The sequence below is a fragment of the Priestia sp. YIM B13552 genome, from assembly GCF_042787775.1.
Lineage (GTDB): Bacteria > Bacillota > Bacilli > Bacillales > Bacillaceae_H > Priestia > Priestia megaterium_E.
In genome coordinates this window covers 914,154-971,824 of sequence record NZ_JBHZOU010000002.1, presented here as the reverse complement: position 1 = coordinate 971,824, position 57,671 = coordinate 914,154, and the positions used below count along the sequence as shown (strand labels likewise).

The following is a 57,671-nucleotide window of genomic DNA, read 5'->3' as shown; positions in this document are numbered from 1 at the left end:
AGCGCATGACCATTTGTAATATGTCTATTGAAGCCGGTGCAAAAGCTGGTCTAATCAGTCCAGACGATGTCACGTTCTCTTATATTAAAGGACGTCAGTATGCTCCTAAAGGAGAACAGTTTGAAAAAGCAGTGGAAGCTTGGGCAGCTTTAGCAACAGATGAAGGTGCAACGTACGATGAAACGCTGGAAATTGATGCAGATACAATTGAACCTGTTGTAACATGGGGAACAAACCCGGCGATGAGTTCTTATGTTAGCAAGCAAGTTCCTACATTAGAAGAGTGTAAAACAGAAGCTGAGAGAAAGTCTTTGTCACGAGCACTTGAGTATATGGGCTTACAGCCTGGCATGGCAATAGAAGAGATTCCAGTTCAGCATGTATTTATCGGTTCATGTACAAATGCTCGTTTGTCTGATCTTCGTGACGTGGCAGCCTTTATTAAAGGAAAGAAAGTGTCACCAGATGTGCGAGCGATCATTGTACCAGGTTCTCAAAAAGTAAAGCGAGTGGCTGAAGAAGAAGGTTTATCTGCTATTTTCATTGAAGCAGGTTTTGATTGGAGAGACTCAGGCTGCAGCATGTGTCTAGGCATGAACTCTGACTTAGTTCCACAAGGCGAACACTGTGCGTCCACTTCTAACCGCAATTTTGAAGGACGTCAAGGAAAAGGCGCCAGAACGCATTTAGTAAGCCCGGTAATGGCAGCAGCGGCAGCGGTATATGGACATTTTGTTGATGTACGCAAACTACAAGAACAAGCGGTGCGATAAGGAGGAGAACATAGATGAATGCTTTTACAATCCACACAGGGAAAGTAGCAGGTCTCGACCGAGCAAACGTAGATACTGATCAAATTATCCCAAAGCAATTTTTGAAAAGAATTGAGCGTACTGGGTTTGGAAAATTTCTATTTTTTGATTGGCGATATAATGAAGATGAAACGTTAAATGAAACGTTTGAATTAAATCAGCCTCAAAATCAAGGAGCAACAATTCTTGTAGCTGACGAGAACTTCGGATGTGGTTCGTCACGTGAACACGCGCCATGGGCGCTTTTAGACTATGGGTTTCGTGCCATTATCGCACCTTCATTTGCGGATATTTTCAAACAAAACTGTCTAAAAAATGGTATTTTACCTATTGTTTTATCAAAAGAAGATGTTTCCTATTTAATGAAAGAGTCTCAAAGTGCTTCTTACGCCTGTACAATCGATCTTCATCAGCAAAAAATTACCGATGAAGCAGGCTTTGAACGTACGTTTGATATCAATGGCCATTGGAAATATATGCTTGTTAACGGATATGATGAAATTGGCTATACGCTTTCTTTTGAAGACGACATTTCTGCTTATGAAGCAAAAACGGTAAGATACTAACCAAAAATCGAGCAAAATGATGATTTTGCTCGATTTTTTTGCGTTCCGTTAATCGAATTGCTAAACTGTAAAGCAAATGGACCGCGAAGTGGGGAGAAAACATGTCGAATGAACAACAAAACAAAATTGTAGCTTTTCCTCTATTAAAAGAACGGTTGGTTGAAAAAGCTACAGATCATATGCAGCACAAGCAGTTTCAAGAAGCACTTCCTTTATTTGAGCAGGCCTATGAACTTGATAATAAGCATCATGAAATTTTACTTGGTCTTGTTATTTGTCACGTGGAGCTCGGTGATGCAGGCATAGCTAAGGAATTGTGTGAGCAAATGCTGAAAGAAGATATTGGCGATTATTATCATAATTTGCAAATGTACCTCATGGTGTTAATTCAGCTTGGTCACTATCATGAAGGATATGTTACTCTACAAGCAGTTATTCAAGAACACAAACTCCCTTCTGAACATGCTGAACAGCTTTATCAGCTATTGGAGTTCTGCAAGAATAGAATGAATCAAGAACAAGTCATAGAAGAACAAACAGAAGAAGAACAGCTAGAGCAGTTTAAATCATTCACAGCTCTAGACAATATTCAAGATCAGCTTGAATGGGTTCATTCATTAAAAACAAAGAGAATTGAAAAGCAGCGCTTCTTTCTGGAACAGCTATTTTCATCTGAAGCTGTTCACCCTATCGTAAAAACAGTCGCTTTAAAAACAGTTATGGAAGAAGAAGTAGACATTGATTTTATGATTACTAAGTTTGGAGAGACGAAAAAAGTAAATGCGCTTCAGCTTCAACGAACAACACCGTATTTGTTTGCCGAGCAAGTAGAAGCGCAGTTGACGGAAAAGCTGGAGCATGAAAATCCTACATTGCTGCAGGTTGCCGTTGAAATATGGCAGCGTCATTTATTTATTACATTTCCGTTTTTACCGGGTGATAATGTAAAACTTTGGACAGCAGCGGTGTATGCTGTTAGTCTGATGATGCAAGGAGAAGAGTCAGATGCAGCTGTAGCAGAGGAAGACGGAAGTTTCTCCGCAGCTGAATTAAGAAAGGCAATTAAAGAGCTAAAAGAAATTGAAGAAATTTCTTTTATATAAAATGTGGTGTTTAGTTGAAACGTCATTGTTGTATGTTATAATATAATGGTTGTAAAATGCACTTAAATACGTATAGTAGAATTTCATCTTTACATTACATTCCTACTTACTTTAAAGTAATAGGGAGTTAAATAGATAATGATTGAGGGTTGAACTGATAGGCTATCTGCATTATCTAGTTTAGAAATCACTACTTAAAATGATTTTGGAGGGAAACATTCATGTCTGCAAAATGGGAAAAACAAGAAGGAAATCAAGGCGTTTTAACAGTAGAAGTTGAAGCTGCTGAGTTTGATAAAGCCTTAGATAAAGCATTCACAAAAGTTGTAAAACAAGTAAACGTACCAGGGTTCCGTAAAGGTAAAATGCCTCGTCCACTTTTCGAAAAACGTTTTGGCGTAGAATCTTTATACCAAGATGCACTAGACATCTTATTACCTGAAGCTTACAGCAATGCAATTGTTGAAGCTGGTATCGAACCGGTTGAGCGTCCAGAAATCGATGTTGAAACAATCGAAAAAGGACAACCTCTAGTTTTCACTGCTAAAGTAACTGTTAAGCCTGAAGTTAAATTAGGCGAATACAAAAACTTAGAAGTAGAAAAAGTAGATACAACTGTAACAGATGAAGACGTTGAAGCTGAATTAAAAACACTTCAAGAGCGTCACGCTGAACTAGTTGTTAAAGAAGAAGGAACTGTAGCTGAAGGTGATACAGCTGTAATCGACTTTGAAGGTTTCGTTGATGGCGAAGCATTCGAAGGCGGAAAAGGCGAAAACTATTCTTTAGAAATCGGTTCTAACACATTCATCCCTGGCTTTGAAGAGCAACTAGTTGGTCTTGAAGTAGGCGCTGAAAAAGAAGTGGAAGTAACATTCCCTGAAGAGTATCACGCTGAAGAGCTAGCTGGTAAAGCTGCTAAATTCAAAGTGAAATTACACGAAATCAAATCTAAAGAACTTCCAGCTTTAGACGATGAGTTTGCAAAAGACGTAGATGAAGAAGTAGAAACTTTAGAAGCGTTAAAAGCAAAAACAAAAGAAAAATTACAAAGCGATAAAGAGAATCAAGCGGAATCAGCTCTTCGCGACACTTTAGTAGAAAAAGCTGCTGAAAACGCTGAAGTAGAAATTCCAGAAGCAATGTTCAATACTGAAATGGATCGTATGATGCAAGAATTTGAACAACGTTTACAAATGCAAGGTCTTAACCTTGAACTTTACTTCCAATTCTCAGGTCAAGATGAAAAAGCTCTTCGCGACCAAATGCGTCCGGATGCTGAAAAGCGTGTGAAAATCAACTTAACGCTAGAAGCTATTTCAAAAGCTGAAAATCTTGAAGTAAGCGAAGAAGAAGTAGAAAAAGAATTAGAAAACATGGCAGGAATGTACAACATGCCTGTCGAAGAAATTAAGAAAGTGCTTGGCAGTCTTGATAGCATTAAAGAAGACATGAAAGTACGTAAAGCAGTTGAATTTCTTGTAGAAAACAGCAAAGCTGTTGCATAATAGTAAGTAAGAAACAAGGCGCGACTTGATCGTGCCTTGTTTTATAAACTTCAATAGTTTTTTTATATCATAACCAACACCGTAGAAGCAGCTTTAACCCATTGTTTGAAATCCGTGGTTATGAAATAGGCCCAATAAGAGGACACTATATAATAGCAGATCTCCATTCTGTTATGCTCATCAACAACATATACATAAAACGTTTTAGTATCTATTCAAGAAAATGTATGGTAAAATGCAATACAAATCTTTTCATAGCGCTTTTACTATGTGATAAAGAGGGGCATTTACCTACAAATAGATGAGTTGTTCATGTTGTTGGGCTATAGCGCGGATAGAAATCAGCTTCGAGCACTTTAGTAAATACTACAAGGGGTGAAAATTATGTTTAAATTTAACGATGAAAAAGGGCAGTTAAAATGCTCATTTTGTGGTAAAACACAAGAACAAGTACGCAAGTTAGTTGCGGGTCCAGGTGTTTACATATGCGATGAATGTATTGAACTTTGCACGGAAATCGTAGAAGAAGAGTTAGGTACAGAAGAAGAAGTAGAATTTAAAGATGTACCAAAACCAAAAGAAATTCGTGACATTTTAGATGAGTATGTAATTGGTCAAGAGGATGCGAAAAAATCGTTATCCGTTGCGGTATACAACCATTACAAACGAATCAATTCAAACAGTAAAATTGATGACGTTGAGTTATCAAAAAGTAATATTGCATTAATTGGACCTACAGGAAGCGGTAAAACTTTACTAGCTCAAACATTGGCTCGTATTTTAAACGTACCGTTTGCGATTGCAGATGCAACATCTCTAACAGAAGCGGGTTATGTAGGAGAAGATGTTGAAAACATCTTATTAAAATTAATTCAATCAGCTGATTACGATGTGGAGAAAGCTGAAAAAGGTATCATCTACATCGATGAAATTGATAAAGTAGCGCGTAAGTCTGAAAACCCATCTATTACACGTGATGTATCAGGTGAAGGTGTGCAGCAGGCTCTTCTTAAAATCTTAGAAGGTACTGTAGCAAGCGTTCCTCCTCAAGGTGGACGTAAACACCCTCATCAAGAATTTATTCAAATTGATACAACAAATATCTTATTTATTTGCGGTGGTGCATTTGACGGAATCGAACCTATTATTAAGCGTCGTCTAGGTAAAAAAGTAATTGGTTTCGGTTCAGAAACAAAACAACAAGACTTTACAGAAAAAGAGTTACTAGCAAAAGTATTACCGGAAGATTTATTGAAATTTGGTTTAATTCCAGAGTTTATTGGTCGTTTACCGGTTACTGCTAGCTTAGTGCCTCTTGATGAAGAAGCGCTAGTTGAGATTTTAACAAAACCGAAAAATGCACTAGTGAAACAATATCAAAAAATGCTTGAACTTGATGACGTTGAACTTGAGTTCGAAGACGAGGCTTTAGTAGAAATTTCTAAAAAAGCTATCGAGCGTAAAACAGGTGCTCGTGGTCTACGTTCAATCATTGAAGGTATTATGTTAGATGTAATGTTTGATCTTCCTTCACGTGATGATATTACAAAATGTATTATCACAGGTGAAACTGTTCGTGATCAAGCGGCTCCTAAGTTCGTATTAGAAGACGGATCTACTATTCAAGAAGGCAGCAAAACATCAGCATAAAAAAAGCCGGGTACTCAATTTGAGTACCCGGCTTTTTTCTGGTGATGAAGCACAACTAAATTTTACTTTTTACTAGAATCTTGTTTATTCCTACTGCTGCAGGGAGATAATAACTGATAATTATCTTACTAAACTGCGCAGGAGGTTTATCTATGAACTGGACGAATATTGCCTTAATGGTCCAACTCTTTTTTGGTATCATCATTGGCTTATATTTTTGGAATTTATTACGCAATCAGCGTACGCAAAAAGTCTCAATTGACCGGGATTCAAAGAAAGAAATGGAGCAATTGCAGAAAATGAGAGCCATCTCTTTAACTGAGCCGCTTGCCGAACGTGTAAGGCCGTCTAGCTTCTCCGATATTGTCGGACAAGAGGATGGAATTCGGTCACTAAAGGCTGCCCTTTGCGGTCCTAATCCACAGCACGTGATTGTATACGGTCCGCCTGGAGTAGGAAAAACGGCAGCAGCACGTTTAGTGTTAGAAGAAGCAAAAAAAAATAAAAAATCACCTTTCAAACAATCGGCTGTATTTGTAGAGTTAGATGCAACTACGGCGCGTTTTGATGAGCGAGGCATTGCTGATCCTTTAATTGGGTCTGTTCATGATCCTATTTACCAAGGAGCAGGTGCCATGGGCCAAGCTGGAATTCCGCAGCCAAAACAAGGAGCGGTTACAGATGCACACGGGGGAATTTTATTTATTGATGAAATTGGAGAGCTCCATCCTATTCAGATGAATAAGCTGTTAAAGGTTCTAGAAGATCGAAAAGTATTTATGGAAAGCGCCTATTACAGCGAAGAAAACACACAAATCCCGACACATATTCACGATATTTTTCAAAATGGTTTGCCAGCAGACTTTCGTTTGATTGGTGCGACGACTAGAACACCTAATGAAATTCCGCCTGCCATTCGTTCTAGATGCGTAGAGGTATTTTTCCGTGAGCTTGATCGTGACGAAATTATTACAGTTGCAAAAAAAGCAGCAAATAAAGTAAGAATGGATATATCAGAAGAAGGTTTATCTCTGTTTTCTACATATGCACGCAATGGACGTGAAACGGTTAATATGATGCAAATTGCGGCTGGATTAGCGATATCAGAGGAACGAACGGATATTAAAAATGAAGATATTGAATGGATTGTTCATTCTAGTCAACTATCTCCAAGACACGATCCGAAAATTGCAGATGAGGAAAAAGTGGGACTTATTAATGGATTAGCTGTGTACGGGCCCAACTCTGGAGCACTTTTAGAAATTGAAGTCAAAGCGATTCCTGCAAAAGAGAAAGGGAACATTATTATTACGGGTATCGTTGAAGAGGAAAGTATAGGGACTCAAGGGAAGTCTATTCGCCGTAAAAGTATGGCTAAAAGCTCAATTGAAAATGTCATAACGGTTCTTCGCTCAATGGATGTTCCTGCCGATGAGTATGATATTCATGTAAACTTTCCGGGAGGCGTTCCGATTGATGGACCTTCTGCGGGTATTGCTATGGCAACAGGTATCTACTCAGCGATTTATGAAGTGCCAATTAAACATACGGTAGCAATGACAGGAGAAATTGGTCTGCACGGCAACGTAAAGCCAATTGGCGGCGTGATTCCAAAAATCAAGGCAGCAAAACAAGCAGGCGTTCAGACGGTGATTGTGCCAAAAGAAAATATGAATGCAATGGTAGAAAAGGTAAAAGGTATCGACATTATTCCTGTCCATCATTTAACAGAGGTGTTTGAACAAGCGCTATTGTCTGTACATGAGCATGTTGCACATTTGTCGGTAGATCCAGCTATTTCAACTAGAGAATCTAGCTAATTCTATCATGATAATTAAAAATTAATGGTCAGATGAATATTCATCGCCTTTTTCGCGTATAAAACCTTTATACACAGCCAACGAAAAAGGCGTTTTTTTATGAAAAGAGCTTAAAAAGATATATTTTGCCTTTTAATTCTTTCTCATGGTACAATTAGTAATTACTATTGTTAGACATGTGTATACAAATGAGATAAAATTGTTAAAAGAATTCACACTTTACATACTTTAATTGACGAGCATTGGAGGTGTTCATTGCATGGCAGAAAAAGAAAAATTGACAATGCCGCTATTGCCTTTACGAGGTTTGATCGTCTATCCGACAATGGTGCTTCATTTAGATGTTGGGCGAGATAAATCTGTGCAAGCATTAGAAAAAGCAATGATGGATGATCACTTAGTTTGTTTAGTATCACAAAAAGATATGGGTATTGATGAACCAACAAAAGAGGATTTATATAGAACTGGGACGTTAGCAAAAATTAAACAAATGCTAAAGCTGCCGAATGGAACGATGCGTGTCTTAGTAGAAGGACTAAATCGCGTAAACGTTACAGAATTTGAAGACAGCGAAGAATATTTTGTTGTGCACGTGGAAAAGCAAAACGAAGAACATCAGGTTGATGTAGAAGATAAAGCGCTGATGCGCACGCTTTTAGACTATTTCGAACAATACATAAAACTTTCCAAAAAGGTGTCCGTTGAAACTCTTTCAACGGTAAGCGACATTGAAGAACCAGGAAGACTAGCGGATATTGTAGCCTCTCATCTACCAATAAAAATTCAGCTCAAACAAGAAATTTTAGAAATAACTGATGTGAAGGAAAGATTAAATACGATCATTTCTCATATTCAAGACGAGCAAGAAGTTCTGCAGCTGGAGAAAAAAATTGGACAGCGTGTAAAGAAATCAATGGAACGCACTCAGAAAGAGTATTATCTTCGTGAGCAAATGAAGGCGATTCAAAAAGAGCTTGGAGACAAAGAAGGAAAGACAGGAGAAGTAGCAACACTTCGCGAAAAAATTGAAGCAAGTGGGATGACGGACCATGTCAAACAAGTGGCGTTTAAAGAATTGGATCGCTATGAAAAAATTCCTGCTACCTCCGCTGAAAGCTCAGTCATTCGAAATTATATCGAGTGGTTGATTGCGCTACCTTGGACAAATGAAACGGAAGATACGCTCAATATTCATAATGCTGAACAAGTGCTGAAGGATGAGCACTATGGCCTTGAAAAAGTGAAGGAACGCGTATTAGAATATCTAGCTGTGCAGCAGTTGACAAAATCTCTTAAAGGCCCTATTTTATGTTTAGCAGGACCTCCTGGCGTAGGGAAAACCTCCCTAGCCCGTTCAATTGCCACGTCTCTAGATCGTCATTTTGTACGAGTGTCTCTAGGCGGCGTGAGAGATGAGTCAGAAATCCGCGGTCATCGTCGCACGTACGTGGGAGCTATGCCTGGACGCATTATTCAAGGAATGAAAAAAGCAGGAACGATTAATCCGGTATTTCTGCTTGATGAAATCGATAAAATGTCAAATGATTTCCGTGGAGACCCGTCTTCTGCTTTGTTAGAAGTATTGGATCCTGAACAAAACCATAATTTCAGCGATCACTATATAGAAGAAACGTATGATTTATCAAAAGTGATGTTCGTGGCTACAGCCAATAACTTAGCTACGATTCCGGGGCCGCTGCGCGATCGAATGGAAATTATTCAAATTGCTGGTTACACGGAGCTGGAAAAGCTTGAAATCGCGAAGCGTCACCTATTGCTGCGCCAGCTAGAAAATCACGGATTGCAAAAGGGCAATTTGCAGATTCGTGATGACGCGTTAACAGCAATCATCCGTTTATATACGAGAGAAGCTGGTGTTCGTAACCTTGAACGCGAAATTGCTTCCATTTGTCGAAAAGCAGCTCGCATCGTAGTCTCTGGCGAGAAAAAACGCGTGGTGGTGACGGCCAAAACGCTTGAAGAATTCCTTGGTAAGCCTAGGTTCCGTTACGGACAGGCTGAGACGGAAGATCAAGTCGGCGTTGCTACAGGTCTTGCTTACACAACTGTAGGAGGAGACACGCTAGCCATTGAAGTAAGCTTGTCCCCTGGTAAAGGAAGACTAGTGCTAACCGGAAAGCTTGGAGACGTGATGAAAGAATCAGCTCAGGCAGCATTTAGCTACGTGCGTTCAAATGCAGAGAAACTAGGAATTGATGAAAAGTTTTATGAAAAACATGATATTCATATCCATGTTCCAGAAGGAGCTGTACCAAAGGATGGACCTTCTGCAGGAATTACCATTGCCACTGCTCTAGTATCAGCACTAACGGGTAAACCAGTGCGTAGAGAAGTAGGAATGACAGGAGAAATTACACTAAGAGGTCGCGTATTACCAATCGGCGGTTTAAAAGAAAAGTCACTTAGTGCACATCGTGCCGGATTAACTAAAATATTAATCCCTCATGATAATGAACGTGATATTGAAGATATCCCTGACAGTGTACAAGAGGAATTAGACATCGTTCTTGTGTCACATGTGGACCAAGTATTGGAACATGCGCTAGTAGGAGAGGTAAAATGAAAGTAACTCAAGCCGATATTGTTATCAGTGCCGTACGCCCTGAACAATATCCTAAAGAAAACCTGCCAGAGTTTGCGTTAGCAGGCCGTTCAAATGTAGGAAAATCATCTTTTATTAATAAGATGCTCAATCGCAAAAGCTTAGCGCGTACGTCGTCTAAGCCCGGAAAAACTCAAACGCTTAACTTCTTTTTAATTAATGAAATCCTTCACTTTGTAGACGTACCTGGCTACGGATTTGCAAAAGTGTCTAAAAAAGAGCGTGAAGCATGGGGGAAAATGATTGAAACGTATTTAACAAATCGTGAGCAGCTTAAAGCTGTGTTAATGATTGTTGATCTACGCCATGCCCCTTCAAAGGATGACGTTATGATGTATGAGTTTTTGAAGCACCATGACCTTCCCGTTATGGTTATTGCAACGAAAGCTGATAAAATTCCTAAAGGAAAATGGCAAAAGCACTTAAAAGTAGTGAGAGAAACGCTGGACTTAGATCCAAATGATGAATTAATTCATTTCTCATCTGAAACAGGTGAAGGAAAAGATAAAGCGTGGAAATCTTTGCAGTATCGCATGACTCACTGAACAAAGGAATAGAATCTAAAAAAATGGAACGTTTATCATCACTCTAACAGGAAGTGAGTCAAACGTTCCATTTTTTTAACTTGTTTACATAGATTACTTTCGTTTGAAAAATAATAAATATAGCCCAACTAGTAACAATAAAATAGGCCAGAAGGTTGTTAAATAATTTACGCCGTCTTCAACTTTTGGCAAAAATAGTTTAAGACGGTCTGAAAACATCATTAAAATGGCAATAATTAAAAGGGTGCCGCCTTGGAAAAAGCCTGATTTGGCTTTTCTAGCACTAAGTAAAAAGCTAATGGCCACCATAAAAACGACCATGCTAATATTCGTAGGCCAAAAGGGAATTTGTTCACTTACATAGAAATGAATACCTAAAGTGATTAATATGTAGCTTGCAAGCAAGTTTGAATGATCTTGAGATAAAGCAGACTCAGTTAACAGGGCTGCTCCTATTAAAATTAACAGTACAGGCCACGTGTATACCTTTGCTGCAATGCTCATATGTAGTTCATTCAGTAAGAAAAAGATTCCAAATCCAACTAGTAAGACACCAAAAAACATTGATTGCTTTTTCATAGTAACCTCCAGGTGTTTCAAAACAGAAAACGTGATAAAACGCTGCTTTTTTGATACAATTTATTACGGAATAACAGTTAATATCTTAACACATGTTTTCAAAGACTGTTCACATTTTTTTTTCGAATGACTTATAGAACATGTTATAATAGTTAGAGATAAGGCGAAGCTTACACCTGTGTAATGTCCGCCGCTTTTTACGAATAGTAGAATGAAGAACGCCGGATTTTACGGGCAGTTATCTCACTGTAGCTCTTTGGAAATTTAGGGGTTACTGCCCGTCAAATTCGGACAAATAAGCACATTTCAATTATAGGGGGTATGTACAAATGCATATTATAGCAGTCGGCTTAAACTTTCGAACAGCCCCTGTTGAAATAAGAGAAAAGCTTAGTTTTAATGAGCAAGAACTAGCATCTGCCATGAAAACGTTAAGCGGCCAAAAAAGTATTTTGGAAAACATCATTGTTTCAACATGCAATCGTACGGAAATTTATGCTGTTGTTGATCAATTACACACGGGCCGTTATTATGTAAAAGCATTTTTAGCTGAATGGTTCGGAATAGATAAAGAAGAGTTTTCACCTTATTTAACCATCTATGAAAATGATGGAGCCATCGAACATTTATACCGAGTAGCATGTGGATTAGATTCAATGGTGATTGGTGAAACACAAATTCTTGGACAAGTGCGTTCAAGCTTTTTGCTTGCTCAAGAAGAAGAGACAATTGGAACGGTTTTTAATCAGCTGTTTAAACAAGCTGTGACATTAGCCAAAAAAGCTCATCATGAAACAGAAATTGGTGCGAATGCAGTTTCTGTCAGCTATGCAGCTGTAGAGCTTGCTAAAAAGATTTTTGGAGACTTATCATCCAAACATGTGTTGATTCTTGGTGCGGGAAAAATGGGTCAGCTTGCCGTACAGAATTTATATGGCAGCGGAGCTAAAAAAGTAACGGTAGTGAATCGAACATTTGAAAAGGCACAAGAGCTAGCAAACCGTTTTTCTGGAGAAGCGAAACCATTTGCTGATCTTCAACATGCTTTAAGCGAAGCAGATATCTTAATTAGTTCAACAGGAGCTAATGATTATGTAGTAACGAAACAAATGATGAGTGAAGCCGAGCGTACGCGTAAAGGTCGTCCATTGTTTATGGTAGACATCGCCGTTCCGCGTGACTTAGATCCAGAACTAGATGAGCTAGAGACGGTCTTTTTATATGATATCGACGATTTAAACGGGATTGTAGAATCCAATTTGCAAGAGCGTCAAAAAGCTGCGGATGAAATTGAAATTATGCTTGAAGCTGAAATTGTTGCTTTCAAGTCTTGGCTTGGTACATTAGGCGTTGTGCCTGTTATTTCTGCACTTCGTCAAAAAGCACTTGCCATTCAAGCTGAAACGATGAAAAGCATTGATCGTAAGCTCCCAGATTTATCTGAGCGTGAGCGCAAAGTTTTAAATAAACATACAAAAAGTATAATTAATCAACTTCTTCGCGATCCAATTTTACACGCGAAAGAATTGGCTGGAGAGAAACATGCTGAAGAGTCTTTAGAGCTGTTCATGAAGATTTTTAATATTGAACAGGAAGTTGCTTTGCAAAAAGAAAAAGAAGAGCAGCTTCGTACATCGATTACGTCTCATTCAGTAGCTTATCAGTCTTAAGTGAGGATTGAATAATGGTTGATATGGAATTAACCAGAATCTATGAATTGATTGTGATTTTATACGCCGCGAGCGTTTTATTATATTTTATTGATTTTGTACAAAATAACCGGAAGGCAAACTCGATAGCCTTCTGGTTACTTTCTATTGTGTGGGTTTTGCAAACAGCCTTTTTAATTTTACGAATGTTTGAGACGGGAAGGTTTCCTATTCTTACCGTTTCTGAAGGGCTGTATTTTTACGCGTGGGTGTTAATTACTCTTTCACTTGTGATTAATCGCCTGTTCCGCGTTGATTTTATGGTGTTTTTTACAAATGTGATTGGTTTCTTAATTATGGCTATTCATACGTTTGCTCCACTTGAAACATACACTGCTGTCCAGTCGGAGCGCCTTGTGTCAGAATTATTAATCATTCATATTACCATGGCTATTTTATCTTACGGCGCTTTTTCAGTCTCTTTTGTTTTCTCCGCTTTGTATCTTGTTCAGTATAATTTATTGAAAAAGAAGAAATGGGGCAAGCGCTTGCTAAGAATTGAAGATTTAACAAAGCTAGATTACATGTCCTATGTATTAATTTTAATTGGTGTACCGCTGTTATTGCTTTCGTTAATCTTAGGAATCATATGGGCTTATATTAAATACGTAGATTTTCATTGGTACGATACAAAAGTGTTAGGTTCATTTTTAATGTTTGTTGCATACAGCGCTTACTTGTATGCTAGACTGCGTAGAGGTATTCAAGGAAAGGCAATCGCAATGTGGAATATTGGATTGTTCTTAGTCTTACTTATTAATTTCTTTTTATTTGGCAGTTTATCGAATTTTCACTTTTGGGGTTCGTAATTAGGAGGACAACATGCGAAAAATTATTGTCGGCTCTCGTCGAAGCAAACTTGCGTTAACACAGACCAAGTGGGTCATTGAACAGTTAAAAAAACAAGGTCTTCCTTTTGAGTTTGAAATTAAAGAAATGGTTACAAAAGGGGACCAAATTTTAAATGTAACGCTGTCCAAAGTAGGCGGTAAAGGTCTTTTTGTAAAAGAAATTGAACAAGCCATGTTAGATGAAGAAATTGATATGGCCGTTCATAGTATGAAAGATATGCCAGCTGTTTTGCCAGAAGGATTAACGATTGGATGTATTCCTTTACGAGAAGATCATCGTGATGCGCTTATTTCAAAAAATGGTGAACGATTTGAGGAGCTACCAAGCGGTGCTGTGATTGGGACAAGCAGCTTGCGTCGAGGGGCACAGCTTCTATCTATGCGTTCAGATATCGAAATTAAATGGATTCGAGGAAATATCGACACACGCCTAGAAAAATTAAAAAATGAAGATTACGATGCAATTATCTTGGCAGCTGCAGGGTTATCTCGTATGGGCTGGTCGAGAGATACGGTCACTCAGTACCTAGAGCCGGAAATAAGCGTTCCCGCTGTAGGACAAGGAGCTTTAGCTATCGAATGCCGAGAAAATGACCATGAATTATTATCGCTTCTTCAAGCTCTAAATCATGATGAAACCGCTCGTGCTGTTAGAGCTGAACGCGTATTTTTAAAAGAGATGGAAGGCGGATGCCAAGTGCCGATTGCGGGTTATGGGCGTATATTGGACGGCGGAAACATTGAGCTAACGTCGCTAGTCGCGTCTCCTGATGGCAAAACAATTTACAAAGAGCAAATTACGGGAAAAGACCCCGTTGCTATCGGTTCAGAAGCTGCTGAGCGCTTAACATCTCAAGGAGCTAAGCTTTTAATTGACCGTGTAAAAGAGGAGCTGGACAAATAATGAGTCATGAGGCTCCTCTTTTTTTAAAAAAAGTTTTGATTACAAGAGAAGCGAAGCAGGCTCATTCATTTGCAGCACAGATTAAAAAGCTTGGAGGCATACCTTTGAGCTTACCAGTCCTCACGTTCGCACGTTCTAACAATGAAAAAGAAGTGGAAGATGTCCTGCTGTCGATTGACTGTTTTGATTGGATTGTTTTTACAAGTCAAAACGGCATTTCTTTTTTCTTTGAATGGCTAAAAGAGTTAAATATCAGTTGGAGTGCTTTAAAAAGATTAAAAGTGGCTGCGGTTGGAGAAAAAACCGCAAAATTGCTAGAAAAACACGATGTTAACGTGCAACTTGTTCCAAAAGAATACGTTGCGGAATCACTTCTTGAGTCGTTAAAAGCAAATGTGTCACATCACGAGCGAGTTCTCCTTGTACGAGGACAATTAGCCCGCTCTGTTTTAAAAGATGGGTTAAAAGAGTGTGAGGTAACGGATTTAGTTGTATATCAGACCATTCGAAATCAAGGCTCTGAACGCTTGGTTAAGCAACATGTAGAAACAGGAATTGATGCCATTACTTTTACAAGTTCTTCTACAGTTAGATTTTTTGTCGAGTCAGTTAAAGATATTCCGAATTGGCTTGAGCTTATAAATAGAACCAAAGTTGTTTGCATCGGCCCTATTACGAGTCAGACAGCGAGCGAATATGGAATTAAGCATCTTGTTCCTAACACATACACAATAAATGGTATGATAGATATGTTGGTTAGTTGTTTTGAATAATAAAGGAGGATTTTAACATGAAAGATTTACAATTTACACGTCATCGTCGTCTTCGTAATTCTGTAAATATGCGTGCGCTTGTACGTGAAACACATTTACATCCTGAAGACTTTATATATCCTATTTTTATTGTAGAAGGTGAACAAAAAAGAAATGCTGTAAAATCAATGCCAGGTGTGGATCAAATTTCTTTAGACTACTTGAATGATGAAATCCAAGAGCTAGTTGATTTAGGAATCAAGTCAGCTATGGTGTTTGGTGTTCCCGCTGAAAAAGATGCGGTCGGCTCACAGGCATACCATGACCACGGAATTGTTCAAAAAGGTATTCGTCAAATTAAAGAAAATTTTCCAGACTTTGTTGTTATCGCAGATACATGCTTATGTCAATACACAGATCATGGCCACTGTGGTGTAATTGAAGATGGAAAAATCTTAAACGATCCTAGCCTTGACTTATTAGCGCGTACAGCGGTTAGTCAAGCTAAAGCAGGAGCGGATATTATTGCGCCTTCAAACATGATGGACGGTTTCGTGGCAGCTATTCGCCACGGTCTAGACGAAGCTGGATTTGAAGATGTTCCTGTGATGTCTTATGCTGTTAAATATGCATCTGCTTTTTACGGACCATTCCGCGATGCAGCGCATTCTTCTCCTCAATTTGGAGACCGTAAAACATATCAAATGGACCCAGCTAATCGCTTAGAAGCACTTCGAGAAGCAGAATCTGATGTAGAAGAAGGAGCAGATTTCTTAATTGTAAAACCAGCTCTATCTTATTTAGATATTATGCGCGATGTGAAAAATACGTTTAATTTACCGGTAGTGGCTTATAATGTGAGCGGTGAATATTCGATGATTAAAGCGGCAGCTCAAAACGGCTGGGTAAATGAAAAAGAGATTGTTCTTGAAAAATTAATTAGCATGAAGCGTGCAGGAGCGGATTTAATTGTAACGTATCATGCTAAAGACGCAGCACGCTGGTTATCTGACAAGTAATTAAGGAGGCTTACACATGAGAAGTTATGAAAAGTCAAAAGCAGCTTTTTTAGAAGCGCAGCAATTAATGCCGGGTGGAGTAAACAGTCCTGTTCGTGCATTTAAATCAGTAGATATGGATCCTATTTTTATGGAACGAGGAAAAGGCGCTACGATTTACGATATTGACGGCAACAAATATATTGACTACGTCTTATCATGGGGACCTTTAATTCACGGACATTCCAACGATCAAGTAGTTGAAGCAGTAAAAAAAGTAACGGAATCTGGTACAAGCTTTGGTGCACCAACATTAATTGAAAATGAGCTTGCTAAGGTTGTTATTGAGCGCGTTCCTTCAATTGAAATCGTCCGTATGGTGAGTTCAGGTACGGAAGCAACGATGAGCGCACTGCGTTTAGCACGTGGCTATACGGGCCGCAACAAAATTTTAAAATTTGAAGGCTGTTACCATGGACACGGTGACTCTCTTCTAATTAAAGCTGGCTCAGGCGTTGCAACGTTAGGTCTACCAGATAGCCCGGGAGTGCCTGAAGGAATCGCTAAAAACACGATTACAGTGCCGTACAATGATCTAGAAAGCTTACAATATGCTTTTAAAGAATTCGGAGATGACATTGCCGGAGTAATCGTTGAACCGGTAGCAGGAAATATGGGTGTGGTACCGCCTCAGCCAGGTTTCTTACAAGGGCTTCGTGATATCACATCAGAATATGGCTCACTGCTCATCTTTGATGAAGTAATGACAGGGTTCCGCGTAGCGTACAACTGTGCACAGGGATACTACAACATTACGCCTGACTTAACTTGCTTAGGAAAAGTAATCGGTGGCGGTTTACCAGTAGGTGCTTACGGCGGTAAAGCTGAAATTATGGAGCGAGTTGCACCAAGCGGCCCGATTTATCAAGCAGGTACATTATCAGGTAATCCGCTTGCGATGACAGCTGGATACGAGACGTTAACGCAGCTGACACCTCAATCCTACGATGAGTTCATTCGTAAAGCAGATCGCTTAGAAGAAGGATTGATGGCAGCAGCTGAAAAATATGATGTGCCGTTTACCGTAAATCGAGCTGGTTCAATGATCGGTTTCTTCTTTACAAACGAACAGGTAATAAATTACGAAACAGCGAAAACATCGAATTTAGATTATTTTGCAGCTTACTATCGTGAAATGGCTAATGAAGGCGTGTTTTTACCTCCTTCTCAATTCGAAGGAATGTTTTTATCAACTTCTCATACAGATGCAGACATTGAACATACAATTGCAGCAGCTGAAAAAGCTTTTTCAAAGTTGCGTGGATAAACAGCTAAATAAGATTGTCTTTTATATCAAAGCTTACGGAGGATTCCGTAAGCTTTTTTAGTTTTAAAGACATATTTTAATTTATTTGTTCATACATCTTTAATGACCGCGCTATTACCTGGCGGGTGTTGGAAGGGGGAGAACAATTTGTCGCAGGATAATTTATCATGTCTGCGTTTTTCCGTAGAAGAATCAGTATGGTTTCAAAAAGGACAGGAAGTCTCACAACTTTTGTCTATCTCCTTAGAGCCTCAAGTATCTATTCAAGAATATGACCAATACGTGTCTATTCGAGGAGCATTACAATTAACAGGTGAATACGAAACGTACGAGGGAGAGCACTCGTTACGAGAATATACAAATGAGAATCAAGTGCAATCTATCTCTGTCCGTGAAGACGGAACGGCTGAATTATCACATCAATTTCCTGTTGATATTACCATTCCTAAAAATCGTATTCAAAGTATTGAAGACGTATATGTATCTATTGATTTATTTGATTATGAATTGCCAGGCACAAATCAGCTGCAGCTAATGGCAGACTTGTCCATCACAGGATTGTACGGAGAACAGCATGAAGAACGAGAAGAAGAGGAAGAGTTTTCGGAGGAACAGCATATCGTCTCCTATGAAGAAGTGGACGATGCTGAAGAGGTATATACTGAAAACGTTGCTCAAGAAGAAGAACAAGAGGAACAAGAGTTTGACGTAAGCTATCGTGAAGCTTCCGCACTTTTAGAAGCAGAGGCTATTGAAGAAGAGCATTCAGAAGAGGCCCCTAGTTATTTTTCATCTGTATTTAAAAAAGAGTCTCGTGCTGAGCCGGTCGTGGAATATGAAGAGGAAGCATATGAACCATTTGAAGTCGAAGTGAAAAAAGAGGCCCCAATCGAGGAAGAAAGAGAAGACAATGTGATTGAACTGTTTCAGCTTCGTCAAGAGCAAGAAAGCTTCGAAGAATCGCAAGCTAGTGAATTGAATACGTATGCTGACGTTCAACGAGAGGCTGAGCAAGAAGAAGCTGAGCAAGAAGAGGAAAAGATTATTGTTGAATTTCGGAAAGAAGAAAATGAAAGCGGCCGAAATGAAAACGCCCTTTATTTAACAAAGCTCTTTTCGCGGGAAGAAGAAGCTTTTTCAACGTGGAAGCTTTGTATTGTTCAAGACGGAGATTCGCTTGATACGATAGCAAACCGCTATAATACGAATGTACAAAACATTTTACGAGTAAATAATTTAGAAGATGAATATGAGCTGGAAGAAGGAAGCATCTTAAATATTCCCGTTCGTTAAAGTGGGAAAGAAAACAGTTTTGACGCATATAATGTCTTAACTGTTTTCTTTATTTTTTACGAGGAAGGAGAATATAGATGCAGCGGACAGTAGCAGACTACAAAGTATTGTTAAAAGAATATGACTTAGATGTTGACTTTATCGAAGACTATGGAAAAGTAAAAAAAGTCTATACGAAAACCGGCGTGTTTGCGCTTAAAGAAATAGCGAATCATCAAGAACGAAATCAAAACTTCATTCAAAAGCTGCAGAACGTTTATCAAAAAGGATGGATGGGATTTGTCCCTATTTATCAAACGAAGCGTTCTCAGCCCATTGTTTCAGATGAAAGCGGCTCGTATTACTTAATGCCGTGGCTCCCAAATAATCCGACCGAAGAGCGTGATATTCGATATCATAAATTATTTCAAGAGCTTGCTAAGCTTCATGGCGCTTCGGCGCAGGAAGTAGAAGTGAAAAAAGAAGATATAGAAAATCATTACACATCGATGAAAGAAACGTGGGAAAAGCGTCAGGAAGAGTTGAAGCAGTATGTAGCAGAATGCGAGAAAAAAATCTATATGTCCCCGTTTGAATTGCATTACTGTACGTTTTATTATGAAATGACAAGAGCGCTTGAATTTGGTTTTGGAAAGCTCGATCAGTGGAACGATGAAATGGAAGAAAAGGAAAAGATCCGGCTTGTTACTTCTCATGGAAAGCTATCGGCTAAACATTTTATCTATGACGAGCGGGGAAATGGTTTTTTTATTAATTTTGAACATGCAAAAGATGCTTCACCTATTTATGATTTAGTCTCATTTTATTTTCGGACTCTTCGCACATACCCAGTAACGACTTATGACAGCTATGAGTGGTTTAGTACGTATGAAAAACATTTTGCTCTCAGAGAAGAGGAACGGCTGCTTTTACACAGTTATTTGGCGTTTCCAGAGCCCCTGTATCAGTGCATCGTTCAATATAGGCAGCATAAAGAAAGTAAAACAGAGCTTGAACATATGCAGTCATTTATTCGAGCATACTGGCTGACGAAAAACATTGAACAGCTCAATATTAAAATATTTGAAGTAGATCAGCAAAAAAAAATGGCAGCGGAAGCAGCTGCACAAGCCCAAGCGAACGAATAGCGCTTGGGTTTTTAAATCCAGTCGGAATATAAAGCAACCGCTAGTATGGCAAGCAGTGCCAACAACAGTACATCAAAGGTTGTAGGGAAAAATAGTGTACGTATACCTTGAAAAATTGTCAAAGGAACAATAAACTGTCCACAAGCCGCTCCTGCTGTTTTGAGCCACCGCTGCAGTTGATACGAATTTACATTTATTCGTTTCTTCATTTGTACATGCCCCTTTCAATCCACGTGCCCAGGTTAAAGTAAGTATATGAAAAAAGAAAGAAATGGTGCCATTTTTTTAAGTTGGCTCTTCATTTTATTTCCAAAATTAGCGAGCGAATGAAAAAATAAAGAGCAGAACAAAAAAATTATGAATATAATCATAAAAAAATGGAGAAGATTATTGACGATTCAACATTTTTTCATATAGTATAATTAAGAGAAATTCATACATAAATACAGTGAATAGGAAGAGTACGGGATGTTCGTCTTTCAGAGAGAGAAATCAGTTGCTGTGAGATTTCTTAAGAATGTGCACTCGGAATGTCGCCTATGAGTAGCTTTTTTGAACAGCTGCATAGTTCAGTAGAAAAAGCCGGTTAATCAACCGTTATGAAATGAAGTGTATAGGCTTATCAAACGGGATACGTCTATAAAAAAAGGTGGTACCGCGAAATCAACTCCTTTCGTCCTTTTATTAGGAAAGGAGTTTTTTTATGTTTATAAAAGCTTTACACAGTTTCTAAAGACTGAAACTTTATATTATGGAGGTATACATTATGTCTGAAAAAGAAGTGACTCTTCCAACGAAGTATGATCCAAAAGCCGTTGAAGAAAATCGTTATCAGTATTGGTTAGACGGGAAGTTTTTTGAAGCAACAAATGACCCTGAAAAAGAGCCATATACAATTGTAATTCCACCCCCAAACGTAACGGGTAAGCTGCATTTAGGCCACGCTTGGGATACAACGTTACAAGACATCTTAACGCGTATGAAGCGTATGCAAGGCTATGACGTTTTATGGCTTCCTGGCATGGACCATGCGGGGATTGCAACGCAGGCAAAAGTAGAAGAAAAGCTTCGCAGCGAAGGGAAAAGCCGCTACGATCTAGGCCGCGAAAATTTTGTAGCCGAAACGTGGAAATGGAAAGAAGAATATGCAAGCTTTATTCGCCAGCAGTGGTCGAAGCTAGGACTTGGCTTAGACTATTCACGCGAGCGCTTCACGCTTGATGAAGGCCTTTCTAAAGCAGTGCGCGAAGTATTCGTAACGCTTTACAAAAAAGGGTTAATCTATCGCGGAGAATATATTATTAACTGGGATCCAGCTACGAAAACAGCTCTTTCAGACATCGAGGTTATTTACAAAGATGTACAAGGTGCGTTTTATCATATGCGCTATCCGTTGGCAGATGGTTCTGGACATATCGAAATCGCAACAACTCGTCCTGAAACAATGCTAGGAGATACGGCTGTAGCTGTTCACCCTGAAGATGATCGCTATAAGCACTTAATTGGCAAAAAGGTTGTCCTTCCGATTGTAGGTCGTGAAATTCCAATCGTAGGCGATGATTATGTAGATATGGAATTCGGTTCTGGTGCGGTAAAAATTACGCCTGCTCATGACCCGAACGATTTTGAAATTGGAAACCGTCATAATTTAGAGCGTATTTTAGTGATGAATCAAGATGGTACGATGAATGACAAAGCAGGTAAATATGAAGGAATGGATCGTTTTGCTTGCCGTAAGCAAATTGTTAAAGACCTTCAAGAAGACGGTGTATTGTTCAACATTGAAGACCACATGCATTCAGTAGGTCACAGTGAACGAAGCGGCGCCGTTGTTGAACCTTATTTATCAACTCAGTGGTTTGTAAAAATGCAGCCTTTAGCAGATAAAGCAGTAGATCTTCAAAAACAAGAAGAAAAAGTAAACTTTGTGCCTGATCGTTTTGAAAAGACATACTTACACTGGATGGAAAATATTCGCGACTGGTGTATTTCGCGTCAGCTTTGGTGGGGACACCGCATTCCAGCTTGGTATCATAAAGAAACTGGAGAAGTATACGTAGATCATGAGGCTCCAGCAGATATCGAAAACTGGGAACAAGATTCAGATGTATTAGACACATGGTTCAGTTCAGCGCTATGGCCATTCTCAACAATGGGCTGGCCTGATGTGGATGCAGCTGATTTCAAACGCTACTACCCAACAAACGTGCTTGTAACGGGCTACGATATTATTTTCTTCTGGGTATCTCGCATGATTTTCCAAGGTCTTGAATTTACGGGTAAACGTCCGTTTGACGATGTACTCATTCACGGTCTTGTACGAGATGCTGAAGGTCGTAAAATGAGTAAATCACTTGGTAACGGTGTAGATCCAATGGAAGTAATCGAGAAATACGGTGCAGATTCTCTTCGCTACTTCTTATCTACAGGAAGCTCACCAGGACAAGATTTACGCTTCAGCTTTGAAAAAGTCGAAGCGACGTGGAACTTTGCAAATAAAATTTGGAATGCTTCTCGTTTTGCATTAATGAATATGGACGGCATCACATTTGAAGAGCTTGATTTATCAGGCGAAAAGTCTGTTGCTGATAAATGGATTTTAACGCGCTTAAATGAAACGATTGAGCACGTAACAAAATTAGCTGACAAATATGAATTCGGTGAAGTTGGACGTATTCTTTATAACTTTATTTGGGATGATTTCTGCGATTGGTACATTGAAATGGCTAAACTTCCTCTTTACGGAGAAGATGAAGCAGCTAAAAAGACAACTCGCTCAATTTTAGCTTATGTACTTGATAATACAATGCGACTTTTACATCCATTCATGCCGTTTATTACCGAAGAAATTTGGCAAAGCTTGCCGCATGAAGGCGAATCGATTACAGTAGCTAAATGGCCGGAAGTAAGCCCTGAGCTTTCTGATAAAGAAGCAGCTAACGATATGCGTTTACTTGTAGATATTATCCGTGCTGTTCGTAATATTCGTGCTGAAGTGAACACGCCGATGAGCAAACAAGTAAAATTATTTATCAAAGCTAAAGATGAAAATATTCAAAGCCAGCTCGAAAAGAACCGTGCGTATGTAGAACGTTTCTGTAATCCAAGTGAGCTTGTGATTTCAACAGAGGTTTCATTAGACGAAAAAGCGATGACTGCTGTTGTAACAGGCGCAGAATTAATTTTACCTCTTGAAGGTTTAATTAATATCGAAGAAGAAATCGCGCGTTTAGAAAAAGAATACGACAAGTTAAACAAAGAAGTAGAACGTGTACAAAAGAAATTAAACAACCAAGGCTTTATTGCAAAAGCGCCTGCTAAAGTAGTAGAAGAAGAGCGTGCAAAAGAGCAGGATTATGTTGAAAAACGCGAAGCTGTTCAGTCTCGTATTGCTGAATTACGCGGATAATCAATGGGTTAATGAACCAACAGAAAAAGCGTGGCTTGTATAGCGACGCTTTTTCTCTACATAATAATAGCGATGGAAAAGAAAGGTGAATAAAAGATGATAACGACATATGAAGAAGCGCTTGATTGGATTCATAACAGACTTCGCTTTGGAATCAAGCCGGGGTTAGAACGAATGGAATGGATGCTAGAGCAGCTTGATTTTCCGCAGCAAAATCTAAATGCTATTCATGTTGCTGGGACCAATGGTAAAGGTTCTACCGTTTCTTATTTGCGAAACATGTTGGAAGAAGCAGGGTATAAAGTTGGAACCTTTACTTCTCCTTATATCGAAACATTTAATGAGCGGATCAGCGTGAATGGACAGCCTATTTCAAATGAAGCAATGACCGCTCTTGTTCAGGAAATAAAGCCTGTTGTGGAGCGACTAGAACATACAAGTTTAGGATCAGCAACGGAATTTGAAGTGATTACAGTCATGGCTTTTCTTTATTTCGGCTATCATGAGTCAGTTGACTATGCTGTGTTTGAAACAGGGCTTGGAGGACGGTATGACTCAACAAACGTTGTGAATCCTATGGTGAGTATTATTACAAACATTGGATTTGATCACATGGCAATACTAGGTGATACGGTAGAAGAAATTGCATCAGAAAAAGCGGGGATTATTAAAAAAGAAGTCCCTATTATTACTGGGGCAGAGCAAGTAAAGGCGCTTGATGTCATTACTGAAGAAGCAAAGTCAAAGCAGGCTTCGTTATTTGTATTAGGAAAAGATTTTGACATTAAAAACTATGAGCCCTTAGCAAACGGGGAAGGCTTTGCGTTAAACACGCCGTATGGCATATTTGAAGACTTGAAATTAAATATGCTTGGCTATCATCAAGTGAAAAATGCAGCTTTGGCTCTCATGGCCGTTTGTTATTTAAAAGAAAAGAAAAAGCTTTCTATCTCCAATGAGCAAATGATAAAAGGGATTCAGCATACAAAGTGGAACGGCCGCTTTGAGATAGTAAATGAGCATCCTTTAACGATTATTGATGGGGCTCATAATGCAGAAGGCATTGATAGCTTGTTATCTACTTTACGCCTTCATTATGAAGATCGAAACATTCATTTAGTTTTCAGCTGCTTAAATGATAAAAGCGCTGATCGAATGGTCCAAGAACTTGAAACAATCGCTGCAAGTATTACATTTACGTCGTTTGACTTTCCTCGTGCTCGCGCAGCTGGGGAGCTTTATGAGATGAGTACTCATCATAATAAGCATATGGATGAGGAGTGGAAAGAAGCAATTGCTTACGTAAAGAAAAAGGCAACAGGGGAACAAGACATGGTCGTAATTACAGGGTCTCTGTATTTTATATCAGAAGTGCGGGCTTTTCTTCTAAAATGAGCAAAAGCAGCAAATGACATCTTGCTGCTTTTAACATAATGTGAGGAAGGGATACGGATAATAAGGAAGCACTAAGTTCAAAGTATTGTCACTTTCACCCCCTAGGTAAGTGATATATAATAAACATGTACATCACTAAATAAGGAGATTGTTAACATGAGTAAGAATAATGAAAAAATTGTACCGAAAAGTAATAAAAACTTTACCGGTATTATTCTTACCTTTTCAGTGATAGCGAATGTTATTATTTTACTGCTATTCTTTTCGAATATTGGCTATCAAGGAAAAGTAAGTTTTGATTTGACTATCTTTCCACGGTTAAATGCTATTTTGAATAGTTTTACATTTATTTTTTTAGTTGCAGCGTTGATTTCAATTTTCAGGAAAAATATCAATGCTCATAAAGGTTTTATTTTAGCAGCATTCACTTCCACACTGCTCTTTTTAGTTTCATATTTAACGTTCCACTACATTTCCACAGAAACAGCTACGTTCGGTGGAGAAGGAATCGTTCGTCCCATTTACTTCTTCATTTTGATCACACACAGTTTCCTAGCAGCGATTATTGTTCCGCTGGCACTGTTTGCACTTGTGTGGGGCTGGACAATGCAAGTTGAAAAACATAAAAAAATTGTGCGATGGACAATGCCAATCTGGCTTTATGTAAGTCTTACAGGTGTAATTGTCTACTTATTTATGGCTCCTTACTATTAAAAGACGTCTGCTTTTGCAGACGTTTTTTTATGCTGTTTTTGTTTTTTAGTGGTATAATCCATATTACCTATAAAAAGTGTGTTTTAAGGAAGGAGGCATACAGAATATGACTTTTATGGGTATTGTGATTCAGTTTATTAATAAAGGAGCTGTTTGATACTAATCAATAAAGGAGAGATATTGAAATGGATAAACTGTCAACGAGGAATAAAGGAATTTCTCTAATGAAAGTGATCATAATGGTTATCATAATAGGTCTTCTAGCAGCTTTTCTCATTCCGTTTATTGGCAGCTATTTAGAGGAAAAAGATACATTCCTTCACTCAAAAGAACATCTGCAATTAGTAAACAAGACGCCTGATATGGAAGAAATAGTATGAGTTTAATTTATCTCTATGCATTTGTTTCAGGCATCACGTTAGGTTCATTTTATAACGTAGCAGGCCTTAGAATTCCTCAGAAAAAATCTATTTTGTCTCCAAGATCTCATTGTCCACACTGTTTATACGTTCTTTCTCCACAACAATTAATTCCCATAGTCTCCTACATCAAAAATGCAGGAAAATGTAGTATGTGTCGCAAAAAAATCTCCTTCATCTACCCATTCATAGAATTTTCGACAGGAAGTTTATTTGTATATGCTGTTTTTAGATTGAATACGACGTTAGAACTGATTGTCATATTAACCTTTGTTTCTTTTTTAACAATTATAGTTGTCTCAGATATAGCCTATATGATTGTCCCAAATAAAGTGCTGCTATTCTTTTTGCCTATCTTTCTTCTTGAGCGTCTTTTCATTCCATTAACTTCGTGGAGTGATTCTTTAATGGGAGGAGGAACCGCATTTTTTCTCCTTTTTCTAATCGCATTTCTCAGCAGAGGAGGGCTTGGAGAAGGAGACATTAAATTGTATGGTCTGATTGGTATTGTGCTTGGAGTAAAGCTTGTTTTGCTATCGCTTTTTTTAGCTATATTAATAGGCGGAACCGTTAGTATAGGAGCGTTATTAATGAAAAAGGCAAAGGTAGGTGTACCAATTCCCTTCGTTCCTTTTATTTTTATAGGGACAATCGCTGCTTATTTTCATGGAAACGAATTGATAGATTGGTATGTTAGCAACTATTTTTATTGAGCTTCAAGTCTTCGACAAATTTAAAATTTCTGTAACTAAATAGCGAAAACCTTTTGTAACAAGACGACAAATGTCTTGTTATTTTTTTTTTCTTCTATGATAGCATGGAAAAAAGTGTATGTTTTATGTCGGTTTACCTCAGCTTGCAACCGGTACTAAGACTACGTTAACTAAAGGCGGTGGGGCAGTGGACAAGCAGGAACGAAAGATTTCAATTAAAATCAACGGTCAATCCAAGGAAGAACAAGCACAAGAAAAAGACGAATTTACGTGGGTTCTTCCGGAACCGTCATCCAAAGATTCTCATGTGGAAGAAAATAAAGTGGTGTTTATTGAAGATGTAAGAAATGAAAAAAAGAAAAAGCCGCGATTACATCCTAAAAATGTTTCGATTAAAACGGTAAACGGGGGTGTGATCAAACGAACAGCTGTGATTGTACTGCTAGCAGTCGGAATAGGCAGCGGCATCGGTATGGTCGGTGTGAAAATGATGACAGGAAGTGAACAGCCTGTAAGCAAAGCACAAACAAGTGAGCAAACGAAAGAAGAAAAAGCTGCTCAAACAGCGTCTACCACTGAAAGTGTTGGTAAAGCTGAAAAGAAAAGCGAACAGGAATCGAAGGGGACGTCAGCTGCTGCTTCTACTTTAGAACCTTTTTCCTTTTACATTGTACAAGCAGGTGCCTTTTCATCAAAAACTGCTGCGAACAAAGCAATGGATAAATGGAAAGAAGAGAACCAAGCAGGCGAGATCTTTTCACCTAAAACCTATTCTCTTGTCGTTGGTGCTGCCACTGGAGAAGAAAAAGCGGAGGCGCTTAGTAAAACGTATAAACAACAAGGTAAAGATGTATATGTAAAGTCTTATGAAATTAAGCCCACTAGCGAATTAGGGAAAAAAGATCAAACGGTTATAACAACAGCGCAGCCGTTTATGGCTAATCTTTTAGATCAATCTGTTAAAGCGATTGAAGGAGAGCGGGTAGCGGATATCAAATCTCTGAAAAAAGAGCTGACAAAAGTTCAGAAAGAAGCGTCAAATGAAGACATTAAAACCATGGTGAGCACCCTTCAAAAAGCTGCGGCTTTTCTTTCTTCATATGAAGACAATAAAAGCAGTAAAGATGCTTGGCTTGCTCAGCGATACGTGTTAAAAGCTCTTCAGCAGTATGAAAGCCTTGTAACGTCTTAACGAGTGAGGTAGTGTAATGCTGCCTCACTTGTTTATTGTCATTTGGAGATGAAATTGCTAAAATAACGGTGTGTCCTTCTTTTTTAAATCAAAATGCAAAGGTGAGATGTATGAAACAAACATTAATTTTAGCCTCAGGCTCCCCTCGTCGAAAAGAATTACTTCAGCAGCTTCACATTCCCTTTACCGTTCACGTTAGTACAATTGAAGAAATCGTCAATCCATCATACACTCCGTCCGAGGTAGTAATGGATTTAGCTAGGCAAAAAGCAGTGGACGTCGCTTCGCATCATAAAGAGGACATTGTCCTAGGTGCCGATACAGTTGTGGTATATGGCAATCGTATTTTAGGAAAACCAAAAACGAAACAAGAAGCGATTGAAACACTTACGATGCTGTCAGGTCAAAAACACCAGGTATTAACTGGAGTAGCGTTCGTATCAAATGCAAAAGTTCATACGTTCTATGAACAAACAGATGTAGAGTTTTGGCCGATTGAACAAGATGAAATCGTACAGTACGTAGAGTCAGGAGAGCCTATGGATAAGGCTGGTTCTTATGGAATTCAAGGTCTCGGTGCTGCGCTAGTTAAAAAAATCGAAGGAGACTATTTCTCCGTGGTGGGCTTGCCGCTCTCCCGAACAATACGTGAGCTAAAACAATACGGTTTCGTCTACTAAAAAGGAGTGGCGAAATTGGATCAATCATTGTTAATTAAAGATTTCCCTCAAGATGAAAGACCTCGAGAGCGCCTTGTGTCAATGGGTGCTTCTAGTCTTTCTAACCACGAGCTTATTGCTATTTTACTGCGCACTGGAACCAAAGATGAATCTGTTCTTCAGCTGTCCAACCGCATATTAACGCATTTTGAAGGTCTTCAACTGTTGCAGTATGCATCGCTTGATGAAATGATGAATATTAAAGGTATCGGACCTGCAAAAGCGATTCAAATTATAGCGGCTATTGAAATAGGTAAGAGGATTGTACAGCGGAAATCTAGTCAGCGATATACCATTCATGGCCCTGAAGACGGAGCTAATTATGTGATGGAAGAAATGCGCGTGCTGTCTCAAGAGCATTTCGTCTGTTTATACCTCAACACGAAAAATCAAGTTCTCCACAAGCAAACCATTTTTATCGGAAGCCTCAATTCATCGATTGTCCATCCAAGGGAAGTATTTAAAGAAGCCTTTCGCCGTTCAGCTGCATCCCTTATTTGTATTCATAATCATCCCTCCGGAGACCCTACTCCCAGCAGAGAAGATATAGAGGTAACGAAGCGCTTAAAAGAGTGCGGATTTATCATAGGAATTGAATTGTTAGATCATTTAATTATCGGAGATCGAAAATATATTAGTTTAAAAGAAAAAGGATACATGTAAGGCTATGCTTTTTAAAATCCTTGGGTTATAATAGTAGTCATGATTTTAAATGACAAGTTCTTTACAATCATTCGTTATTAATAGACAAAGTATGACTTTTTATCATACAATATTTGGCGTTGACATCTATGAAAAAAGTATAGAAAATAAAAAATGTTACTTATGAAATGAAGAAATTGAATTATGGAATTTTTACCTTTGCATTTTGGTAAGAGAAAGGAAGAGACACATGTTTGGAATCGGTACTAGAGACCTTGGAATAGATTTGGGTACTGCAAATACGCTCGTTTATGTAAAAGGAAAAGGAATTGTTGTGCGTGAGCCGTCTGTTGTGGCTTTGCAAACTGATACAAAACAAATCGTTGCGGTAGGTAACGATGCAAAAAATATGATTGGTCGTACACCTGGGAACGTAGTAGCCCTTCGTCCGATGAAAGATGGAGTTATTGCAGATTACGAAACAACTGCGACGATGATGAAATATTACATCAATCAAGCTCAAAAAACAAAAAGTTTGTTTGCGGGTAAGCCGTATGTAATGGTTTGTGTACCTTCTGGCATTACAGCTGTTGAGAAACGTGCCGTTATTGATGCGACTCGTCAGGCTGGCGCGCGTGATGCGTATACAATTGAAGAACCGTTTGCTGCAGCAATCGGCGCCAATCTACCGGTTTGGGAGCCAACGGGAAGTATGGTAGTAGATATTGGTGGAGGAACAACAGAAGTTGCGATTATTTCTTTAGGAGGAATCGTAACATGTCAGTCAATCCGTATTGCTGGGGACGAGATGGATGAAGCGATTATTCAATATATTCGCAAGAATTACAATTTAATGATCGGTGAGCGTACGTCAGAAGCATTAAAAGTAGAAGTCGGTTCTGCCGGAATTCCAGAAGGTATTGAAAACATGGAAATTCGCGGACGTGACTTACTAACAGGTCTACCGAAAACAATCGAAATTTCAGCAGAAGAAATTGCAGAAGCGCTAAAAGACACAGTGGCTTCTATTGTAGATTCAGTAAAAAGTACATTAGAAAAAACACCACCTGAACTTGCGGCAGATATTATGGATCGCGGTATTGTATTAACAGGCGGTGGCGCATTGCTACGTAATTTAGATAAAGTTATTAGTGAAGAAACAAATATGCCGGTTGTCATCGCAGAAGATCCGCTTGACTGTGTTGCAATTGGAACTGGTAAAGCGTTAGAACACATTGATTTATTTAAAAATCGTACAAGCGATTCATATCGCTAAATATTAAGAGGTGTAGATCGTGCCACAATTTTTCTTAAATAAACGTTTAGTTATTTTATTAGTCAGTATTATTGTATTAGTGGCATTGATTGGTTTTTCGTTAAATGGTCGTAAAAATGTAACGTGGCCTGAACAGTTTGTCAAAGATACGGTTGGTCTTGTTCAGGCTACCTTTAATGAACCCGCACAATTTGTAGCGGGTTTCTTTCAGAATGTAGGTGACTTAAAGCGTACATACGAAGAAAACGAGGTATTAAAAGCTCGTTTAGACGAACGCATGCAATTAGAAACGAAAGCCAACGCTTTGCAGCAAGAAAATAAAAAATTAAGAGCACAGCTCGACAAAAAAACGGATTTAAGTCAATACAACCCAATCGAAGCAACAGTTATTGCTCGTAATCCAGACCGTTGGCATGAGGTAATTGCCATTGATAAAGGGACGGTTCATAATGTGCAGGAAAATATGGCTGTTATGACTCCTGAAGGGCTGATTGGTAAAGTGAAGCATGCATCTAAGTTCACATCTACTGTGCAGTTAATTAGTTCATCAGATCGTACAAACCGTGTATCTGCTAAAATTCAGGCTAAAAAAGAAGTGTTTGGTTTAATTGAAGGCTATGATGATAAAGAACAGGCGCTTGTTATGCGTCGTATTCCATTTGATGCTGATATTAAAGAAAAGCAAAAAGTAGTAACGTCTGGTCTAGGACAAGAAGACGGCATTTTCCCTAGCAATCTTCCAATTGGCGTTATCACAAAAATTGAGCCTGATGAATATGGATTAACGAAAAAAGCTTATATCAAACCTGCTGCTGACTTGTATGACCTAGATAACGTAGTTGTAGCTAAAAGAAGTGCGCCCGCTGCTGAAGACGATTTAGGGGCGGAGGAGGCTAACTGATGAAGCGGTTTGTCCTTCCTATTCTCGTGCTTGTCGTTTTTATGTTTGAAAGTATCTTTGTTAATTTTATCGCCATGGCATCACCATGGCGAGACTGGATTCTATCGCCTCACTTTGTTGTAGTGGTACTGGCTTTTATGTCAGTGTATTATCACCCAAAGCAAGCGATGCTATATGGGGTAATCCTTGGATTCATGTACGATATTGCCTTTACGGATGTCTTAGGAGTATACGCGCTTGGATTGCCGGCCGTATGCTATATCGTATCAAAACTAATGAAGATTTTTCAGCAAAATACGCTTATCGTAATCTGCATGTCGCTATTAGCTGTAGCCATTATTGAGTTTTATGTATATGGAATTAATAGCATTATTAATATATCTGATATGACCATTGGTCGCTTCTTGCAAGAGCGATTTTACGCAACCATCATTTTAAATGCCATATTTGCACTCATTTTTGCATTTCCGCTTCAAAGGTGTTTTCAATATTTCGCTAAATTTATCGATGAACGCTGATCGGAACATATATTACGCTTCTCGTTCATGATAGGATAAAAATGCTGATTGAAGAAACGAAAAAAAGGAATTGAGTAAGTCTCTGTCGAAATTATATATTCGTTGAGGTGAGCGTCTTGAATAAACAAAAGCAACAAAATGTGACAATTAAAGGAACAAAAGATGGATTAACGTTGCATCTCAATGATACATGTTCATTTGCAGAGCTTTTGACGGAACTTAAGACGAAGCTTTTGACAAATAAGCATGGCGATGCCGATCAGATCGTCACAGTGTATGTCAAAATCGGAAATCGTTATTTAACTACAGAGCAGGAAACCGAATTGAAGGCGCTCATAGAAGAAAATCAGTATTTAGTAGTTAAACAAATTGATAGTAACGTTATTTTAAAGCAAGATGCAGTCCGAGTAAGAGAAGAAAGTGAATTAGTATCTGTTACAAAGGTAGTTCGTTCAGGACAGGTTCTCCATGTAGAAGGCGATTTGCTTCTAGTCGGAGACGTAAATCCCGGAGGAACCGTTGTAGCTGGAGGAAATTTATTTGTACTAGGTGCTTTAAAAGGGATTGCTCATGCAGGATATCGTGGCAATAAAAACGCCGTTATTGCTGCATCGTTAATGAAACCTTCACAGCTGCGCATTGCTGATATCATTACCCGATCAGAAGAAGAGCGCAGTGAGAAGGAAGAGAATATAATGGAATGTGCATACTTAGATGATAATGATCAAATGGTGATAGATCGCGTGCAAACTTTACCGCATCTAAGACCGAATTTGACCAGGGTAGAAAGGAGAATTTGACAGTGGGAGAGGCTATTGTTGTTACGTCTGGTAAAGGTGGAGTTGGAAAAACAACGACATCAGCCAATTTAGGTACTGCTCTAGCATTAGCTGGAAAGCGCGTGTGTCTAGTAGACACTGATATCGGCTTACGCAACTTGGATGTTGTAATGGGGCTTGAAAATCGTATTATTTATGATCTTGTAGACGTGGTAGAAGGTCGATGCCAACCGCAAAAAGCCTTGATTAAGGACAAGCGTTTTGAATGTTTGTACTTACTTCCTGCTGCTCAAACGAGTGACAAAACAGCTGTTCAACCAGAACAAATGCGAGAGTTAGTTCTTCAGTTAAAGCAAGACTATGACTATGTAGTTATTGATTGCCCAGCTGGTATTGAACAAGGCTATAAGAATGCCGTAGCTGGCGCTGATAAGGCACTCGTTGTGACAACACCGGAAGTTTCAGCTGTTCGTGATGCTGACCGTATTATTGGATTATTGGAGCAAGAGGATATCGAGTCTCCAAAACTGGTTATTAACCGAATCCGTAGTCATATGATGAAAAATGGAGACATGCTGGACGTGGAAGAAATTTCTCAGCTTCTGGCTGTTGATTTAATTGGAATCGTTGCTGACGATGAAAATGTTATTCGTGCTTCTAACAACGGTGAACCAATTGTCATGGACCCATCAAGCAAAGCATCAATTGCATATCGTAATATTGCAAGACGTATTCTAGGTGAAACGGTTCCTCTTCAATCACTAGATGAAGAAGATAAGGGAATGTTTGCACGTATTAAACGATTCTTTGGTGTTCGTTCTTAAAAAGCTTCCGATAGAGGAAGCTTTTTTTATTTGTGTGATTTTGTAGAGTCAAGCTGTCATAAGCTCCACGGACAAGTCATATAGTTGATTATACGATAAGAACAAGGAGAATGATGAATCATGAATCGACGTGCTGATGAAATCCGTAAACGAATTGCTGAGCGTAAGCGAAAACAATTAAATACAACGAAGCGTCTTCCTCAAGAACCTCTTCATACGTCCTTAATGAGTGAAGAAGAAAAGTATGGATCGATGGATTATTCTACGGTTGAATACACACCATCAGCAAAGGAATATCACCCGTTATTTCGAAAAGAACGCTTTTTATTTAAAATTTTAGCTTCAGCCTGCTTAGTGTTAATTGTAGGGATTATGTTCAAGAACGCTTCTCCTACTTTTGAACAGGCCAGAGTGGTGGTTCAACAAACAATGGATAAAGAATTTCAGTTTGCAGCTGTTTCCTCCTGGTACGAAGATAAGTTTGGGAAGCCGTTAACGCTATTGCCGAATAAAGAGTCTAGCAAAACGGAGCAAAGTGTAAGCGGAGAATATGCTACTCCAGCTTCAGGGAAAGTAACGGAAACATTTGCTCAAAGTAAGCAAGGTGTGACGGTTCAAACAGGAGTGGATTCTGTTGTAGAAGCAATGAGTGAAGGTATTGTAAGGTATGTAGGAAAACGTGATGATACTGGGAATACGGTTATTATTCAACATGCGGATGGAACCGAAACTTGGTATGGACAGCTCAAAAAAATCAATGTTAGTATGTATGATTTTGTGAATAAAGGCAAAGAAGTAGGAATTGTGGAAAACAGTAAAAAAGGCGATGCTGGAACATTCTATTTTGCTATTAAAAAAGGCGATAAGTTTGTGGATCCTAGTCAGGTGATTCAATTTGAATAGTGCTTTTTCGTTATTGATGAAAATTCACATTCATCCATTGTTTTGGGGGATTTTCGTAATTGGTATCTTAACGGCTACGGTAAAGCAGCTTTTTTTGTTATTTATTATTGTAATTATTCATGAACTGGGCCACGCCGTAGCGGCTCAGTGTTTTTCTTGGCGGATTCGCAGAATTATGCTCTTACCTTTTGGGGGAGTAGCAGAAGTAGATGAACATGGGAATCGTCCATTTCGAGAAGAGTTTATTGTGACAATAAGTGGACCTCTTCAGCATCTCTGGATGTTTGGAGCTGCTTTCTTATTAATGAAAATAAATGTATTGTCTTTGGAAACGTATGAGCAATTTATGTTTCAATGCACGGTGATTTTACTGTTTAATCTTTTGCCCATTTGGCCATTGGACGGAGGGAAGCTGCTTTTTTTAATTTGCAGTCGGTCTTTACCATTTTTAGAAGCGCATAAGCTTGCGCTCCGGTTATCAACGTTTTTTTTAGCTGTCGGTATTATTTACGCCGTTATTATGCATCCTTTTCAGCTGCACTTATGGATTGTTATTTCATTTTTAATTATATCCGGATATTTAGAATGGAAGAGCAGGCAATTTGTCTACATGCGCTTTTTGTTGGAGAGATATCATGGCAAAGAGCATCCAATTGGAGCTTTAAAAACACTAAGTGTATCAACCAGTGAGACGCTCCATCAAGTTCTGCAAAAATTCCAAAGAGGTTGTAAGCATATGATTATTGCTACATCTCAAACAGGCGAGCATGTACAAATTGATGAAAATGAACTTTTACACGCTTACTTTGTAGAAAAAAGAACAAATAGCCAACTAGACGAACTTGTAACAGTTTACTGATTTCTAGTAACATAGAATAGAATGAAAAAAGTTCGGTTGCACTGACCGAACTTTTTCCTGTGAATTTAGATTAAAGTGAGGCAATGTATGTGAAGGCATGTATTATTAACGCGGCTACTTCTTCAAAACGTATAGCCGTGATAAACGATAAAGCACTAGAAAAAATCTATTTACAAGAACAAAGCGAGAATCAAATTATTGGTGATATATATTGGGGTAAAGTAGTAAAAGTACTGCCGAATATGCAAGCAGCCTTTATCGATATCGGTTTATCAATGAACGGATTTATTCATCGAAATGAACTTGTATCCTATCAGCAGTCAGAGAATCCTCACAAAGATCAGCAGCCGATGTCTGCTTTTATTCGTGAAGGAGAAAAAGTATTGGTTCAAGTTGTAAAAGAAGGCATTGGGACAAAAGGGCCGAAGCTGACGGGTATCATTGAATTTTCTTCTGATGAGCTTGTATATTTACCGCACGGAAACTATGTCGCTGTATCCAAAAAAATAGCGAAGCCACAACGACAACAGTGGAAACAGCTTGGTGAGCGGTTAAAACAAGGGATGGAGGGCTTTTTATTTCGAACAGCGATTGCAGAAAAATCAGAAGCCGCGGTCCAACATAAAATAAAAGAGCTACAGAAAAAATATGAGCGCCTTGAACGACAGACACAGGGAATGAAAGCTCCTGCCCTAGTCAGCAAAGGACAAGATTTTCTCGAAACAAGAGTGCAAGCTGCACTTCAACAAGGAATTGATGGGATAGTAGTAGATGACTTCGACCTATATCAGCATCTTCAAACTACCTACCCTAACTCATCAATAGAGTACTATAAAGGAAATGAAAATATTTTCTCTTTTTACGATGTGGAACGGCAAATAGAGAAGCTTTTAAAGCGAATCGTGTGGCTCAAAAGCGGAGGCTATATCGTTATTGACGAAACGGAAGCGATGACGGTCGTGGACGTGAACACGGGGAAGTTTTCAGGAAAAGATAATATTCGAAAGACAATGCTTCAAACAAATATGGAAGCTGCGTATGAACTGTCCAAACAGATGCAATTACGTCACTTAGGCGGCATGATCTTAATTGATTTTATAAATATGCCTCATAAAGAAGATCGGACAGAAGTAGAAAGGTACATGAAAAAGCTATGTGAACAAGATGAAGTGCGGACGAATGTAGTTGGCTTTACAGAGCTCGGCATATTGCAATTAACGCGGAAGAAAGTGCGTAATAGTATTGGATCAACACTAACTATGCCTTGTGAAGTATGTGAAGGAACCGGTAAAATGATTGATTCCAAAACGGCTGCTTTTCAAATTGAACGTGTAATTTGGGAACATCGCGGCGCGGAAGAAGAGGCTATTTGGATTGAGACGCGAAGTGATGTTATAAATGAAATGAAGGCTCAAGGATTTCTCAACGCTTTAGAAAAAATGGTAAAAAAAACCGTATATCTTACGCCAAGCGATGATTATACAAACCCATTTGTTTTGCGTCAATTGGGGTCGAATGAGCAGATCCAAAAAAGGGTCTCTGCTTCTATATAAAATTTTAGAAGAAAACATGAATTCCAATTGACACTAACCTTTGATTTGTAGTAAGATTTAATATGTTGGTTTGTAGCACCCGTGCTACAACCGCTCAGAACAGGTTTTAAGTTCACTTGAACACCTGTGATGGCGAGTCTTAGTTTTTAGAGGAGGTGCAGAGAATGTACGCAATTATTGAAACTGGTGGTAAACAAATTAAAGTAGAGGCTGGTCAAGCAATCTACGTTGAAAAACTTGCTGGTGAACAAGGCGAAACAGTTACTTTTGACAAAGTATTATTTGTAGGTGGCGACAGCGTGAAAGTTGGTGTTCCTTTCGTAGAAGGTGCAACAGTTACGGCTAAAGTTGAAAAACAAGGTCGCGCTAAAAAGATCACTGTATTTAAATACAAAGCAAAGAAAAACTATCGTCGTAAGCAAGGTCACCGTCAACCTTACACAAAAGTTGTAATCGACGCTATCAACGCGTAATTATAACAAATGATTAAGGTGACGATTTCTCGTGATGCAAATAAGAAAGTTGACGGATTCACGATGAGTGGACATGCTGACTTTTCCGAACACGGAAAAGATCTTGTTTGTGCGGGAGCATCTGCAGTTTCATTTGGAACAATTAATGCTATCTTTTCAATAAGTGGGGTTGAACCGCACTTAGAGCAAGGTGGAGATGGTGGGTATCTCCGTTGTGAGATTCCAAAAGATGTGGATTCGTTCACATTGGAACAGATTCAATTGCTATTAGAAGGTATGGTTGTTTCACTGAAAACGATCGAATTAGATTACAGTAATTATATAAAAATTAACGACAACTAAACAGGAGGTGGATGTCATGTTAGTAAGATTAGACCTTCAATTCTTCGCTTCTAAAAAAGGAGTAGGTAGTACTAAAAACGGTCGTGATTCAATCTCGAAACGTCTTGGTGCTAAACGTGCTGATGGCCAATTCGTATCTGGTGGTTCAATTTTATACCGTCAACGCGGTACTAAAATTTACCCAGGTGCAAACGTAGGTCGTGGTGGAGATGATACTTTATTCGCTCAAATCGACGGTATCGTTAAATTTGAACGTTTCGGTCGTGACCGTAAAAAAGTATCTGTATACCCTGTTGCTCAAGAAGCATAAGATACAAAAAGAAAACTCTAACCCAAGTAGGTTAGAGTTTTCTTTTTGTAGAATATTTCACCTATTACCCATTGGAATTTGTTATAATCGAACATATCTAAGAAGATTGATACGAGATGTTTGTCAGCGTTGTGAAATACTTATGCTCGAGTCAAAGTTAGGAGTGCTAAGATGGAAAAAGAATGGGATGTCGTAGAGGTATTAAGATATGCGCGGCATGATTGGTTAAATAAGCTGCAATTAATCAAAGGCAATCTAGCGTTGAATCGGCTTGATCGAGCGAATGAAATCATTGAAGAAATTGTAAATGAATCCAAACATGAATCCAAGTTAACAAACATCAATATGCGACTGTTTGCGGGCTTTGTTATGACCTATCATTGGAATAACCATGCTGTTCGCTTAGATGTGGAAGTGCTCGGAGAATTGAAGGATTTATCACAATACGATGAGTTCGTATACAACTGGTGTTGCTATTTGACAGAAGCACTCGAAAAATATGTTGATTATCATGCAGAAAACTATTTGAGTATTTCAGTATGCATTGAAGAACAGGGAATTCGTTTCTTTTTTGACTTTAGTGGAATACTAACAGATATACAGAAGCTACAAAACAAGCTACAATGTTATGAGTGCGCTCAAGGAGTTGCATTGGTTGAACAGCATATGTCTGAAGATGAATTTAGCCTTATGCTCACAATAAGTTAACAGCGCTTTTGCTATTGCAGGAGCTAAGATATAGAACGGAGTGAAAAATAAATGTTTGTAGATCAGGTCAAGGTATATGTAAAAGGTGGCGACGGAGGAAATGGAATGGTTGCCTTTCGTCGCGAAAAGTACGTACCAAAAGGAGGTCCTGCAGGTGGTGACGGTGGTCACGGTGCAGATGTCATCTTTGAAGTAGAAGAAGGATTGCGTACGCTGATGGATTTCCGCTATAAGCGTCACTTTAAAGCAAGCCGCGGTGAACATGGAATGTCAAAAGGACAGCACGGACGTAACGCTGAGCCGATGGTTGTAAAAGTTCCACCAGGTACGGTTGTGTTAGATGAAGATACGAACGAAACGATTGCTGATTTAGTTGAGCACGGCCAGCGCGCAGTGATTGCTAAAGGTGGACGCGGAGGGCGTGGGAATACGCGTTTTGCTACACCTGCAAATCCAGCACCGGAGCTTTCAGAAAATGGAGAGCCAGGTAAAGAGAGAAATGTAATTCTTGAATTAAAAGTATTAGCTGATGTAGGATTAGTTGGTTTTCCAAGTGTTGGAAAGTCAACGTTATTATCCGTAACGTCTGCTGCAAAGCCAAAAATTGCTGAATATCATTTTACAACAATTAATCCGAATTTAGGAGTAGTTGAAACAGAAGACAATCGCAGTTTTGTGATGGCAGATTTACCAGGGCTAATCGAAGGTGCACATGAAGGTGTAGGATTAGGTCATCAGTTTTTACGTCACATTGAACGTACCCGCGTTATTGTCCATGTAATCGATATGTCAGGTTTAGAAGGCCGCGATCCATATGAAGATTACTTAACTATTAATGAAGAGCTGCGTCAATATAATATGCGTTTAACTGAACGTCCGCAAGTAGTGGTAGCAAATAAAATGGATATCCCGCAAGCTGAAGAGAATCTAGCTGCATTCAAAGAAAAAGTAGGAGACGAAGTGAAAGTCTTCCCAATTTCTGCAGCAACGCGTAATGGAATCCGCGAACTGTTATTTACAGTAGCTGATCTTGTAGAGACTACGCCGGAATTCCCAATGCAAGAAGAGGAAGATCTATCTATGCACCGCGTATTGTACAAGCATGAAAAGAAAGAAGTGGAATTTGTTATTACGCGTGATAGCGATGGCTCATACGTATTAAGCGGTGAAAAAATCGAAAAATTATTCAAGATGACCGACTTCTCACGTGAAGAATCCGTTCGTCGATTTGCGCGTCAGCTTCGAGGCATGGGCGTCGATGAAGCCCTTCGTGAACGAGGAGCAAAAGATGGCGACATTGTAAAGCTGTTTGAATATGAATTTGAATTTATTGACTAATTGTTGTTCATAGGATAAGGGGAGGGGCTTTACTTGCATAAGAGCGATAAGCAGTTTTATTTAGTTCGCGAAGATGTATTACCAGAAGCGATGAAAAAAACATTGGATGCGAAGCTGTTAATTGAACGGGGAAAAGCTGAATCGGTAGCAGATGCTGTACAAGCCGTAGACTTGAGTCGCAGTGCTTTTTATAAGTACCGCGACACGGTCTTTCCGTTTCAGACGGTTGTCAAACAGCGAATTATTTCACTATTTTTTCATATTGAAGATCGATCAGGAACTTTATCACATTTATTGAGCACCGTTGCATCATCGGGATGCAATGTGTTAACGATTCACCAAACCATCCCTTTACAAGGGCGTGCCAACGTAACTCTTTCATTAGATACAGCAAGCATGAATGTTGAATTAAATGAAATGCTGCGAAGACTGAAAAGCTTAGAGTTTGTAGATAAAGTGGACGTGCTTGGTTCAGGGGCATAATGGCAAACAGATATAGATAAGGAGAGGCATGATTGTGGGGAAAGTAGGATATTTAGGACCAAAGGCAACATTTACACATGTAGCCGTCCAAGGCGTATTTAAACAGCACGACCATATTCCATACAAAACAATTCCAGCGTGCATTGATGCAGTGGATAACGGAGAAATTGAGTATGGAATTGTACCGTTAGAAAATGCACTTGAAGGATCTGTAAATTTAACACTTGATTATCTTATTCATGAACGTCGTCTGCCAATTGTTGGGGAAATTGTGCTTCCGATTCGTCAGCATTTAATGGTTCATCCATCTCGTGCAGAACAGTGGAAAAACATTGAAACGATTTATTCTCATCCTCATGCAATTGCGCAGTGTCATAAATTTTTACACGGAGAATGTACGTCAACTGCAGTAGAAGAGATGACATCAACGGCGTTTGCTGCGAAGTATGTAAGCGAACACCCTGAGCTTAATATTGGAGCTATTGCGAATGGGTTAGCAGCCCATGAATATGGATTACATATTGCCTGCCCGAACATTCATGATTATGATCATAATACAACAAGATTTGTTATTTTGCATAAAGATGGAGCGCAAGAGGTGCCATTTTTAGCTGGAAACGGGTGCAAGACAACGTTAATGATTACACTTCCATCTGATCAGGCAGGAGCGCTTCATCAAGTGCTTTCAGCCTTCTCCTGGCGTAAGCTAAATCTGTCTAAAATTGAATCCCGTCCTATGAAAACAGGGCTTGGAAACTATTTCTTTATCGTTGATATTGAACAAAAAATGGATGAAGTATTAATCCCTGGGGCTATGGCTGAACTTGAGGCACTAGGCTGTAGCGTAGAGCTTTTAGGAAGCTATCCCCATACACTACTTGAAACAGAAATCCCGCTTTAAAGCGGGATTTTTTTTTGTTATAACACCTTTTTATTCATTCGAAACTAAATAGCCTTCTGCTTCAAGAGCTAAGCAGGCAGCATTCAGTTTTTCAATTGTATCTGCTTCAATCGTATGAAGGTGAATCCCATCTGTTAGCTGAGATAAATAAGTTGCGTTTGTTTCTTGAATTTTTTCTATAAACGTTTCTACTTCTTTTCGGGTTTGAATCATAACGGAAGCCGTTAATTCACCATACACAGGGTGTTCAACGGTTACATCTTTTACGAGAACGCCGTGGTCAACAAGCAGGAGAAGCTCCTTTTCAGCATCTTCTGGCGTATGCTGACAGGCAATAATTCGCTGATGCACGGTAGTTTGAGATGGATTTTGAATGTAAATATATCCTTGGCTTGTTGCGATAATGGGCTCATTTTTAGCTTTAAGCAGCGAAATATCTTGTACAATGACTTGGCGGCTAACGTTCGTTCGTTTCGAAAGCTCACTGCCTGTCATTGGTTTATTCTCTGTTTTTAACCATTGTAGAATAAGTTCTCTTCTTTCTTCTCCAAGAATTTTCTTTTGAGTTTCTGGCACCTTTAATCCCTCCTTTTACACTTTCATAAATTCTTGCTGTAATAAATGAAAAACGGATATGAGTCGATCAATATGCTTAAACGTTGAATGTTGACTGAATGAAATACGGACAAAATTCTTAGCATTCGCAGTTGATTTGCCAATCGCAAGTAGAGAAGCTAATGGTTCCTGCTGATTTACCTGACAGGCACTTCCCGTAGAGATAGCAATTCCGTGACGATTACATTGTAACATAACATATTGACCCTGTATGTTTGAAAACGTCAGTCCCATAATTCCAGGAAAATGAGAGTTCCCAAGGCCTTCTACTTCTATAAAAGGAGCAAGAGGCTCTAGGTTTTCTAGTAAGTACGATTTTAAGCGCTCATAATGGCTTTGAACGGTCTTCATTTCTGCATATGCGTATTCAGCTGCTGCAGTAAAGGCAGCAATGCCCGCTGTATTTACAGTCCCAGGGCGAAAGCCTTTTTCATGAGTTGCTTTATGGTAAATAGGCTTCCAAGAAGAACTTGAATTCATGTATACCATTCCTACACCTTTTGGTCCGTAAATTTTATGACTAGAGACTGAGATGCTATCAGCTTTGAGCTTTTTAACATCAATAGGAAGCTTACCAAAAGATTGAACACAATCACAGTGAAAGAGAATTTCTTTTTTAGATAAAAAATGGCCAATATCCTCAACTGGCTGAATTGTACCCAGCTCATGATTGATGTGCTGAATGGCTACTAGCACAGTATCAGGTCGAATCGTCTTCTTTAAGTCGTCTACAGACACAACTCCGTTTTGATCTACAGGTACGTAAGATAGGGAAAATCCTTCTTTTTCAAGCTGCTGCAACGTATGAAGCACCGAAGAATGTTCAAGTTTCGTTGTCACTATATGTTTTCTTTCATCATTTTTTCCTTTTAAAAGAGAACGAATAGCTAAGTAATTAGCTTCTGTTCCCCCGCTTGTAAAAAAAAGATCATCCTCTCGACAATTTACTAACAGGCTTAATTTTTTTCTGCATAGCGTAAGTAAATTTTCTGCTTGTGTTCCAAGTGTGTGAAGACTGCTGGAGTTTCCATAATAGCTTGTTGCCGCTTCAGTATATACTTCAATTGCTTCTTGTCTCATTGGCGTTGTTGCTGCATAGTCCAGATAAATCATTTTCTCCCTCCGATAAAAAAACTTCTTGTCTTTCATTTAATAATATGTAAATATAGGTGTCAAGACACATGTAAATAAAGAGGTGTAAAATGTTAGAGACGGATGTTTTAATTATTGGAAGCGGATTAGCAGCGTTTTCTGTAGCTTATGAACTGTGTCGTCATAACAGAGTTGTAATGGTAACGAAAGGGAAAATTGACCGCAATAACTCAGTTCTTGCTCAAGGCGGAGTAGCAGCTGCTATTGGAAGCAGCGATCACTGGAGTGAACATCTCTATGATACGTTGGTTGCGGGCAATAAGCATTGCAATGAACAAGCGGTACGCACTTTAGTGGAAGAAGGTGCGGCTGTAGTAAATGAATTGATTCATAAAGGAATGAAGTTTGATAAAAATCCAGATGGTACGCTGCATTTTGGAAAAGAAGGAGCCCATCGTACGAATCGTATTCTCCATGCAGGCGGGGATGCAACAGGACAAGCGCTGTTCGCTTTTTTGAAAAAAGAAGTACTGCCATATATTACAGTGATTGAAAACGAAATGATTCAGCATTTAATAACTGTAGATGGAACGTGCAGAGGTGCTATTGGACAAGGGGAAAACAATAAAATTACTATATATCATGCTCGTCAAACGGTTATTGCTACCGGAGGAATCGGCGCTTTGTACAAGCATACATCCAACCAGCCGCTTGCGACGGGAGATGGGCTAGCGCTTGCGTACAGGGCTGGAGCAAAATTAGCGGACTTAGAATTTGTTCAGTTTCATCCGACGCTTTTGTATCAAAATGAAGCGAAAGGTCTAGTATCCGAAGCGGTTCGAGGTGAAGGTGGCGTACTGGTAAATGAATGGAATGAACGCATAATGGAAGGCGTTCATCCCTTTAAGGATTTAGCACCGCGAGATGTTGTAGCAAGGACAATTTTTAATGAAATAAAAAAAGGAAGATCCATATTTTTAGACATTGAAAAAGTGGCTCATTTCCAACAAAAATTTCCTACGATTACGGCACTGTGTCGGAAGTATAAAATTCAACTGGACAAAAAACGAATACCTGTTACTCCAGGCGCACATTTTTTAATGGGTGGAATTGAAGTAGATGGTTACGGACAAACAAGCGTTGAAGGATTGTATGCCGTGGGGGAAGCTTCTTCTACAGGCGTTCATGGAGCAAATCGTCTAGCAAGCAATTCATTGTTAGAGTGTCTTGTATTTGGAAAACGGACAGGGCGTCATATTTTACATAAAGCGAGAACGATATCTCGTTATCCCCCCGTCCGTTACATCTATAAAGACGTGCCTAAAACACTGCCTGCCACAAGACAAATTCAGCATAAAATGATGGATTGTGTAGGAATCATTCGTCATGAAAACGAATTGGCTACTATTGTGCATGAATTCACAAATTATCTGGATGGAATACCTCTTGACCAAGAAGTTATATATTCGAGGAAAGCTGCGACCATCTGCAATATGCTAACTGCAGGTCTGCTTATTGCCGAGTCCTCTCTTGCAAGAAAAGAAAGTAGAGGAGGTCATTACCGAAGTGACTTTCCGCATGAAAACCAAGAATGGGAGCATAAGCGAATTATTAAGCAGTCTGCTGCTTCAACAAAACAATCATTGATTTTATAAGCAAGAAAATCTAAAAAGAAAGGTGAAGGTAGCACAATGAACACGTTGAAATTACAAAAACTATTGCAGTCTTTTTTTATAGAAGACATTGGAGATGGAGATATAACCTGTGAAGCTATTTTTTCTCCGTCTGACCAAGGGGAAGCTGTGTTCACGGCAAAGCAATCAGGTATTATCGCAGGAGTGGAATTGATTAAAGAAGGATTTCATTTAATAGACCCTAACGTGAAAGTGAATTTGGAGAAAAAAGATGGAGATGTTCTTAATCCTGGAGATAAAATAGCTACCGTTTCAGGACCCGTGCAATCTATTTTGACCGGTGAACGGGTAATCTTAAACTTACTTCAAAGAATGAGTGGCATTGCCACGATGACGGACAAAGCCGTAGCGCTGCTTGGCAGCTCACATACGCGTATATGTGACACGCGAAAAACAACGCCTGGTATGAGAATGTTAGAGAAGTATGCCGTTCGTGCTGGAGGAGGTTATAATCATCGTTTTGGATTGTACGATGGCGTCATGTTAAAAGATAACCATATTGCACATGCAGGATCTATTCTAGACGCTGTTGTGAAAGTAAGAGAGCAGGTTGGACATATGGTTAAGGTGGAAGTAGAAATTGAAAACAAAAGTCAGTTGCTAGAAGCAATAGAGGCAGGAGCAGATGTCATTATGTTCGATAACTGTTCTCCAGAAGTCATTAAAGATTGGATACCACTGGTTCCCGCTCATATTGTCACAGAAGCATCCGGTGGAATTACGCTTGGCACGCTCCATTCTTTTAGAGACAGCGGAGTGGACTATATTTCACTTGGAGCTTTAACGCATTCAGCAGGGGCTATCGATATCAGCTTGGACTTATTAACAGAAAGGGGAACAGGAAATCATGAGTTTATTACAAACGCTTCAGCAGCAAACGCTGCCCGCTAAATATATAGAGCTCACAGAAAATGAAATGAAAAGAAGAGTACTAGAAATCAAGAAAAAGCTCGGAAGCAAATTGTTTCTGCTCGGCCATCATTATCAAAAAGATGAAGTGTACGAATTTGCAGATGCGGTAGGAGACTCCTTACAGCTGGCTCAAATAGCAGCTGAAAATAGAGAAGCTGAGCATATTGTGTTTTGCGGCGTTCACTTCATGGCAGAAACAGCTGATATTTTAACAGCTGAAAATCAAAAAGTCATTTTACCCGATATGCGAGCTGGCTGTTCAATGGCTGATATGGCTACTATTCAGCAAACAGAAAAGGCATGGCCTGTCTTACAGGATCTTTTCGGAGATACAATTATTCCGCTTACGTATGTGAATTCTACAGCTGCAATTAAATCTTTTGTAGGCGAACATGATGGGGCAACTGTAACATCTTCAAATGCAAAAAATATGGTGGAGTGGGCATTTTCTAAAAAAGAGCGCATTCTCTTTTTGCCAGATCAGCATTTGGGCAGAAACACAGCTTATGATTTAGGTGTTGAACTAGATGAAATGGCCATTTGGAATCCTATTGAAGAAATGCTTGAATATGAAGGGGATATAAACAATATCAAGGTGATTCTGTGGAAAGGTCACTGTTCTGTGCATGAAAATTTCACGGTTAAAAATATTGATTATTTACGCGAGAAGCAGCCTGAGATGAATATTATTGTTCATCCGGAATGTTCTTATGAAGTGGTGCAAAAATCAGATTATGCAGGTTCTACAAAATATATTATTGATACAATTGAAAAAGCCCCTTCAGGCTCTAAATGGGCCATTGGCACGGAAATGAACTTAGTAAAACGGATTATCAACAGTCATCCGGATAAAGAAATTGTTTCGCTTAATCCCTATATGTGTCCTTGTTTGACGATGAACCGAATTGATTTGCCTCACTTGCTGTGGGCTTTAGAAAGCATCGAAGAAGGAACAGAAGTGAATCAAATCAAGGTGGATAAACATACAGCACAAGGGGCGATCAAAGCGCTAACGAATATGTTAGAACGAGCATAAAGATTTTTAAGACAATTAAAAAGAGAAGGTCTAAAAGAAGACTTATTGACATATTGTTTGTGTTGATAAGTCTTTTTTTCTTTATCATAAAAACTTGAACCAAACTGTGGGCAAAATGAATAAAAAAATGGTTCAAGGCATATCTTGTGATGAACAAACAGAACTTACTTTGATTTTGCACATATAGATGGCAGAGACTCTACTCGGGAGGGGAATGACGTTGAAAATCCATATCGTTCAAAAAGGGGATACCCTTTGGAAAATCGCTGAAAAGTATGGGGTTAATTTTGAAGAGTTAAAAAAAGCGAATTCTCAATTAAGCAATCCAGACATGATCATGCCTGGAATGAAAATTAAAGTGCCGACAAGCGGAGTGCCTGTTCAAAAAGAAGGAGCTCCTTCACCTGGTATAAAAGAAATGCCTAAAGTTCAACACCCTTATAGTGACCAATCCACAAAAGCTTATCCAGTAACGGAAATTGATGAAAGTCCGGATGAGAAAAAGTCAGCTAATCAGCCTGCTCAAACACCGTTTATGCAACCAATAAAAGAAGCACCAATCGCACAGCCAAAGAAAGAAGCACCGATTGCTCAACCGAAAAAGGAAGCGCCGATTGCGCAGCCAAAGAAAGAAGCGCCGGTCGCGCAGCCTAAAAAAGAAGCACCAATTGCGCAGCCTAAAAAAGAAATGCCAGTTGCGCCAAAGCTTCCTAAATTAAAGCCAATTGCACCTGAGATTGATATTAACAATTATTACACCGTTAATATGGCGATGCAGGCTCCAAAAAAAGAAGCACCAAAAGAACTACCTAAGCATGAATCGCCAGAAAGTCCTGAGATGGAGAGTATAGAAATGCCTCCTCAAATGCCATGTTACCCAATCATGCCGATATCGCCTGTAATGCCAGGCTGCGGGTTTAATTACATGCCGTGTCCTCCGCCAATGTATGCACCGCAGCCATATCCAATGCCAATGTATCAACAGGCTCCAATGTATCATCACGGTTATGAAAACGAGTCGTTTGAAGAACATGCGATGGGCGCTCACATGGCACCGATGCCAATGTATCCAATGATGCCACACAGCTGCTATGGACCGGTACAATGTTCTCCTTGTCCGCCTCCATGGGGATATCAGCAGCCCGTTTATCCGGCCTATCATCAAGCACCGATGTATCCACAAGTGCAAGGAGCTATGACGGGTGGCCATTATGAAAGTTCTTCCGATGGTTATGGAAACGCGCCTTACCATTATGGGCAGCACTATGCGCCGCAGCAGCAAGGAGACTGCGGATGCGGTGAACCAAGACCTGAAGACTATGCACCACAGCAGCCTTATCCACAGTACCAACAGCAGGTACCTTATGGCTTTCAGGACCCAAGGGCACCCTATCCAGCCCCATATGGCATGATTGGTGTACCTCCGTATCCTGCGTTTGATCCAAATGCATTTAGTATTCCAGAATACGATGAGTACGACGAAGATGAAGATTGATTATTATACACGAGACGATTTTAATTTAAATCGTCTCTTTCTCTATTTGAAAAAAAGAGATATTCACGTTGAGACCTATCGTATGAAAAAGCCTCATGTTATCATAGCGGATACGAATAAAGGAAAAAAAGTAATAAAAGCATACAGAGACAAAGGTAAAATTGAACATGTTTATCATTTTTTATCTCAGATTCAACAAGGGTATGCTGTTAATTTCGAAGCTTACCCAGAAGGTGAACTTTATATAAAGGACCGTCATTTGTACTGGGCGATGATGCCTTTTGTTAAGCAAGTAAAAGAGGTAACGTATGAAAGTTTTCAGGATCGGGAAGAAGTATTACAAACATTGATTCGCTATCATGGAGAAGTTCATAAAAAGAAACTAGCCGCGTATACAAAGCTTTCTGAGTATGACCTTATTTTAAAATGGAAAAAGCGGCTTTCTTCTTTTCGAGAAACATCACATGTATTTAGGGAATTTAATCAATTTCATGTATATAAAGACATTGCGACTTGGGGAGAAAAAGCTTTAGTCTTAATGGAGCGCTTCAAAGATAGTGGGTTAAACTGTTCCATTATTCACGGTGACGTTGCTTCACATAATTTCTTGAAAACAAACCACTTGGGTATTGTTATGATTGATTTTGACTTATCGGCTAAAGCTCCTGCTCTTTATGACTATGTCCAGCTTGCCCAGCGCTTTTTGCCTTACGTCCAGTGGTCGATGAAAGAACTACTTCAACACTCGAAAATAAAAGAATTAAGCAAGCAGCGTTTTTTTCTTGCTTCTTTGCTATTTCCATCGATGCTGATGAGAAACTGGAATATAAATGCCTCTGCTTTATCATGGGCAAACCGTCAAAGATTAATGCAGCAATCGGTTGAAGAATGGTCCCAGCGTACACGTTTTTATCGAGTGATTTACCAGCACTTACAAAACCTACATGACATGTAAAGAGTTTATAAACACTTCATCGAATAAGAAACGGCTCGTCTTTTAATCCTAATAGTAAGCTCAGAGTAAGTAGAGCTTAAATTAGGGGGCGATTATGTTGAATAGGTATGTAGCAACTTCTTTAGCTTTTGCATGTATGATGGGACTTGGCGCTTGCAATAACAAAGACCAAGGTATGGAACAGCGCTATACAGATACGACACAGCCTGTTGGCTATCATACAAATGAAAAAGCGAATGAACATCGCGTAGATAATCCGAAAGGTCCAATGACTGAAGTTTTAGATGGGAATGGAACACCTAATTATCCGTTAAACGTAAGTGATGGACGTTTTGACAATCCGACAAACCCTTATGGAAACATCAATAATACAAATGATCGTACAAATGGCGTTGCTAATATGTATTATGGTGAAGATTATCCAAAAGACTTTACGGAAAAAGTGGCTGATCGAGCTGCAAGCGTTAAAGGTGTAGAAAATAGCCGCGCCGTTGTCCGTGGAGATCAGCTATTAGTTGCTGTAGATCCGGCCAAAGACATAAATAACGGCCGTTTAAAACAAAACGTGCTCGATAAAGTAAAGCCTATTGCAAAGGACTACAATGTTCAAGTAAAAGTAGATCATGATGTATTTATGAACGCTCGTTCTCTTGATGACGATATTCGAAATGGAAAAGACCGAAATACGATTCAAACTAATTTCAATGGTCTATTTGAATCAGTTGATGAGAATGTCAATCATAAACATCGTTAAATGAAGAAGCAGCTGTCTGTGAAGGACGGCTGTTTTTTTGATGAGAAGACATATAAAAAAGCTGCCATTGAAGCCAGGCAGCTATTCCTCGAACATGTAACTATTAATTTTTCTTGTTAGAAGCAGATTTGTTTGTTGTTTTGGATTCCGCTTCTTCCTTTTGAGCGTTAGTTTCATTTTGTTTGAGGCGACCTTCTCTTTTTTTCGTATCTGCTGGTGCCGTAGCGACACTCTTTGTATTTTTTACATTTTTTGCAGAAGAGCTTGTCTCATTAGCTTGTGTGTTTGGCTTCTCGTTGTTAGTTGTCTGACTATTTTCGTATTCAGCTTCCACGTCGCTTGCTAGAGCTGCAGAAACTTGAGCGTAAGTATGGTCTGTATAGTTCATCATATTTTCGTATACTTCAGGGCTCGCGAGTCCATCAGGTTCTACGCTTGCTTCTTCTTTCTTAATCGTTTCAGTCCATTCTTTTGTTTCTTGAATAAGTTTTTTTCCTATAATTACTTCTTCAACAATAACTGGTCTTTTGGTTATTTCTACTCGTTCTTCCATGATTGGAACACGAATAATTTCATCTTCTGTAAGTGGCCCAGCGTTATAGTCTCCGTCAACTACAGGGCGACGTTCAATATAAAACTCTTCTCTCGTAACAGGAACGTGTACAGTTCTTTCTTCCTCTATTACTTTTTTGTGGAGTTTTACTTCACCGACTTGGACGCGTTCTTTTAAGACATCTAATTTTTCTTCACGTAATTGGACGGCTCTATGCTCGTTGTGTTCCGTATAGGTTCCGTACGCTGGAGTTTGTTCAGAGCTTACGGCATCTATCAAGATTAGAATTTTACCAGCAGCTACATCTGTCTCGCACTGCACGGCTGAGAAGTCTGGTATGCCCATGCGGATTAATTTTGATTTCAAGCCGTTTCCTTGTTTGAGCCCCATGCCGCCTGTCATCATGGTAAAAAAGTTATCCATCATGACGCCAGCTAATGAACTTACGGCAGGTGAACCAGCTTCAATAATTACATTTGTATCGTGACCTATTTGAAATGTATTGCTTTTACTGTTAGAAATAACCATAATATCTGTTTCTCGATAACCTTGACGCTTTAAATTATGGATAACATCTAAAGCTTCTTTCTCTGAAAAAAAAGTTCCGACTACACGTTTATTCATTCTCATTACTTCAGCTCCCTTTTTTATGAAAATAGATAATAGAAGTCCTTACAATTACTTCCACTATGTACATACCCTGCGAAAATTTAATTAAAACGTTTAAGAGAAAATTTTACAAATAGTGTGCAAATGTAACAAATACTCCATGTTTTCTTAACATAATATCGTAAAAGGGATTTGCTTCATAAAATAAGAGGATAAAAGAAAATAAGTAGGTCAAACTATTAGTGTAGATTTTCACAAAACCTTTTTAGATAATACTAAAAAGAGTATGATTAACGTGTGAGGTGAAGGTGAGTGAAGAAAGTCATTCATCAAGCAGCTTTTTTAATGCTAGTAAGTGTTGTGCTTTGTATAATGCCATACCGTGCAGATGCGAATGAAAAGGAGCCGATGACATTATTTCTTGAGCGCGTGTATGTGGATGGAGTCGTAAGTCAAGAGGTGATCAAAAGCCCTTCTATGACGAAAAAACAATTAATGAAAAAATATAAAAATTGGCGACTGCTTAAAGAAACGGATCAAGAGCTAGTTTTTAGAACAAGCATAGACGATATTTCACCTATTTTAAAAGAGAACGGTTATGTAGGGCTTTCTGTTAATGGTATTCTCTCAGCATTTGAAGGCAAACCAGCTTCGTCGCAGCACATTATACAATCGTTTTTTCAAATTGACATCAAAAGGCTTGAGAGCTATCAGCATGAACAATTAAAGAAAGGTATTCGCGTTCAATCAAAAGATGAATATCTTTCCCTCATTAATTTCTATAAAATCTATCAGCTCCAGCAGCGGCCGCTTTCAATCAAGCAGCCGTTTTTTAGTATGGTAAAATAATTATTGAATTCAACATTCTAAATTGCTTCTATTTGCTTTTGGCGATATGTTAAAATGGTATTCAGCAGTCTAGTATTGTATATATTTTAAAAGGTCATTCATCAATAAAAGTGTGCGGTTCTACTTTTTACAGCTATTGTAAAAATAGGTTGTCAAAGATGGAAAGAGGCAAACGTTCTCTTGAACGTCTTTTTAAAAAGCAGCTTTAAAGGAAAATAGAGAACGATGCGGGCAGGATTCTTCGTAGGCAAATTTGAAGGTCACTGCCCGCGCGTACGTGATTAAGGAGAGAGCTTATTGTTTGATTATATCAAAGGCACTGTTACATATATAAATCCTGAGTATGTAGTAATCGAAAACAACGGGATAGGCTATCAAGTCTTTACGCCGAATCCATATGTATTTTCAATTGATGAACAACCAAAGACGGTTTACACCTATCAATATGTAAGAGAAGACGTAATTGCACTTTACGGGTTTGCTTCCCGAGAACAAAAGGATTTATTTATGAAGTTAATTAGCGTTTCAGGAATCGGCCCAAAAGGCGGTTTAGCTATTTTAGCGTCAGGTAATCCAGCGCAGGTTGTCCAAGCTGTGGAAGAGGAAGACGAGAAGTTTTTAGTTAAGTTTCCAGGAGTAGGTAAAAAAACAGCTCGACAGATGATTCTAGATTTAAAAGGAAAGCTGCATGATATTGTACCAGATGCCGTTCCTTCTTTATTTGCAGATTTGGACGCACAAGAAGTCAAATCTCAAAGTTCAGAAGCACTCGATGAAGCGATTGAAGCACTTAAAGTATTAGGTTATGCAGAAAGAGAAATCAAAAAAATTGTTCCGGCTTTAATGAAGGAAACGATGACAACGGATCAGTATATTAAAGAAGCGTTAAAGCGATTATTGAAACAATAAGTAAGGGAGGAGTAAAATGGACGATCGTATTGTAACGGGAGATGTTCTTGGTGAAGAAGAAATCATCGAGCAAAGTTTGCGGCCGCAAACCTTACAGCAGTATATTGGTCAGCATAAAGTAAAATCCCATCTGGACATTTTTATTAAAGCTGCCAAAATGCGAAGCGAAACGTTAGATCACGTGCTTTTATATGGTCCTCCAGGGTTGGGGAAAACAACTCTTGCTACTATTATCGCTAATGAAATGGGCGTGCAAATCCGAACGACCTCAGGACCCGCTATTGAGCGTCCAGGCGATTTAGCCGCAGTTTTAACCAGCTTAGAGCCTGGAGATGTGCTTTTTATTGATGAAATTCATCGATTAAATCGTTCGGTTGAAGAAGTACTGTACCCAGCAATGGAAGATTTCTGTTTAGATATTGTTATTGGAAAAGGACCGAGTGCACGTTCTGTCCGTCTGGATTTGCCTCCGTTTACGCTAGTAGGTGCAACGACAAGAGCAGGGCTTTTATCTTCTCCTTTGCGTGATCGCTTCGGCGTTTTAAGCCGTTTAGAATATTACCAAGAAGAAGATCTTGCTTCGATAGTAGAAAGAACAGCCGCTATTTTAGATGTAGAGATTGATGAGAAAGCTACGTTTGAGATGGCTAGACGTGCTAGGGGAACTCCGCGTATTGCGAATCGCTTGCTTCGAAGAGTCAGAGATTTTGCTCAGGTCAAAGGAGACGGAGCCATAACCGAAAGGCTTGCCAACGAAGCATTAGAAATGTTGCAGGTGGACCGTTTAGGTCTTGATCATATTGACCATAAATTATTAAGAGGGATTATCGAAAAATTTAGGGGCGGCCCTGTAGGGTTAGACACAATATCGGCTACTATTGGTGAAGAGTCTCACACAATTGAAGACGTATACGAGCCGTATCTATTGCAAATCGGCTTTTTGCAGCGAACGCCTCGAGGACGAATTGTGACGCCTTTGGTCTATGATCATTTTCAGCTGGAGGTGCCTGATCAGTGAATGATATGCCTAAGATGCTTATCACATTAGGGGGCATTTTAGTCGTCATTGGGCTGTTATGGCAGTTCGTTGGCAAGCTTCCTGGCGATATTTTTATCAAAAAAGGAAATACAACCTTTTATTTCCCGATTGTGACATGTATTCTAGTAAGCGTTGTGTTATCACTTATTTTTTATGTAATTGGCAAATTTAAATAATTAAGTAGAAACAGGTGAACATTTTGAAAGTAGATTTATTTGATTTTCATTTACCAGAAGAATTGATTGCCCAAACGCCGCTTGAGCAGCGAGATGCGTCAAGACTCATGGTATTAAACAAAGAAACAGGAAATGTGAAGCATCATATGTTTCATGACCTTCTTGATTATGTGCAAGAAGGAGATTGTTTAGTGTTAAACGACACGCGTGTTCTTCCTGCACGATTATTTGGGACAAAAGAAGATACAGGTGCTAATATTGAAGTATTGCTTTTAAAACAAACACAAGGCGATACGTGGGAGACGCTTGTAAAACCGGCTAAACGAGTAAAAGAAGGCACGGTTATTTCGTTTGGTGACGGACGTCTGACAGCTGTATGTAAAGAAACGAGCGACCAAGGCGGACGTTTGTTAGAATTCAACTATGAAGGCATCTTTTATGAGGTTCTAGAACAACTGGGAGAAATGCCGCTGCCGCCTTATATTAAAGAACGCTTGGATGATCAAGAGCGCTACCAAACGGTTTTTGCTCGCGAACAAGGTTCTGCAGCAGCGCCAACAGCAGGTCTTCATTTTACAGAAGAGATGCTTGAACAGTTAAAAGAAAAAGGTGTGCATATTGCATTTTTAACGCTTCATGTCGGATTGGGTACATTCCGTCCAGTCAGCGTTGACGACTTAGAAGAACACGATATGCACTCAGAGTTTTATCAAGTGAGTGAAGGAACTGCTGCTTTACTAAACAGCGTACGCGAAAAAGGCGGTCGCATTATTTCAGTAGGCACAACTTCTACCCGTACCCTTGAAACGATTGCAACTGAGCATAACGGCAAATTTGTTGCTTCTTCAGGCTGGACCAATATTTTTATCTTCCCAGGGTATGAATTTAAAGCAATTGATGGAATGATTACAAATTTCCACCTTCCAAAATCTACGCTCATTATGCTTGTAAGTGCCTTAGCAGGAAGAGAAAACGTTATTTCTGCCTATGAACAAGCTGTAGCAGAGAAGTATCGCTTTTTCAGCTTCGGCGACGCGATGCTAATTTTGTAATTTAACATGAAAGGAATACATCAATGACAGCAATTCGTTACGAACATATAAAAACTTGTAAACAAACAGGAGCGCGTTTAGGGATTGTCCATACGCCTCACGGCTCATTTGAAACGCCTATTTTCATGCCAGTAGGCACATTAGCTACAGTAAAAACAATGTCTCCGGAAGATTTAAAAGCAATGGGGGCAGGCATTATTTTAAGTAATACGTATCATTTATGGCTTCGTCCAGGTCATGAAATTGTTAAAAAAGCGGGTGGCCTTCATAAATTTATGAACTGGGATCGTCCCATCTTAACGGATTCAGGCGGCTTCCAAGTTTTCAGCTTAAGTGATTTGCGCCGTATTGAAGAAGAAGGCGTTCATTTCCGCAACCATTTGAATGGAGACAAGCTTTTCTTATCTCCAGAAAAAGCGATGGACATTCAAAATGCGCTTGGGTCTGATATTATGATGGCATTTGATGAATGCCCACCTTATCCAGCAGAATATGACTACTTAAAACGTTCAGTTGAACGCACAAGCCGCTGGGCAGAGCGATGCCTTGAGGCTCACAGCCGCCCTCAAGACCAAGGTCTTTTTGGGATTGTTCAAGGCGGAGAGTTTGAAGATTTACGCCGTCAAAGTGCAGCAGATTTAGTTTCAATGGACTTCCCAGGTTATGCTGTGGGAGGGCTGTCAGTTGGAGAACCAAAAGATGTAATGAATCGTGTGCTTGAGTTTACGACGCCATATTTACCAACCGACAAACCACGTTATTTAATGGGAGTGGGATCACCTGACTCGTTAATTGATGGAGCGATTCGCGGGATTGATATGTTTGATTGCGTATTACCAACGCGTATTGCACGTAACGGAACGCTTATGACAAGCGAAGGTCGTCTTGTTGTTAAAAATGCAAAATATGCAGAAGACTTCGGTCCGATTGATCCAAACTGTGACTGCTACACGTGTCAAAATTATTCAAGAGCGTACATTCGCCACTTAATTCGTTGTAATGAAACGTTTGGAATTCGTTTAACATCTTACCATAACTTATATTTTCTGCTAAACTTAATGGAGCAAGTCCGTGAAGCCATTCGCGAAGACCGACTTGGCGATTTCCGCGATGAGTTCTTTGAAAAATATGGGTTTAACGGCCCGGACGCAAAGAATTTCTAGGTCACTACAGGAATTTTCATCAAATTTATGAATGAGTACCTGTTGATAATATAAATAAAAGGAGGAGTTTTCATGGGAGTTTTACAAAATATTTGGCCATTACTTTTAATGTTTGTCATTTTCTATTTCTTGTTAATCCGTCCACAGCAAAAACGTCAAAAAAACGTACAGCAAATGCAATCAGCACTTAAAAAAGGTGATAAGGTTGTTACAATTGGCGGTATGCACGGTTTGGTAGACGCAATTGATGAGTCACAAGTTGTGGTTCGCAGCACTGACGGTTCAAAATTAACGTTTGACCGCAATGCTATTCGTGAAGTAAGAAGCGTAGATTAATAAAAAAAACGTCACGTACATGTACGTGACGTTTTTTTATGCTTCTCGTGAACCGGCAATGTTTACGCCAACAATTCCCCCTAGAATAGCGACTCCAATAAATCCAGCGTGAAATAAGAGCTGCTGTGCAGAAAACAGGTGACTATAGCCGAGGAATTGTAGTAAAAACATTAAAAAAGAATAAGAAACACCAGTGGCTCCTCCAACGAGAAGTCCCTTTGAACCGTTTCGGCCTCCCGCGATAAATCCTCCGATAAACAGTGTAATAAATGAGAGAATAAGTAAAAATAAACGTACGGATTGCTCTTCAAGCGATGTGAATTTTAAAATAAGCGAAAAGATAATGCTAATCGCTAAAGCCATCACTAAGATTGTTGCTACTCCTGCAAATACAGCGTTGCTCATTCGTTTTGCACCCAACTTGTTTCCCCCTCATGAAATAAAAAGATAGGTGAACCCTTAGTACGAGCATATTCGGGATGACTTCAAAATAGACGCATAAAAGTAAGGCTATTTTAAAATAAATGGTACAAACTACAAGGGAATACATAAAGGAGGTCTTTGCAGTGGAACTATTGATCATGGTTGCGCGAACCGTGCTTTTATATGTAGTAGTTTTAATTATTTTTCGCGTTATGGGTAAAAGGGAAATAGGAGAACTGAGCATTTTGGATTTAGTTGTCTTTATTATGATTGCTGAAATGGCAGTAATGGCGATTGAAAACCCAAAAGATCCCTTGCTGTATTCAATTCTTCCGATGTTAACGCTTCTTATTATTCAAATCGGCTTAGCTGTATGGTCTCTTAAAAGCAATCGAATGCGAAATTTTATTGATGGCAAACCTAGTATTATTATTGAGAATGGAAAAATAAACGAACATGAAATGAAAAGGC

Annotated in this window: 59 protein-coding genes and 2 other annotated features (2 of these 61 cut by a window edge); of the genes, 53 read left to right on the top strand and 6 right to left on the bottom strand. The window is 39.2% G+C overall.

Annotated elements, in window-relative coordinates:
- From leuC to yihA, 8 genes are all read left to right on the top strand, one after another.
- Positions 1 to 773: the 3' portion of a 3-isopropylmalate dehydratase large subunit gene (gene leuC / locus ACFX40_RS11080; RefSeq protein WP_013059371.1), read on the top strand. Its footprint begins 643 nt before the window's first position; 773 of the gene's 1,416 nt are visible here — the last part of the coding sequence; the start codon falls outside the window, past its left edge; it ends in the stop codon at positions 771 to 773.
- Between the two features lie 14 nt (positions 774 to 787).
- A complete protein-coding gene (leuD, locus tag ACFX40_RS11075; RefSeq protein ID WP_028410552.1) occupies positions 788 to 1,378 on the top strand; it encodes a 3-isopropylmalate dehydratase small subunit in 591 nt (196 codons plus the stop codon).
- A gap of 101 nt (positions 1,379 to 1,479) precedes the next feature.
- The gene (locus tag ACFX40_RS11070; RefSeq protein ID WP_028410553.1) at positions 1,480 to 2,481 is read left to right on the top strand and encodes a tetratricopeptide repeat protein; all 1,002 of its coding nucleotides are present in this window, start codon (positions 1,480 to 1,482) and stop codon (positions 2,479 to 2,481) included.
- Positions 2,482 to 2,702: 221 nt separating this feature from the next.
- Complete coding sequence (tig, locus tag ACFX40_RS11065; RefSeq protein ID WP_377254936.1) at positions 2,703 to 3,989, top strand: trigger factor; 1,287 nt, start codon at positions 2,703 to 2,705, stop codon at positions 3,987 to 3,989.
- A gap of 384 nt (positions 3,990 to 4,373) precedes the next feature.
- Positions 4,374 to 5,639, top strand: coding sequence for an ATP-dependent protease ATP-binding subunit ClpX (gene clpX, locus ACFX40_RS11060; protein WP_013059367.1), 1,266 nt, complete (start codon positions 4,374 to 4,376; stop codon positions 5,637 to 5,639).
- A 152-nt stretch (positions 5,640 to 5,791) separates the two neighbouring features.
- Complete coding sequence (lonB, locus tag ACFX40_RS11055; protein WP_013085136.1) at positions 5,792 to 7,459, top strand: ATP-dependent protease LonB; 1,668 nt, start codon at positions 5,792 to 5,794, stop codon at positions 7,457 to 7,459.
- Positions 7,460 to 7,718: 259 nt separating this feature from the next.
- Positions 7,719 to 10,043 (top strand): endopeptidase La, encoded by a 2,325-nt coding sequence (lon, locus tag ACFX40_RS11050; RefSeq protein WP_377254933.1) that lies wholly within the window; start codon positions 7,719 to 7,721, stop codon positions 10,041 to 10,043.
- Positions 10,040 to 10,627: a ribosome biogenesis GTP-binding protein YihA/YsxC gene (gene yihA, locus ACFX40_RS11045; protein ID WP_013059364.1), complete on the top strand. Its 588-nt coding sequence runs from the start codon at positions 10,040 to 10,042 to the stop codon at positions 10,625 to 10,627. Before lon ends, yihA begins: the two co-directional genes overlap by 4 nt.
- A 93-nt stretch (positions 10,628 to 10,720) precedes the next feature.
- On the opposite strand, the gene ACFX40_RS11040 is transcribed toward yihA, so the two are convergent.
- Positions 10,721 to 11,206 (bottom strand): LiaF transmembrane domain-containing protein, encoded by a 486-nt coding sequence (locus tag ACFX40_RS11040; RefSeq protein ID WP_013059363.1) that lies wholly within the window; start codon positions 11,204 to 11,206, stop codon positions 10,721 to 10,723.
- A 329-nt stretch (positions 11,207 to 11,535) separates the two neighbouring features.
- Here ACFX40_RS11040 and hemA point away from each other — a divergent pair, with 329 nt between their 5' ends.
- The 8 genes from hemA (at position 11,536) to ysxE (ending at position 20,167) form a co-directional block, all read left to right on the top strand.
- A complete protein-coding gene (gene hemA / locus ACFX40_RS11035; RefSeq protein ID WP_028410555.1) occupies positions 11,536 to 12,876 on the top strand; it encodes a glutamyl-tRNA reductase in 1,341 nt (446 codons plus the stop codon).
- Positions 12,877 to 12,890: 14 nt separating this feature from the next.
- The gene (locus ACFX40_RS11030) at positions 12,891 to 13,724 is read left to right on the top strand and encodes a cytochrome C assembly family protein (protein ID WP_025750612.1); all 834 of its coding nucleotides are present in this window, start codon (positions 12,891 to 12,893) and stop codon (positions 13,722 to 13,724) included.
- Between the two features lie 13 nt (positions 13,725 to 13,737).
- Positions 13,738 to 14,670: a hydroxymethylbilane synthase gene (gene hemC, locus ACFX40_RS11025; protein WP_016765662.1), complete on the top strand. Its 933-nt coding sequence runs from the start codon at positions 13,738 to 13,740 to the stop codon at positions 14,668 to 14,670.
- Positions 14,670 to 15,443: a uroporphyrinogen-III synthase gene (locus ACFX40_RS11020; RefSeq protein ID WP_028410556.1), complete on the top strand. Its 774-nt coding sequence runs from the start codon at positions 14,670 to 14,672 to the stop codon at positions 15,441 to 15,443. The genes hemC and ACFX40_RS11020 overlap by 1 nt, the downstream gene beginning before the upstream one ends.
- Before the next feature lie 17 nt (positions 15,444 to 15,460).
- Positions 15,461 to 16,441 carry a porphobilinogen synthase gene (hemB, locus tag ACFX40_RS11015; protein WP_014458109.1) on the top strand — a complete coding sequence of 327 codons (981 nt, stop codon included), beginning with the start codon at positions 15,461 to 15,463 and terminating at the stop codon, positions 16,439 to 16,441.
- Positions 16,442 to 16,457: 16 nt separating this feature from the next.
- Positions 16,458 to 17,747 carry a glutamate-1-semialdehyde 2,1-aminomutase gene (gene hemL, locus ACFX40_RS11010; RefSeq protein ID WP_377254930.1) on the top strand — a complete coding sequence of 430 codons (1,290 nt, stop codon included), beginning with the start codon at positions 16,458 to 16,460 and terminating at the stop codon, positions 17,745 to 17,747.
- Between the two features lie 147 nt (positions 17,748 to 17,894).
- Positions 17,895 to 19,040, top strand: a complete 1,146-nt coding sequence (gene spoVID / locus ACFX40_RS11005; RefSeq protein ID WP_377254927.1) for a stage VI sporulation protein D — start codon at positions 17,895 to 17,897, stop codon at positions 19,038 to 19,040.
- Between the two features lie 77 nt (positions 19,041 to 19,117).
- Positions 19,118 to 20,167 carry a spore coat protein YsxE gene (gene ysxE, locus ACFX40_RS11000; RefSeq protein WP_028410558.1) on the top strand — a complete coding sequence of 350 codons (1,050 nt, stop codon included), beginning with the start codon at positions 19,118 to 19,120 and terminating at the stop codon, positions 20,165 to 20,167.
- A gap of 11 nt (positions 20,168 to 20,178) precedes the next feature.
- On the opposite strand, the gene ACFX40_RS10995 is transcribed toward ysxE, so the two are convergent.
- A complete protein-coding gene (locus tag ACFX40_RS10995) occupies positions 20,179 to 20,376 on the bottom strand; it encodes a hypothetical protein (protein WP_013059354.1) in 198 nt (65 codons plus the stop codon).
- A gap of 230 nt (positions 20,377 to 20,606) precedes the next feature.
- Positions 20,607 to 20,851, top strand: a binding site (T-box leader).
- 82 nt (positions 20,852 to 20,933) lie between these two features.
- On the opposite strand from ACFX40_RS10995, the gene ACFX40_RS10990 reads away from it, so the two are divergent.
- The 23 genes from ACFX40_RS10990 (at position 20,934) to pheA (ending at position 41,538) form a co-directional block, all read left to right on the top strand.
- Positions 20,934 to 23,576 carry a valine--tRNA ligase gene (locus tag ACFX40_RS10990; protein ID WP_098331509.1) on the top strand — a complete coding sequence of 881 codons (2,643 nt, stop codon included), beginning with the start codon at positions 20,934 to 20,936 and terminating at the stop codon, positions 23,574 to 23,576.
- A 96-nt stretch (positions 23,577 to 23,672) separates the two neighbouring features.
- Positions 23,673 to 24,971, top strand: a complete 1,299-nt coding sequence (locus ACFX40_RS10985) for a bifunctional folylpolyglutamate synthase/dihydrofolate synthase (RefSeq protein ID WP_098331508.1) — start codon at positions 23,673 to 23,675, stop codon at positions 24,969 to 24,971.
- Between the two features lie 156 nt (positions 24,972 to 25,127).
- Positions 25,128 to 25,685 carry a DUF420 domain-containing protein gene (locus ACFX40_RS10980; protein ID WP_013059351.1) on the top strand — a complete coding sequence of 186 codons (558 nt, stop codon included), beginning with the start codon at positions 25,128 to 25,130 and terminating at the stop codon, positions 25,683 to 25,685.
- A gap of 185 nt (positions 25,686 to 25,870) precedes the next feature.
- Positions 25,871 to 26,065 (top strand): hypothetical protein, encoded by a 195-nt coding sequence (locus ACFX40_RS10975; protein WP_377254924.1) that lies wholly within the window; start codon positions 25,871 to 25,873, stop codon positions 26,063 to 26,065.
- Complete coding sequence (locus ACFX40_RS10970; protein WP_028410562.1) at positions 26,062 to 26,817, top strand: prepilin peptidase; 756 nt, start codon at positions 26,062 to 26,064, stop codon at positions 26,815 to 26,817. The genes ACFX40_RS10975 and ACFX40_RS10970 overlap by 4 nt, the downstream gene beginning before the upstream one ends.
- Positions 26,818 to 26,935: 118 nt before the next feature.
- Complete coding sequence (locus tag ACFX40_RS10965; protein ID WP_377254921.1) at positions 26,936 to 28,009, top strand: SPOR domain-containing protein; 1,074 nt, start codon at positions 26,936 to 26,938, stop codon at positions 28,007 to 28,009.
- A gap of 110 nt (positions 28,010 to 28,119) precedes the next feature.
- A complete protein-coding gene (locus ACFX40_RS10960; protein WP_013059347.1) occupies positions 28,120 to 28,689 on the top strand; it encodes a Maf family protein in 570 nt (189 codons plus the stop codon).
- A 15-nt stretch (positions 28,690 to 28,704) separates the two neighbouring features.
- A complete protein-coding gene (radC, locus tag ACFX40_RS10955) occupies positions 28,705 to 29,391 on the top strand; it encodes a RadC family protein (protein ID WP_377254918.1) in 687 nt (228 codons plus the stop codon).
- A gap of 229 nt (positions 29,392 to 29,620) precedes the next feature.
- Positions 29,621 to 30,646 carry a rod shape-determining protein gene (locus tag ACFX40_RS10950; RefSeq protein ID WP_013059345.1) on the top strand — a complete coding sequence of 342 codons (1,026 nt, stop codon included), beginning with the start codon at positions 29,621 to 29,623 and terminating at the stop codon, positions 30,644 to 30,646.
- A gap of 19 nt (positions 30,647 to 30,665) precedes the next feature.
- A complete protein-coding gene (gene mreC / locus ACFX40_RS10945) occupies positions 30,666 to 31,547 on the top strand; it encodes a rod shape-determining protein MreC (RefSeq protein WP_013059344.1) in 882 nt (293 codons plus the stop codon).
- Positions 31,547 to 32,065 carry a rod shape-determining protein MreD gene (gene mreD, locus ACFX40_RS10940; RefSeq protein WP_028410564.1) on the top strand — a complete coding sequence of 173 codons (519 nt, stop codon included), beginning with the start codon at positions 31,547 to 31,549 and terminating at the stop codon, positions 32,063 to 32,065. Before mreC ends, mreD begins: the two co-directional genes overlap by 1 nt.
- A 116-nt stretch (positions 32,066 to 32,181) precedes the next feature.
- A complete protein-coding gene (gene minC / locus ACFX40_RS10935) occupies positions 32,182 to 32,865 on the top strand; it encodes a septum site-determining protein MinC (protein WP_013059342.1) in 684 nt (227 codons plus the stop codon).
- A gap of 2 nt (positions 32,866 to 32,867) precedes the next feature.
- Entirely contained in the window at positions 32,868 to 33,668 is an 801-nt protein-coding gene (gene minD / locus ACFX40_RS10930; RefSeq protein WP_013059341.1) for a septum site-determining protein MinD, read from the top strand.
- 120 nt (positions 33,669 to 33,788) lie between these two features.
- Entirely contained in the window at positions 33,789 to 34,571 is a 783-nt protein-coding gene (locus ACFX40_RS10925; RefSeq protein ID WP_028410565.1) for a M23 family metallopeptidase, read from the top strand.
- Positions 34,564 to 35,430 carry a M50 family metallopeptidase gene (locus ACFX40_RS10920; protein ID WP_050688563.1) on the top strand — a complete coding sequence of 289 codons (867 nt, stop codon included), beginning with the start codon at positions 34,564 to 34,566 and terminating at the stop codon, positions 35,428 to 35,430. Before ACFX40_RS10925 ends, ACFX40_RS10920 begins: the two co-directional genes overlap by 8 nt.
- Positions 35,431 to 35,513: 83 nt before the next feature.
- A complete protein-coding gene (locus tag ACFX40_RS10915; protein WP_377254915.1) occupies positions 35,514 to 36,983 on the top strand; it encodes an Rne/Rng family ribonuclease in 1,470 nt (489 codons plus the stop codon).
- A gap of 78 nt (positions 36,984 to 37,061) precedes the next feature.
- Positions 37,062 to 37,133, top strand: a sequence feature (ribosomal protein L21 leader region).
- A gap of 14 nt (positions 37,134 to 37,147) precedes the next feature.
- Positions 37,148 to 37,456 carry a 50S ribosomal protein L21 gene (gene rplU, locus ACFX40_RS10910; RefSeq protein ID WP_013059337.1) on the top strand — a complete coding sequence of 103 codons (309 nt, stop codon included), beginning with the start codon at positions 37,148 to 37,150 and terminating at the stop codon, positions 37,454 to 37,456.
- Between the two features lie 9 nt (positions 37,457 to 37,465).
- Positions 37,466 to 37,798: a ribosomal-processing cysteine protease Prp gene (locus tag ACFX40_RS10905; RefSeq protein ID WP_013059336.1), complete on the top strand. Its 333-nt coding sequence runs from the start codon at positions 37,466 to 37,468 to the stop codon at positions 37,796 to 37,798.
- A gap of 16 nt (positions 37,799 to 37,814) precedes the next feature.
- Positions 37,815 to 38,108 carry a 50S ribosomal protein L27 gene (rpmA, locus tag ACFX40_RS10900; protein ID WP_013059335.1) on the top strand — a complete coding sequence of 98 codons (294 nt, stop codon included), beginning with the start codon at positions 37,815 to 37,817 and terminating at the stop codon, positions 38,106 to 38,108.
- A 171-nt stretch (positions 38,109 to 38,279) separates the two neighbouring features.
- Positions 38,280 to 38,816: a Spo0B C-terminal domain-containing protein gene (locus ACFX40_RS10895; RefSeq protein WP_013085118.1), complete on the top strand. Its 537-nt coding sequence runs from the start codon at positions 38,280 to 38,282 to the stop codon at positions 38,814 to 38,816.
- A gap of 51 nt (positions 38,817 to 38,867) precedes the next feature.
- Complete coding sequence (obgE, locus tag ACFX40_RS10890; protein ID WP_013085117.1) at positions 38,868 to 40,154, top strand: GTPase ObgE; 1,287 nt, start codon at positions 38,868 to 38,870, stop codon at positions 40,152 to 40,154.
- Positions 40,155 to 40,187: 33 nt separating this feature from the next.
- Positions 40,188 to 40,637 (top strand): ACT domain-containing protein, encoded by a 450-nt coding sequence (locus ACFX40_RS10885; protein ID WP_013059332.1) that lies wholly within the window; start codon positions 40,188 to 40,190, stop codon positions 40,635 to 40,637.
- 28 nt (positions 40,638 to 40,665) lie between these two features.
- The gene (pheA, locus tag ACFX40_RS10880) at positions 40,666 to 41,538 is read left to right on the top strand and encodes a prephenate dehydratase (protein ID WP_028410569.1); all 873 of its coding nucleotides are present in this window, start codon (positions 40,666 to 40,668) and stop codon (positions 41,536 to 41,538) included.
- Between the two features lie 30 nt (positions 41,539 to 41,568).
- Here pheA and ACFX40_RS10875 read toward each other — a convergent pair whose 3' ends face one another.
- Entirely contained in the window at positions 41,569 to 42,114 is a 546-nt protein-coding gene (locus ACFX40_RS10875; protein ID WP_028410570.1) for a transcription repressor NadR, read from the bottom strand.
- Between the two features lie 15 nt (positions 42,115 to 42,129).
- On the bottom strand, positions 42,130 to 43,266 hold the full coding sequence (locus ACFX40_RS10870; RefSeq protein ID WP_221840673.1) for an IscS subfamily cysteine desulfurase: 1,137 nt from the start codon (positions 43,264 to 43,266) through the stop codon (positions 42,130 to 42,132).
- Positions 43,267 to 43,355: 89 nt separating this feature from the next.
- Between ACFX40_RS10870 and nadB the strand changes: the two genes are divergently transcribed.
- The 6 genes from nadB to ACFX40_RS10840 all read left to right on the top strand — a co-directional run bounded on the left by nadB (position 43,356) and on the right by ACFX40_RS10840 (position 50,091).
- Positions 43,356 to 44,900, top strand: coding sequence for an L-aspartate oxidase (gene nadB / locus ACFX40_RS10865; RefSeq protein WP_377254912.1), 1,545 nt, complete (start codon positions 43,356 to 43,358; stop codon positions 44,898 to 44,900).
- Between the two features lie 36 nt (positions 44,901 to 44,936).
- Positions 44,937 to 45,830, top strand: coding sequence for a carboxylating nicotinate-nucleotide diphosphorylase (gene nadC, locus ACFX40_RS10860; protein WP_098333386.1), 894 nt, complete (start codon positions 44,937 to 44,939; stop codon positions 45,828 to 45,830).
- Positions 45,787 to 46,887: a quinolinate synthase NadA gene (gene nadA / locus ACFX40_RS10855; protein ID WP_028410574.1), complete on the top strand. Its 1,101-nt coding sequence runs from the start codon at positions 45,787 to 45,789 to the stop codon at positions 46,885 to 46,887. Before nadC ends, nadA begins: the two co-directional genes overlap by 44 nt.
- Before the next feature lie 214 nt (positions 46,888 to 47,101).
- A complete protein-coding gene (gene safA, locus ACFX40_RS10850) occupies positions 47,102 to 48,382 on the top strand; it encodes a SafA/ExsA family spore coat assembly protein (RefSeq protein ID WP_050688557.1) in 1,281 nt (426 codons plus the stop codon).
- Positions 48,372 to 49,337: a phosphotransferase gene (locus tag ACFX40_RS10845; protein ID WP_225049510.1), complete on the top strand. Its 966-nt coding sequence runs from the start codon at positions 48,372 to 48,374 to the stop codon at positions 49,335 to 49,337. Before safA ends, ACFX40_RS10845 begins: the two co-directional genes overlap by 11 nt.
- Positions 49,338 to 49,431: 94 nt before the next feature.
- Entirely contained in the window at positions 49,432 to 50,091 is a 660-nt protein-coding gene (locus ACFX40_RS10840) for a YhcN/YlaJ family sporulation lipoprotein (RefSeq protein WP_028410577.1), read from the top strand.
- Positions 50,092 to 50,194: 103 nt separating this feature from the next.
- On the opposite strand, the gene ACFX40_RS10835 is transcribed toward ACFX40_RS10840, so the two are convergent.
- On the bottom strand, positions 50,195 to 51,274 hold the full coding sequence (locus ACFX40_RS10835; protein WP_013085108.1) for a YsnF/AvaK domain-containing protein: 1,080 nt from the start codon (positions 51,272 to 51,274) through the stop codon (positions 50,195 to 50,197).
- 291 nt (positions 51,275 to 51,565) lie between these two features.
- Here ACFX40_RS10835 and ACFX40_RS10830 point away from each other — a divergent pair, with 291 nt between their 5' ends.
- From ACFX40_RS10830 to yajC, 7 genes are all read left to right on the top strand, one after another.
- Positions 51,566 to 52,102, top strand: coding sequence for a BofC C-terminal domain-containing protein (locus ACFX40_RS10830; RefSeq protein ID WP_028410578.1), 537 nt, complete (start codon positions 51,566 to 51,568; stop codon positions 52,100 to 52,102).
- A 297-nt stretch (positions 52,103 to 52,399) separates the two neighbouring features.
- The gene (gene ruvA, locus ACFX40_RS10825) at positions 52,400 to 53,011 is read left to right on the top strand and encodes a Holliday junction branch migration protein RuvA (protein WP_013059321.1); all 612 of its coding nucleotides are present in this window, start codon (positions 52,400 to 52,402) and stop codon (positions 53,009 to 53,011) included.
- 16 nt (positions 53,012 to 53,027) lie between these two features.
- Entirely contained in the window at positions 53,028 to 54,029 is a 1,002-nt protein-coding gene (gene ruvB, locus ACFX40_RS10820; protein ID WP_013059320.1) for a Holliday junction branch migration DNA helicase RuvB, read from the top strand.
- The gene (locus ACFX40_RS10815; RefSeq protein ID WP_013059319.1) at positions 54,026 to 54,226 is read left to right on the top strand and encodes a DUF2905 domain-containing protein; all 201 of its coding nucleotides are present in this window, start codon (positions 54,026 to 54,028) and stop codon (positions 54,224 to 54,226) included. Before ruvB ends, ACFX40_RS10815 begins: the two co-directional genes overlap by 4 nt.
- A 23-nt stretch (positions 54,227 to 54,249) precedes the next feature.
- On the top strand, positions 54,250 to 55,278 hold the full coding sequence (gene queA, locus ACFX40_RS10810) for a tRNA preQ1(34) S-adenosylmethionine ribosyltransferase-isomerase QueA (RefSeq protein WP_025750588.1): 1,029 nt from the start codon (positions 54,250 to 54,252) through the stop codon (positions 55,276 to 55,278).
- 23 nt (positions 55,279 to 55,301) lie between these two features.
- The gene (tgt, locus tag ACFX40_RS10805) at positions 55,302 to 56,441 is read left to right on the top strand and encodes a tRNA guanosine(34) transglycosylase Tgt (protein WP_013059317.1); all 1,140 of its coding nucleotides are present in this window, start codon (positions 55,302 to 55,304) and stop codon (positions 56,439 to 56,441) included.
- Positions 56,442 to 56,513: 72 nt separating this feature from the next.
- Positions 56,514 to 56,777 carry a preprotein translocase subunit YajC gene (yajC, locus tag ACFX40_RS10800; RefSeq protein ID WP_013059316.1) on the top strand — a complete coding sequence of 88 codons (264 nt, stop codon included), beginning with the start codon at positions 56,514 to 56,516 and terminating at the stop codon, positions 56,775 to 56,777.
- Positions 56,778 to 56,813: 36 nt separating this feature from the next.
- On the opposite strand, the gene ACFX40_RS10795 is transcribed toward yajC, so the two are convergent.
- On the bottom strand, positions 56,814 to 57,197 hold the full coding sequence (locus ACFX40_RS10795) for a TIGR04086 family membrane protein (protein WP_013085105.1): 384 nt from the start codon (positions 57,195 to 57,197) through the stop codon (positions 56,814 to 56,816).
- Between the two features lie 146 nt (positions 57,198 to 57,343).
- On the opposite strand from ACFX40_RS10795, the gene ACFX40_RS10790 reads away from it, so the two are divergent.
- Positions 57,344 to 57,671 carry the 5' portion of a DUF421 domain-containing protein gene (locus tag ACFX40_RS10790; protein WP_483879798.1) on the top strand. It continues 326 nt past the right edge of the window, so 328 of the gene's 654 nt are visible here — the first part of the coding sequence; the start codon lies at positions 57,344 to 57,346; the stop codon falls past the right edge of the window.

Coding starts and splice junctions, on each gene's coding strand:
- ACFX40_RS10905 (WP_013059336.1), top strand. CDS start 37,466: ATGATTAAGGTGACGATTTCTCGTGATGCAAATAAGAAAGTTGACGGA.
- hemL (WP_377254930.1), top strand. CDS start 16,458: ATGAGAAGTTATGAAAAGTCAAAAGCAGCTTTTTTAGAAGCGCAGCAA.
- obgE (WP_013085117.1), top strand. CDS start 38,868: ATGTTTGTAGATCAGGTCAAGGTATATGTAAAAGGTGGCGACGGAGGA.
- ACFX40_RS10895 (WP_013085118.1), top strand. CDS start 38,280: ATGGAAAAAGAATGGGATGTCGTAGAGGTATTAAGATATGCGCGGCAT.
- hemB (WP_014458109.1), top strand. CDS start 15,461: ATGAAAGATTTACAATTTACACGTCATCGTCGTCTTCGTAATTCTGTA.
- ACFX40_RS11030 (WP_025750612.1), top strand. CDS start 12,891: ATGGTTGATATGGAATTAACCAGAATCTATGAATTGATTGTGATTTTA.
- ACFX40_RS10840 (WP_028410577.1), top strand. CDS start 49,432: ATGTTGAATAGGTATGTAGCAACTTCTTTAGCTTTTGCATGTATGATG.
- mreD (WP_028410564.1), top strand. CDS start 31,547: ATGAAGCGGTTTGTCCTTCCTATTCTCGTGCTTGTCGTTTTTATGTTT.
- ACFX40_RS10845 (WP_225049510.1), top strand. CDS start 48,372: ATGAAGATTGATTATTATACACGAGACGATTTTAATTTAAATCGTCTC.
- hemA (WP_028410555.1), top strand. CDS start 11,536: ATGCATATTATAGCAGTCGGCTTAAACTTTCGAACAGCCCCTGTTGAA.
- ACFX40_RS10960 (WP_013059347.1), top strand. CDS start 28,120: ATGAAACAAACATTAATTTTAGCCTCAGGCTCCCCTCGTCGAAAAGAA.
- ruvB (WP_013059320.1), top strand. CDS start 53,028: ATGGACGATCGTATTGTAACGGGAGATGTTCTTGGTGAAGAAGAAATC.
- hemC (WP_016765662.1), top strand. CDS start 13,738: ATGCGAAAAATTATTGTCGGCTCTCGTCGAAGCAAACTTGCGTTAACA.
- ACFX40_RS10870 (WP_221840673.1), bottom strand. CDS start 43,266: ATGATTTATCTGGACTATGCAGCAACAACGCCAATGAGACAAGAAGCA.
- nadC (WP_098333386.1), top strand. CDS start 44,937: ATGAACACGTTGAAATTACAAAAACTATTGCAGTCTTTTTTTATAGAA.
- yihA (WP_013059364.1), top strand. CDS start 10,040: ATGAAAGTAACTCAAGCCGATATTGTTATCAGTGCCGTACGCCCTGAA.
- ACFX40_RS10950 (WP_013059345.1), top strand. CDS start 29,621: ATGTTTGGAATCGGTACTAGAGACCTTGGAATAGATTTGGGTACTGCA.
- safA (WP_050688557.1), top strand. CDS start 47,102: ATGACGTTGAAAATCCATATCGTTCAAAAAGGGGATACCCTTTGGAAA.
- ACFX40_RS10925 (WP_028410565.1), top strand. CDS start 33,789: ATGAATCGACGTGCTGATGAAATCCGTAAACGAATTGCTGAGCGTAAG.
- ysxE (WP_028410558.1), top strand. CDS start 19,118: ATGCAGCGGACAGTAGCAGACTACAAAGTATTGTTAAAAGAATATGAC.
- yajC (WP_013059316.1), top strand. CDS start 56,514: ATGGGAGTTTTACAAAATATTTGGCCATTACTTTTAATGTTTGTCATT.
- ACFX40_RS10995 (WP_013059354.1), bottom strand. CDS start 20,376: ATGAAGAAACGAATAAATGTAAATTCGTATCAACTGCAGCGGTGGCTC.
- ACFX40_RS11040 (WP_013059363.1), bottom strand. CDS start 11,206: ATGAAAAAGCAATCAATGTTTTTTGGTGTCTTACTAGTTGGATTTGGA.
- ACFX40_RS10990 (WP_098331509.1), top strand. CDS start 20,934: ATGTCTGAAAAAGAAGTGACTCTTCCAACGAAGTATGATCCAAAAGCC.
- leuD (WP_028410552.1), top strand. CDS start 788: ATGAATGCTTTTACAATCCACACAGGGAAAGTAGCAGGTCTCGACCGA.
- ACFX40_RS10835 (WP_013085108.1), bottom strand. CDS start 51,274: ATGAGAATGAATAAACGTGTAGTCGGAACTTTTTTTTCAGAGAAAGAA.
- lonB (WP_013085136.1), top strand. CDS start 5,792: ATGAACTGGACGAATATTGCCTTAATGGTCCAACTCTTTTTTGGTATC.
- pheA (WP_028410569.1), top strand. CDS start 40,666: ATGATTGTGGGGAAAGTAGGATATTTAGGACCAAAGGCAACATTTACA.
- ACFX40_RS11070 (WP_028410553.1), top strand. CDS start 1,480: ATGTCGAATGAACAACAAAACAAAATTGTAGCTTTTCCTCTATTAAAA.
- ACFX40_RS10985 (WP_098331508.1), top strand. CDS start 23,673: ATGATAACGACATATGAAGAAGCGCTTGATTGGATTCATAACAGACTT.
- ACFX40_RS11020 (WP_028410556.1), top strand. CDS start 14,670: ATGAGTCATGAGGCTCCTCTTTTTTTAAAAAAAGTTTTGATTACAAGA.
- ACFX40_RS10980 (WP_013059351.1), top strand. CDS start 25,128: ATGAGTAAGAATAATGAAAAAATTGTACCGAAAAGTAATAAAAACTTT.
- nadB (WP_377254912.1), top strand. CDS start 43,356: ATGTTAGAGACGGATGTTTTAATTATTGGAAGCGGATTAGCAGCGTTT.
- rpmA (WP_013059335.1), top strand. CDS start 37,815: ATGTTAGTAAGATTAGACCTTCAATTCTTCGCTTCTAAAAAAGGAGTA.
- lon (WP_377254933.1), top strand. CDS start 7,719: ATGGCAGAAAAAGAAAAATTGACAATGCCGCTATTGCCTTTACGAGGT.
- tgt (WP_013059317.1), top strand. CDS start 55,302: ATGACAGCAATTCGTTACGAACATATAAAAACTTGTAAACAAACAGGA.
- ACFX40_RS10965 (WP_377254921.1), top strand. CDS start 26,936: ATGTTTTATGTCGGTTTACCTCAGCTTGCAACCGGTACTAAGACTACG.
- ACFX40_RS10975 (WP_377254924.1), top strand. CDS start 25,871: ATGGATAAACTGTCAACGAGGAATAAAGGAATTTCTCTAATGAAAGTG.
- rplU (WP_013059337.1), top strand. CDS start 37,148: ATGTACGCAATTATTGAAACTGGTGGTAAACAAATTAAAGTAGAGGCT.
- ACFX40_RS10970 (WP_028410562.1), top strand. CDS start 26,062: ATGAGTTTAATTTATCTCTATGCATTTGTTTCAGGCATCACGTTAGGT.
- clpX (WP_013059367.1), top strand. CDS start 4,374: ATGTTTAAATTTAACGATGAAAAAGGGCAGTTAAAATGCTCATTTTGT.
- nadA (WP_028410574.1), top strand. CDS start 45,787: ATGAGTTTATTACAAACGCTTCAGCAGCAAACGCTGCCCGCTAAATAT.
- tig (WP_377254936.1), top strand. CDS start 2,703: ATGTCTGCAAAATGGGAAAAACAAGAAGGAAATCAAGGCGTTTTAACA.
- ACFX40_RS10915 (WP_377254915.1), top strand. CDS start 35,514: ATGTATGTGAAGGCATGTATTATTAACGCGGCTACTTCTTCAAAACGT.